This window comes from Devosia naphthalenivorans (genome assembly GCF_003056355.1).
Classification (GTDB): domain Bacteria; phylum Pseudomonadota; class Alphaproteobacteria; order Rhizobiales; family Devosiaceae; genus Devosia; species Devosia naphthalenivorans.
In genome coordinates, this window is record NZ_PYVW01000001.1 from 219,564 (window position 1) to 272,517 (window position 52,954).

General features: G+C 60.8%; 64 protein-coding genes and 3 tRNA genes (2 of these 67 only partly in view). 34 read left to right on the forward strand and 33 right to left on the reverse strand.

The features are described 5' to 3' along the window. The 5 genes from C8264_RS01185 to C8264_RS01205 form a co-directional block, all read left to right on the forward strand. Positions 1–706, forward strand: the 3' portion of a protein-coding gene (locus C8264_RS01185) for a replication-associated recombination protein A (protein ID WP_108459117.1). It extends 602 nt beyond the left edge of the window; 706 of the gene's 1,308 nt are visible here — the last part of the coding sequence; its start codon lies off the left edge, out of view; its stop codon occupies positions 704–706. Positions 707–839: 133 nt separating this feature from the next. Next, on the forward strand, positions 840–1,220 hold the full coding sequence (crcB, locus tag C8264_RS01190) for a fluoride efflux transporter CrcB (protein WP_108459118.1): 381 nt from the start codon (positions 840–842) through the stop codon (positions 1,218–1,220). Beyond that, the gene (locus tag C8264_RS01195; protein ID WP_108459119.1) at positions 1,217–2,203 is read left to right on the forward strand and encodes an RluA family pseudouridine synthase; all 987 of its coding nucleotides are present in this window, start codon (positions 1,217–1,219) and stop codon (positions 2,201–2,203) included. Before crcB ends, C8264_RS01195 begins: the two co-directional genes overlap by 4 nt. Then, positions 2,200–2,862, forward strand: coding sequence for an HAD family hydrolase (locus C8264_RS01200; RefSeq protein WP_108459120.1), 663 nt, complete (start codon positions 2,200–2,202; stop codon positions 2,860–2,862). Before C8264_RS01195 ends, C8264_RS01200 begins: the two co-directional genes overlap by 4 nt. A gap of 4 nt (positions 2,863–2,866) precedes the next feature. Then, on the forward strand, positions 2,867–3,646 hold the full coding sequence (locus tag C8264_RS01205; protein WP_108459121.1) for an ATP12 family chaperone protein: 780 nt from the start codon (positions 2,867–2,869) through the stop codon (positions 3,644–3,646). A gap of 46 nt (positions 3,647–3,692) precedes the next feature. On the opposite strand, the gene C8264_RS01210 is transcribed toward C8264_RS01205, so the two are convergent. Both C8264_RS01210 and C8264_RS01215 read right to left on the reverse strand, forming a co-directional pair. Further along, positions 3,693–4,154: a dihydropteroate synthase gene (locus C8264_RS01210; RefSeq protein ID WP_162783396.1), complete on the reverse strand. Its 462-nt coding sequence runs from the start codon at positions 4,152–4,154 to the stop codon at positions 3,693–3,695. Positions 4,155–4,291: 137 nt separating this feature from the next. Further along, a complete protein-coding gene (locus C8264_RS01215) occupies positions 4,292–6,061 on the reverse strand; it encodes an SLC13 family permease (RefSeq protein WP_108459123.1) in 1,770 nt (589 codons plus the stop codon). Positions 6,062–6,328: 267 nt separating this feature from the next. On the opposite strand from C8264_RS01215, the gene C8264_RS01220 reads away from it, so the two are divergent. Then, positions 6,329–7,543: an HPP family protein gene (locus C8264_RS01220; RefSeq protein ID WP_108459124.1), complete on the forward strand. Its 1,215-nt coding sequence runs from the start codon at positions 6,329–6,331 to the stop codon at positions 7,541–7,543. On the opposite strand, the gene cysW is transcribed toward C8264_RS01220, so the two are convergent. The 4 genes from cysW to rimO form a co-directional block, all read right to left on the reverse strand. After that, complete coding sequence (cysW, locus tag C8264_RS01225; protein WP_108459125.1) at positions 7,540–8,349, reverse strand: sulfate ABC transporter permease subunit CysW; 810 nt, start codon at positions 8,347–8,349, stop codon at positions 7,540–7,542. The two genes, C8264_RS01220 and cysW, sit on opposite strands and share 4 nt — an antisense overlap. Further along, positions 8,349–9,185, reverse strand: coding sequence for a sulfate ABC transporter permease subunit CysT (cysT, locus tag C8264_RS01230; RefSeq protein WP_108459126.1), 837 nt, complete (start codon positions 9,183–9,185; stop codon positions 8,349–8,351). The genes cysW and cysT overlap by 1 nt, the downstream gene beginning before the upstream one ends. A gap of 103 nt (positions 9,186–9,288) precedes the next feature. Continuing rightward, on the reverse strand, positions 9,289–10,272 hold the full coding sequence (locus tag C8264_RS01235) for a sulfate ABC transporter substrate-binding protein (protein WP_108459127.1): 984 nt from the start codon (positions 10,270–10,272) through the stop codon (positions 9,289–9,291). Between the two features lie 306 nt (positions 10,273–10,578). Next, on the reverse strand, positions 10,579–11,910 hold the full coding sequence (rimO, locus tag C8264_RS01240) for a 30S ribosomal protein S12 methylthiotransferase RimO (protein ID WP_245892886.1): 1,332 nt from the start codon (positions 11,908–11,910) through the stop codon (positions 10,579–10,581). A 258-nt stretch (positions 11,911–12,168) separates the two neighbouring features. Between rimO and C8264_RS01245 the strand changes: the two genes are divergently transcribed. Next, positions 12,169–12,546, forward strand: a complete 378-nt coding sequence (locus C8264_RS01245; protein WP_108459129.1) for a DoxX family protein — start codon at positions 12,169–12,171, stop codon at positions 12,544–12,546. A 78-nt stretch (positions 12,547–12,624) separates the two neighbouring features. Here C8264_RS01245 and C8264_RS01250 read toward each other — a convergent pair whose 3' ends face one another. Together C8264_RS01250 and lipB are read right to left on the reverse strand one after the other, a co-directional pair. Continuing rightward, positions 12,625–13,143: a DUF4282 domain-containing protein gene (locus C8264_RS01250; protein ID WP_108459130.1), complete on the reverse strand. Its 519-nt coding sequence runs from the start codon at positions 13,141–13,143 to the stop codon at positions 12,625–12,627. 21 nt (positions 13,144–13,164) lie between these two features. Next, positions 13,165–13,929 (reverse strand): lipoyl(octanoyl) transferase LipB, encoded by a 765-nt coding sequence (gene lipB, locus C8264_RS01255; protein ID WP_425430652.1) that lies wholly within the window; start codon positions 13,927–13,929, stop codon positions 13,165–13,167. Positions 13,930–14,004: 75 nt separating this feature from the next. On the opposite strand from lipB, the gene C8264_RS01260 reads away from it, so the two are divergent. The 7 genes from C8264_RS01260 to C8264_RS01295 all read left to right on the forward strand — a co-directional run bounded on the left by C8264_RS01260 (position 14,005) and on the right by C8264_RS01295 (position 19,857). Then, positions 14,005–14,238, forward strand: coding sequence for a FliM/FliN family flagellar motor switch protein (locus tag C8264_RS01260; RefSeq protein ID WP_108459132.1), 234 nt, complete (start codon positions 14,005–14,007; stop codon positions 14,236–14,238). A gap of 294 nt (positions 14,239–14,532) precedes the next feature. After that, positions 14,533–14,617: transfer RNA gene (locus C8264_RS01265), tRNA-Leu, on the forward strand. A gap of 566 nt (positions 14,618–15,183) precedes the next feature. Further along, positions 15,184–16,599 carry a magnesium transporter gene (gene mgtE / locus C8264_RS01275; protein WP_108459133.1) on the forward strand — a complete coding sequence of 472 codons (1,416 nt, stop codon included), beginning with the start codon at positions 15,184–15,186 and terminating at the stop codon, positions 16,597–16,599. A 337-nt stretch (positions 16,600–16,936) separates the two neighbouring features. Then, on the forward strand, positions 16,937–17,614 hold the full coding sequence (locus C8264_RS01280; protein ID WP_108459478.1) for a glutathione S-transferase family protein: 678 nt from the start codon (positions 16,937–16,939) through the stop codon (positions 17,612–17,614). Continuing rightward, positions 17,611–18,036, forward strand: a complete 426-nt coding sequence (locus tag C8264_RS01285) for a DUF1489 family protein (RefSeq protein ID WP_245892887.1) — start codon at positions 17,611–17,613, stop codon at positions 18,034–18,036. The genes C8264_RS01280 and C8264_RS01285 overlap by 4 nt, the downstream gene beginning before the upstream one ends. Before the next feature lie 126 nt (positions 18,037–18,162). Continuing rightward, positions 18,163–19,002: a division plane positioning ATPase MipZ gene (locus tag C8264_RS01290; RefSeq protein ID WP_108459134.1), complete on the forward strand. Its 840-nt coding sequence runs from the start codon at positions 18,163–18,165 to the stop codon at positions 19,000–19,002. A gap of 12 nt (positions 19,003–19,014) precedes the next feature. Continuing rightward, positions 19,015–19,857 (forward strand): division plane positioning ATPase MipZ, encoded by an 843-nt coding sequence (locus tag C8264_RS01295; RefSeq protein ID WP_108459135.1) that lies wholly within the window; start codon positions 19,015–19,017, stop codon positions 19,855–19,857. Positions 19,858–19,877: 20 nt separating this feature from the next. On the opposite strand, the gene C8264_RS01300 is transcribed toward C8264_RS01295, so the two are convergent. From C8264_RS01300 to C8264_RS01315, 4 genes are all read right to left on the reverse strand, one after another. Beyond that, entirely contained in the window at positions 19,878–20,147 is a 270-nt protein-coding gene (locus C8264_RS01300; RefSeq protein WP_108459136.1) for a hypothetical protein, read from the reverse strand. Positions 20,148–20,262: 115 nt separating this feature from the next. Beyond that, positions 20,263–21,840, reverse strand: coding sequence for an SPOR domain-containing protein (locus tag C8264_RS01305; RefSeq protein WP_108459137.1), 1,578 nt, complete (start codon positions 21,838–21,840; stop codon positions 20,263–20,265). 889 nt (positions 21,841–22,729) lie between these two features. Further along, positions 22,730–24,139, reverse strand: a complete 1,410-nt coding sequence (gene glnA / locus C8264_RS01310) for a type I glutamate--ammonia ligase (protein WP_108459138.1) — start codon at positions 24,137–24,139, stop codon at positions 22,730–22,732. Positions 24,140–24,211: 72 nt separating this feature from the next. Next, positions 24,212–24,550 (reverse strand): P-II family nitrogen regulator, encoded by a 339-nt coding sequence (locus tag C8264_RS01315; protein ID WP_108459139.1) that lies wholly within the window; start codon positions 24,548–24,550, stop codon positions 24,212–24,214. A 316-nt stretch (positions 24,551–24,866) separates the two neighbouring features. Here C8264_RS01315 and C8264_RS01320 point away from each other — a divergent pair. The 3 genes from C8264_RS01320 to C8264_RS01330 all read left to right on the forward strand — a co-directional run bounded on the left by C8264_RS01320 (position 24,867) and on the right by C8264_RS01330 (position 27,932). Further along, positions 24,867–24,951, forward strand: a tRNA-Leu gene (locus C8264_RS01320). Between the two features lie 47 nt (positions 24,952–24,998). Continuing rightward, entirely contained in the window at positions 24,999–26,378 is a 1,380-nt protein-coding gene (gene tig, locus C8264_RS01325) for a trigger factor (protein WP_108459140.1), read from the forward strand. An 84-nt stretch (positions 26,379–26,462) separates the two neighbouring features. Further along, positions 26,463–27,932 (forward strand): NAD(P)H-hydrate epimerase, encoded by a 1,470-nt coding sequence (locus C8264_RS01330; protein WP_108459141.1) that lies wholly within the window; start codon positions 26,463–26,465, stop codon positions 27,930–27,932. A 197-nt stretch (positions 27,933–28,129) separates the two neighbouring features. Here C8264_RS01330 and C8264_RS01335 read toward each other — a convergent pair whose 3' ends face one another. Further along, positions 28,130–29,386, reverse strand: coding sequence for a cytochrome P450 (locus C8264_RS01335; protein ID WP_108459480.1), 1,257 nt, complete (start codon positions 29,384–29,386; stop codon positions 28,130–28,132). A 133-nt stretch (positions 29,387–29,519) separates the two neighbouring features. Between C8264_RS01335 and C8264_RS01340 the strand changes: the two genes are divergently transcribed. The 4 genes from C8264_RS01340 (at position 29,520) to clpX (ending at position 32,858) form a co-directional block, all read left to right on the forward strand. Next, positions 29,520–29,915, forward strand: a complete 396-nt coding sequence (locus tag C8264_RS01340; RefSeq protein WP_108459142.1) for a YciI family protein — start codon at positions 29,520–29,522, stop codon at positions 29,913–29,915. Between the two features lie 122 nt (positions 29,916–30,037). Then, a complete protein-coding gene (locus tag C8264_RS01345; protein ID WP_108459481.1) occupies positions 30,038–30,268 on the forward strand; it encodes a hypothetical protein in 231 nt (76 codons plus the stop codon). Between the two features lie 510 nt (positions 30,269–30,778). Then, positions 30,779–31,408, forward strand: coding sequence for an ATP-dependent Clp protease proteolytic subunit (locus tag C8264_RS01350; RefSeq protein ID WP_108459143.1), 630 nt, complete (start codon positions 30,779–30,781; stop codon positions 31,406–31,408). A 172-nt stretch (positions 31,409–31,580) separates the two neighbouring features. After that, positions 31,581–32,858 carry an ATP-dependent Clp protease ATP-binding subunit ClpX gene (gene clpX, locus C8264_RS01355; RefSeq protein WP_108459144.1) on the forward strand — a complete coding sequence of 426 codons (1,278 nt, stop codon included), beginning with the start codon at positions 31,581–31,583 and terminating at the stop codon, positions 32,856–32,858. 61 nt (positions 32,859–32,919) lie between these two features. On the opposite strand, the gene C8264_RS01360 is transcribed toward clpX, so the two are convergent. Beyond that, positions 32,920–33,996 (reverse strand): citrate synthase/methylcitrate synthase, encoded by a 1,077-nt coding sequence (locus C8264_RS01360; protein ID WP_108459145.1) that lies wholly within the window; start codon positions 33,994–33,996, stop codon positions 32,920–32,922. Positions 33,997–34,083: 87 nt separating this feature from the next. Between C8264_RS01360 and C8264_RS01365 the strand changes: the two genes are divergently transcribed. Beyond that, a complete protein-coding gene (locus C8264_RS01365) occupies positions 34,084–35,205 on the forward strand; it encodes a citrate synthase (protein ID WP_108459482.1) in 1,122 nt (373 codons plus the stop codon). Here the strand turns inward: C8264_RS01365 and rocF are convergent. After that, on the reverse strand, positions 35,202–36,173 hold the full coding sequence (gene rocF / locus C8264_RS01370) for an arginase (RefSeq protein WP_108459146.1): 972 nt from the start codon (positions 36,171–36,173) through the stop codon (positions 35,202–35,204). The two genes, C8264_RS01365 and rocF, sit on opposite strands and share 4 nt — an antisense overlap. Before the next feature lie 280 nt (positions 36,174–36,453). Here rocF and lon point away from each other — a divergent pair, with 280 nt between their 5' ends. From lon to C8264_RS01390, 4 genes are all read left to right on the forward strand, one after another. Then, positions 36,454–38,886 carry an endopeptidase La gene (gene lon / locus C8264_RS01375; RefSeq protein ID WP_108459147.1) on the forward strand — a complete coding sequence of 811 codons (2,433 nt, stop codon included), beginning with the start codon at positions 36,454–36,456 and terminating at the stop codon, positions 38,884–38,886. 199 nt (positions 38,887–39,085) lie between these two features. Then, on the forward strand, positions 39,086–40,342 hold the full coding sequence (gene tet / locus C8264_RS01380; RefSeq protein WP_425430653.1) for a Tet(A)/Tet(B)/Tet(C) family tetracycline efflux MFS transporter: 1,257 nt from the start codon (positions 39,086–39,088) through the stop codon (positions 40,340–40,342). A 204-nt stretch (positions 40,343–40,546) separates the two neighbouring features. Next, on the forward strand, positions 40,547–40,822 hold the full coding sequence (locus C8264_RS01385) for an HU family DNA-binding protein (protein WP_108459149.1): 276 nt from the start codon (positions 40,547–40,549) through the stop codon (positions 40,820–40,822). A 127-nt stretch (positions 40,823–40,949) separates the two neighbouring features. Continuing rightward, positions 40,950–41,025 (forward strand) — tRNA-Val (locus C8264_RS01390). 52 nt (positions 41,026–41,077) lie between these two features. On the opposite strand, the gene C8264_RS01395 is transcribed toward C8264_RS01390, so the two are convergent. Next, positions 41,078–42,151 (reverse strand): tyrosine-type recombinase/integrase, encoded by a 1,074-nt coding sequence (locus C8264_RS01395; protein ID WP_108459150.1) that lies wholly within the window; start codon positions 42,149–42,151, stop codon positions 41,078–41,080. Further along, on the reverse strand, positions 42,148–42,411 hold the full coding sequence (locus C8264_RS01400) for a hypothetical protein (protein WP_108459151.1): 264 nt from the start codon (positions 42,409–42,411) through the stop codon (positions 42,148–42,150). Before C8264_RS01400 ends, C8264_RS01395 begins: the two co-directional genes overlap by 4 nt. Before the next feature lie 164 nt (positions 42,412–42,575). On the opposite strand from C8264_RS01400, the gene C8264_RS01405 reads away from it, so the two are divergent. Next, entirely contained in the window at positions 42,576–42,830 is a 255-nt protein-coding gene (locus tag C8264_RS01405) for a hypothetical protein (RefSeq protein ID WP_108459152.1), read from the forward strand. Positions 42,831–42,835: 5 nt separating this feature from the next. On the opposite strand, the gene C8264_RS01410 is transcribed toward C8264_RS01405, so the two are convergent. The 5 genes from C8264_RS01410 to C8264_RS01430 are packed head-to-tail and all read right to left on the reverse strand — an operon-like array spanning position 42,836 to position 44,937. Continuing rightward, positions 42,836–43,228 (reverse strand): HNH endonuclease, encoded by a 393-nt coding sequence (locus C8264_RS01410; RefSeq protein ID WP_108459153.1) that lies wholly within the window; start codon positions 43,226–43,228, stop codon positions 42,836–42,838. Next, positions 43,215–43,952, reverse strand: a complete 738-nt coding sequence (locus C8264_RS01415) for a hypothetical protein (RefSeq protein ID WP_108459154.1) — start codon at positions 43,950–43,952, stop codon at positions 43,215–43,217. The genes C8264_RS01410 and C8264_RS01415 overlap by 14 nt, the downstream gene beginning before the upstream one ends. Further along, complete coding sequence (locus tag C8264_RS01420; protein WP_108459155.1) at positions 43,945–44,409, reverse strand: hypothetical protein; 465 nt, start codon at positions 44,407–44,409, stop codon at positions 43,945–43,947. Before C8264_RS01420 ends, C8264_RS01415 begins: the two co-directional genes overlap by 8 nt. After that, positions 44,402–44,617: a hypothetical protein gene (locus C8264_RS01425; RefSeq protein WP_108459156.1), complete on the reverse strand. Its 216-nt coding sequence runs from the start codon at positions 44,615–44,617 to the stop codon at positions 44,402–44,404. The genes C8264_RS01420 and C8264_RS01425 overlap by 8 nt, the downstream gene beginning before the upstream one ends. Next, positions 44,614–44,937: a hypothetical protein gene (locus C8264_RS01430; protein WP_108459157.1), complete on the reverse strand. Its 324-nt coding sequence runs from the start codon at positions 44,935–44,937 to the stop codon at positions 44,614–44,616. The genes C8264_RS01425 and C8264_RS01430 overlap by 4 nt, the downstream gene beginning before the upstream one ends. 71 nt (positions 44,938–45,008) lie before the next feature. Here C8264_RS01430 and C8264_RS22020 point away from each other — a divergent pair, with 71 nt between their 5' ends. Further along, positions 45,009–45,176: a hypothetical protein gene (locus C8264_RS22020; protein WP_162783397.1), complete on the forward strand. Its 168-nt coding sequence runs from the start codon at positions 45,009–45,011 to the stop codon at positions 45,174–45,176. A 53-nt stretch (positions 45,177–45,229) separates the two neighbouring features. Here the strand turns inward: C8264_RS22020 and C8264_RS01435 are convergent, their stop codons facing one another. The 6 genes from C8264_RS01435 to C8264_RS01460 all read right to left on the reverse strand — a co-directional run bounded on the left by C8264_RS01435 (position 45,230) and on the right by C8264_RS01460 (position 47,836). Next, positions 45,230–45,604, reverse strand: coding sequence for a hypothetical protein (locus tag C8264_RS01435; RefSeq protein ID WP_108459158.1), 375 nt, complete (start codon positions 45,602–45,604; stop codon positions 45,230–45,232). A 142-nt stretch (positions 45,605–45,746) separates the two neighbouring features. Continuing rightward, positions 45,747–46,352 (reverse strand): hypothetical protein, encoded by a 606-nt coding sequence (locus C8264_RS01440; protein WP_162783398.1) that lies wholly within the window; start codon positions 46,350–46,352, stop codon positions 45,747–45,749. A 130-nt stretch (positions 46,353–46,482) separates the two neighbouring features. Beyond that, on the reverse strand, positions 46,483–46,671 hold the full coding sequence (locus C8264_RS01445) for a hypothetical protein (protein WP_108459160.1): 189 nt from the start codon (positions 46,669–46,671) through the stop codon (positions 46,483–46,485). Next, positions 46,668–46,949, reverse strand: coding sequence for a hypothetical protein (locus tag C8264_RS01450; RefSeq protein WP_108459161.1), 282 nt, complete (start codon positions 46,947–46,949; stop codon positions 46,668–46,670). Before C8264_RS01450 ends, C8264_RS01445 begins: the two co-directional genes overlap by 4 nt. A gap of 3 nt (positions 46,950–46,952) precedes the next feature. Beyond that, complete coding sequence (locus tag C8264_RS01455) at positions 46,953–47,183, reverse strand: hypothetical protein (RefSeq protein WP_108459162.1); 231 nt, start codon at positions 47,181–47,183, stop codon at positions 46,953–46,955. Continuing rightward, entirely contained in the window at positions 47,183–47,836 is a 654-nt protein-coding gene (locus tag C8264_RS01460) for a hypothetical protein (RefSeq protein WP_162783399.1), read from the reverse strand. Before C8264_RS01460 ends, C8264_RS01455 begins: the two co-directional genes overlap by 1 nt. A gap of 421 nt (positions 47,837–48,257) precedes the next feature. Between C8264_RS01460 and C8264_RS01465 the strand changes: the two genes are divergently transcribed. Continuing rightward, the gene (locus tag C8264_RS01465; protein ID WP_108459164.1) at positions 48,258–48,572 is read left to right on the forward strand and encodes a hypothetical protein; all 315 of its coding nucleotides are present in this window, start codon (positions 48,258–48,260) and stop codon (positions 48,570–48,572) included. Between the two features lie 323 nt (positions 48,573–48,895). Here the strand turns inward: C8264_RS01465 and C8264_RS01475 are convergent, their stop codons facing one another. From C8264_RS01475 to C8264_RS01495, 5 genes are all read right to left on the reverse strand, one after another. Continuing rightward, positions 48,896–49,099 carry a CsbD family protein gene (locus C8264_RS01475; RefSeq protein WP_108459166.1) on the reverse strand — a complete coding sequence of 68 codons (204 nt, stop codon included), beginning with the start codon at positions 49,097–49,099 and terminating at the stop codon, positions 48,896–48,898. Between the two features lie 252 nt (positions 49,100–49,351). Beyond that, positions 49,352–49,738 (reverse strand): hypothetical protein, encoded by a 387-nt coding sequence (locus C8264_RS01480; protein ID WP_108459167.1) that lies wholly within the window; start codon positions 49,736–49,738, stop codon positions 49,352–49,354. Beyond that, positions 49,731–49,925: a hypothetical protein gene (locus tag C8264_RS01485; RefSeq protein ID WP_108459168.1), complete on the reverse strand. Its 195-nt coding sequence runs from the start codon at positions 49,923–49,925 to the stop codon at positions 49,731–49,733. The genes C8264_RS01480 and C8264_RS01485 overlap by 8 nt, the downstream gene beginning before the upstream one ends. Positions 49,926–49,934: 9 nt before the next feature. Next, positions 49,935–50,219, reverse strand: a complete 285-nt coding sequence (locus C8264_RS01490) for a hypothetical protein (protein ID WP_245892888.1) — start codon at positions 50,217–50,219, stop codon at positions 49,935–49,937. Further along, on the reverse strand, positions 50,216–50,932 hold the full coding sequence (locus C8264_RS01495; protein WP_245892889.1) for a LexA family protein: 717 nt from the start codon (positions 50,930–50,932) through the stop codon (positions 50,216–50,218). The genes C8264_RS01490 and C8264_RS01495 overlap by 4 nt, the downstream gene beginning before the upstream one ends. 38 nt (positions 50,933–50,970) lie before the next feature. Between C8264_RS01495 and C8264_RS01500 the strand changes: the two genes are divergently transcribed. From C8264_RS01500 to C8264_RS01525, 5 genes are all read left to right on the forward strand, one after another. Continuing rightward, positions 50,971–51,225, forward strand: coding sequence for a carph-isopro domain-containing protein (locus C8264_RS01500; protein WP_245892890.1), 255 nt, complete (start codon positions 50,971–50,973; stop codon positions 51,223–51,225). Continuing rightward, a complete protein-coding gene (locus tag C8264_RS01505; protein ID WP_108459170.1) occupies positions 51,222–51,632 on the forward strand; it encodes a LexA family protein in 411 nt (136 codons plus the stop codon). Before C8264_RS01500 ends, C8264_RS01505 begins: the two co-directional genes overlap by 4 nt. Continuing rightward, positions 51,633–51,908 carry a DUF2312 domain-containing protein gene (locus C8264_RS01510; protein ID WP_108459171.1) on the forward strand — a complete coding sequence of 92 codons (276 nt, stop codon included), beginning with the start codon at positions 51,633–51,635 and terminating at the stop codon, positions 51,906–51,908. A gap of 509 nt (positions 51,909–52,417) precedes the next feature. Then, positions 52,418–52,804: a hypothetical protein gene (locus C8264_RS01520; RefSeq protein ID WP_162783400.1), complete on the forward strand. Its 387-nt coding sequence runs from the start codon at positions 52,418–52,420 to the stop codon at positions 52,802–52,804. Positions 52,805–52,837: 33 nt separating this feature from the next. Continuing rightward, a protein-coding gene (locus C8264_RS01525; RefSeq protein WP_108459174.1) for a hypothetical protein crosses the window boundary here: on the forward strand, positions 52,838–52,954 show its 5' portion. Its footprint extends 105 nt past the window's final position; the window shows 117 of its 222 coding nt (coding positions 1–117); the start codon lies at positions 52,838–52,840; its stop codon lies beyond the right edge, outside the window.

Genomic DNA, 52,954 nt, shown 5'->3' on the forward strand with positions numbered 1-52,954 from the left:
CGATGGCGACGGGCGCGCCTTGCTGGGACTGGTTGAAGAGGTGCTGGCTTCGGCCAAGGCCGACGAGACGCTTGACGCCGCCGGACTGCTGACCGTGGTGCAGCGGCGGGCACCGATCTACGACAAGGCGCAGGACGGGCACTACAACCTTATCTCGGCGCTGCACAAGACGATCCGCGGGTCCGATCCGGACGCCGCCCTCTATTATTTTGCACGCATGCTGGATGCCGGCGAAGACCCGCTGTTTCTCGCGCGCCGGCTGATCCGCATGGCGGTAGAGGATATCGGGCTGGCTGATCCTGCGGCGCTGCCGCAGGCCGTGGCAGCGCGCGACGCTTACCAGATGTTGGGCTCGCCCGAGGGTGAGCTGGCGCTGGCGCAGGTGGTGGTGTACCTGGCGCTCGCGCCCAAATCCAACGCTGTCTACACGGCGTATAAAGGGGCGGTCAGCGTAGCCAAGGCGACGGGCTCACCCATGCCGCCCATGGTAATCCTCAATGCCCCGACCAAGCTGATGAAGGGCTCTGGCTATGGCGAGGGTTATGTCTATGACCATGACACGCCCGAGGCGTTTTCCGGTCAGGAGTATTTCCCGGAGAAGATCGGGCGGCAGAGCTTTTACCAGCCGGTGGAACGTGGCTTCGAGCGGGACCTGCGCAAGCGGATGGATTATTTCGCGCGACTGCGGATGGAAAAGAAGGGGTGAGCTTGTTCCATCTACCGCGTCATTCCCGCTTCCGCGGGAATGACGCGGTGATAGGAGGAATGACGCGGTGGGTTGGGAAATGCGGCCGATGGGTGAGGGTGGAGTGACCTGGTGATGGCTGAGAAAGTATAAAGTGTATTCCTTCCTGCTTGTCGGCGCTGGTGGCGCCATCGGTGCAATGGCCCGTCATGGGTTTGGCAGCATTGTCGGCCGCCTGTGGTCGATGTCGTTTCCGCTGGCCACGCTGCTGGTCAATGTTCTCGGCTCACTGGCCATGGGCGTCTTTATCGGCCTAATGGCCCGCTTCCTCCCTGCCTGGCAGAACGAAGCCCGATTGTTCGTTGCAGTCGGCGTGCTGGGCGGGTTCACCACTTTCTCCTCCTTCTCGCTGGATACGATCGCGCTGATCGAGCGGGGAAACCTGCTTATGGCTGGCGCCTATGTGCTGTTGTCGGTTGTGGTTTGCCTCGTAGGGCTTTATCTCGGACTTTTGGTGACCCGAGGCGTAGCATGAGTGGCGTTCAACAGCGGCAGGTAAGTGGCGATGAAGACGGGATGCGTCTCGATCGCTGGTTCGCCACCCATTTCCCGCAGCTTGGCTTTGGGCGGCTGCAGAAACTGATCCGCAATGGCGAGATCAAGGTCGACAAGGCCAAGGTGACGACAAGCACCCGCCTGTCGCCGGGGCAGACCGTGCGTATTCCTCCCATCGACGATCCGGGTACCCCCAAGCCGGTGCGCGTGAACGATGATGATGCGCAATTCCTGCGCAGCCTCATTCTATACGAAGACGAAGACATCTATGTCTTCAACAAGCCGCATGGGCTGGCGGTGCAGGGCGGCAGCGGCACGGTGCGGCATCTGGATGGCATGCTCAAGAGCCTGCCCAACAGCAAGGGCGAGGCGCCGCGGCTGGTGCACCGACTGGACCGCGATACGTCCGGGTGCCTTGTGGTGGCCAAGACCAAGGCGGCGGCCAGCCATTTCGGTACCGTGTTCCGGTCGCGCTCTGCCCGCAAGATCTATTGGGCGGTGGTGGCCGGCAATCCGCACCCGCAGCAGGGCGAAATTTCGTGCTTCCTAGCGCGGCAAAGCACGGCCGACGGCGAGCAGATGGTGGTCGTCAAGAACGGCACGCCGGGAGCGCAGCATTCCACCAGCTATTATTCCACAACCGATACGGCCAGCCGGCGCTTCGCCTGGGTGACGCTGAAGCCGGTGACCGGGCGCACGCACCAGTTGCGCGTGCACATGGCCCAGCTTGGCACGCCGATCATCGGCGACCCGCGCTATTTCAACATCGAGAACTGGCAGGGCGCGCCGGGCTTGAGCGAAGGGCTGCACCTGCATGCCCGCAGGCTGGCGATTCCCCTGCGCGGTGGCAAGCGCATCGATATCTCCGCGCCCCTGCCGCCACATATGCGCGCGAGCTTTGAAACGCTGGGGTTCGACCCCGACCGCTATGATGTGGGCGGTGACCCCGAGGACGGCAAATGATCCTCGTCATGTTCGACATGGATGGGACCCTGATCGACACGCAGGCGCTCATCACCGAGCACATGGCGGCGACGTTTCAGAGTGCGGGGCTTGCGGCTCCGACCCCGGAGCAGTCGCGGCGGGTGATCGGGCTGTCGCTACCCGTGGCCATGGCGCGATTGGCGCAAACCGATGACGCGGTTCTGGTCGAGCAATTGGTCGACACCTACAAGTCGCATTATCGCGCCTCGCTGCTGACCGACGCCGGGCGCGAGGGGCTATATCCCGGCGCGCGCGATGCGCTGGACCGGCTCAGCCGGCGCGATGAAATTGTGCTGGGCATTGCCACGGGCAAGGGGCTCAACGGGGTGCATCGCATTCTGGAACTGCACGGCATTGCCGGCCATTTCAGCACATTGCAGACGCCTGACCACAACCCCAGCAAGCCGCATCCCGGCATGCTGGAGACGGCCATGCGGGAGACCGGCGCTACGCCGGAGCGGACTGTGATGATCGGCGATACGACATTCGACATCGAGATGGGCGTGGCGGCAAGGTGCCAGACCATCGGGGTAACGTGGGGCTACCACGATCCGCGCGAGTTGATCGCGGCCGGTGCCGCCACGATGATCGATCAATATGACCAGCTGGATGGCGCCATAGCCCGGCTGGTGGAGTAAGAATATGCGCGACCAGCTCGATGATATCCAGAAGCACCTGAACGACGGCTACGGCCGGGCGCAGCACCTCAACAAGGTCGAACTGCCGAAGCGGTTCTACAAGGAGGTGGCGGCGGGCCCGTTCGAGGGCGGGTTTGTGGTGACGCTGGACGGGCGGCCCGTGCGGACGCCGGGCAAGAAACTCACTGTCATTGTGCCGGCGGCGCCGATTGCCACGGCCATGGCTGCCGAGTGGGCGGCGCAGGGCGAATTCATTGATCCGGCGACCATGCCGATGGTGCGGCTGATCAATTCGGCCGTAGAAAGCGGGGAGGAGATGATCCCTGCGTTTCGCGACGAGATCATCAAGTTCGTCGGCGGTGACCTGCTGCTCTATCGGGCCGAGGGACCGCAGGAGCTGGTGTCCGAGCAGGAACTGCAGTGGGACAAGGCGCTGGTGACGGTGGCGCGGCATTTCGGGGTGAGCTTTGCGCCCACCATGGGCATAATCCACCAGCCACAACCACAATCGACGCTGGACCGGCTGGCCGAGGCGCTGGTGGGAGAGAATTTGTTCGTGCTGACGGCGCTGGTGTCGGCGACGGGTCTGACGGGCTCCGGGGTGCTGGCAATCGGGTTATGGCACAAGCTGTTTACCCCGGACCAGGTCTGGGCGGCGGCGCATGTCGATGAGGATTACCAGATCAGCCAGTGGGGCGAGGACGAGGAAGCCGCCGAGCGTCGTGCCAAGCGGCGCGTGGAGTTCGATACGGCGGTTGCCGTGCTGGATGCGCTGCGGAGTTAATGAGCCTCCGCCGCGTCCATTCACTCGGCCTCGTGGTTCGACAGGCTCACCATGAAGCATCCTGAAAGTGTGTCGTAATGGCGATGAGATCGTCAACGCGTAGGATGTGGGCGCCCGCGCGGTAGGCTGAGATTGCGGCTTGCGGGAGCATGGGGCCGACGAGAATAGGGTAGCCGGTCCCCTCGGCCAGTGTTTGGCCAAAATCCAGGATGAGCTGGATGTCAGCGGCCTTGGCGCGAGCGATGGCTAGCGCGCTGGCGCGTGCGATGACCGGCACCTGATGCAGGGCGGCGATCTCAGCCATTTCCGGTGCGCCTGCGAGGTTGTCCAGATCTACGATGAGACTGGCGCCGGACTGGATGGCCTGATCGGCAACCAGCGGGTTTGTTGTTGCTATCGCGATGGGCGCGGTAATGCCGGCGGCGATCATCTCGTCCAGCAGCGGAATAATCCGGTCCAGCTCTTGCTGCACGGGCATTGGCGCGACGCCCGTGGATAGTTGAATCATATCAGCGTCTTGCGCGAGCAAGTTCCAAACTTGATTCGGGCTTGGCTCCTCCAGCATCGCCAGGAGCAGAGGTCTTTTACCCAGCACCAGCGGCGGTCTGTTGGGCAGGGTGATGGTGTGCCTTGTGTGCATGGCGCTCAGAATGGCCAGACGACCATCAGCGTGGGCACGCCGACCAGCACCACGATCAGCGACAACGGAGCGCCCAAGCGCCAGTAGTCACCGAACTTGTAGCCTCCGGGACCCATGACCAGGGTGTTGCACTGGTGACCGATCGGGGTGAGGAAGTCGCAGCCTGCGCCGATTGCTACGGCCAATAGGAACGCTTCGGGAGCGTAGCCGAGGGACGTGGCAAAGCTCGCCGCAATGGGGGCCATCACCAACACGGTTGCGGCGTTGTTGAGAAAGGGCGTGACCGCCATGGCCGCAACCATGATGAGGGCCAGCGCGCCCCAGCCGGGCAAGGTGCTGGCAGTGGTGGAGAGCCAGCTAGCGATCAGTTCGGTGCCGCCGGTGGAGCGCAACGAATCGGACACCGGGATCAGGCAGGCGAGCATGATGAGAATCGGCGCGTCGAGCTGATTGTAGACTTCGCGCAGCGGCAGCGAACGGCTGACGACCATGGCGACGGCTGCCGCAAAGAAGGCGGCTGCCACAGGCACAAGGCCAATAGCGGTGGCGGCCATGGCAACCAGCAGGATGCCGATGGGGATCAACCCGCTGCGCACATTGCCAAGCCTGAGGCCACGCTCGATCAAGGGCAGGCAGTCCCATTCGCGCAGGAGTTCGGGCAGGCGCTTGAGATGGCCCTGGAGCAGGATGACGTCGCCGTTCTGGAAGCGAATCTGCCCGAGGCGCTCGGTGAAGCGCTCGTCACGACGGCTGACCGCCAGGAGGTTGAGCCCGGTGCGGTCGAACAGCGTCAACTCCTTCGCCGTTGCGCCGATCAGGCCCGAGCTTTCCCCGATGACCGCTTCGATGGTGCCGATGTCGGCCGCGTCCTGGGTCGCCGCGCCGCGCCGTTCGCTAAAAGATAGCCCGCCTTGCGAAACCATATTGTCCAGCGCTTCGGGTGAGCCTTCGACGAGGAGAATATCGCCGGCGCGAAGCTTGGCGTCGGGAAGGGGCGTGCGGCGGCGCCCATTGGCACCCACGATACTGGTGACCATGGCAAGGCCATCGGCGGCTGCCTGCAACTCGCCGATGGTGCGCCCTATGGCCGAAGAATCATCGGCCACCCTGGCTTCGGTGGTGTAGTTCTTGATTTCGATGGCCTTTTCCATGCCGGTTTCTTCGCGCTGGCGAACCGGCAGGAGGCGGTAGCAAAGGGCGAGGAAAATGACCCCTGCGATGGAGAGTGCGACGCCCGTTGGCGTGTAGTCGAACATGGTGAAGGGCTCGCCCGACAGCTCCTCCCTGACGCGCGAGACGATGATGTTAGGCGAGGTACCCACCTGGGTCATCAGGCCGCCCAGCAGCGAGCCGAAGGACATCGGCATCAGGAACAGCGACGGAGATACCCCCGATTTGCGCGCCATCTGAAACGCGATGGGCATCATGATCGCCAGCGCGCCGATGTTTTTGACGAAGGCGCTAAGCACGGTGACGGTGACCACAAGCAGGATCAATTGGGCGCGGGGGCCGCTCAGATTTGGCGCGAAGCGCCGGATGGCAAGCTCCATGATGCCCGAGCGGGAAACGGCAGCACTCACCACCAGGGCACTACCCACAATGATGACGATATCGTCGGAGAAACCGCTGAAAGCGTCGGCTGGCGAAACGACGCCGAGCGCCATGGCTGCAAGCAGTGCGCCTACCGCCACAAGATCGTAGCGCCAGCGGCCCATGATAAAAGCGACCATCATGGCGCCGATGACCAGAAAGGCGAAAGTTTGTGGAAGCGTCATCTGGATTCCATGCGGGCGGCCATAGAGCGCACAACACATATGAGCCGCGGCCATGCCGCAAGGCTAAAAATCGACTGCCACCGCGTTATTGGGCGGGAACCCAAAATCTTGCGAGCAACGCCGCGCCTGCAAAAGGGGCGCTTCGCAAACTAAAAATGGAGCCTGACGCGCGCCGGACGAAAACCTTGGAAGGAAATTTCTTTTGCCGAACGAATGACGCAAGTGGCGGCGTTGGCGGGGACGAACAGGCCTGCTACACCGCCGCAAATGTCCAGCGTTCTTCCCTTCATTAAACGTTTCGTACCCAGCTTGGCGCCCGTCAGCCTGGGAGAGCGCTTTCGCGCGTCTTTCGGTGCATTGATCGGCCTGTTGGCCACGGGCGCGGTAGCCAGCCTGGCGCTGGGCAACTCCCCGGATGTGCCGCTGCTGATTGCACCCATGGGCGCATCGGCCGTGCTGCTGTTCGCGGTTCCGACAAGCCCCTTGGCGCAGCCTTGGTCGATCATCGGCGGCAACACTCTTGCAGCGCTTATCGGGGTGCTCTGTGCCCGGTACATCGGCGATGCGGTAGTAGCGGCAGGTGTCGCTGTTGGTCTGGCCATTGCGGTGATGATGGCTTTGCGCTGCCTGCATCCGCCCAGTGGCGCCGTGGCGCTCACGGCTGTGCTTGGCGGGCCGGCAATCCAGAGCACCGGCTTCGGGTTTGTCATCTGGCCGGTGATGGTCAATTCGATTCTGTTGCTGGCTGTGGCATTGCTGTTCAACAATCTCACGGGCCGGCGCTATCCGCATCTTGCGCCGGCGGTCAGCAATCCGCACCGGACGGCGGATCCTCTGCCCACAGGACGGCTCGGCGTGACACAAGACGATATTCAAGCGGTGCTGGCCCAATATGACCTGGTGCTGCCAGTGGCGACGGATGATCTGGAAGACATTCTGCACCGTGCTGAAGTGCGTGCCTATGAACGGCGTTCGGCCGGGATCAATTGCGGCGCCATAATGAGCCGGGATGTGCAGTCGGTGGGGCCCAAGACCAGCTTGCGCGAAGCGCTGCGGCACTTGCGGGAGCACCACATCAAGGCGCTGCCGGTTGTGGATCTGGATAACAGGCTCGTGGGCATCCTCACGCAGACCGATCTGCTGGACAAGGCAGACTGGGGCATGTCGGCGACCGGCTCCGGGCTGGGCTGGCGTTTGCGCTCGATCGGCAATTCTGATCGTCGTCTCAAGGGGCGGGTCGAAGACATCATGAGCACGCCGGTGAAGGCGGCTCGCCCAGAAACGCCAATTGCGCAGATCGTGCCGTTCATGGCCGATGCCGGGCTGCACCATCTGCCCGTGGTCGATGAAAACGGGCATGTCGTGGGCATGTTGACCCAATCGGACGTGATGGGCGCCATGTTCGCCGTGGCGATGAACGATACCGCAAACAGCGCGCTGGCAGCGGACGCGCCGGTGCCGTTGACGGCAATGAGCGCCTAGCGCCAGCCGCGGCCTTCCAGGCTCGACTTGAGGATCAATGTCAGAACGGCGATGAGCGCCAGCGTGGTTGCGGCGGCAAAGGCGCCGGTGACATTGAAGTCATTGAAGAGCTGGGTGATCTGCAGGGGCAGGGTGTTGGTCTGGCCCCGGATCGAGCCGGACACTACGGAGACGGCGCCGAATTCGCCCATCACGCGGGCATTGGTGAGAACCGCTCCATAGAGAATCGCCCAGCGGATATTGGGCAAGGTCACGTGCCAGAACATCTGCCAGCCGCTTGCTCCGAGGGATAGCGCAGCTTCTTCATCCTCGGTGCCCTGTTGCTGCATGAGCGGGATGAGCTCGCGGGCGACAAAGGGGGCGGTGACGAACAGGCTGACAAGGATGATCGCGGTGACGGTGAACATCAGCTGGATGTTGGCCGCCTGAAGAACCGGCCCGAGCAGGCCCTGTCCGCCATAAAGGAAGAGATAGACCACGCCAGCGACGATCGGGCTGACCGAGGCCGGCAGTTCTATGGTGGTGATGATGAGCTGGCGGCCTGGAAAGCGAAAGCGTGTGACCAGCCAGGCAAGGCACACCCCGACGACGATATTGATGGGGACCACGATGATTGCGGTTAGCACCGTAAGGCCAACGGCGTGGAGCGTGTTGGGCTCGAGGATATTGGTGAGATAGGTGGCGAGACCCTCGCGTAGTGCGAAGGCGAAGATGAGCACCAGCGGCACAACCAGGATCAGGCCCGAGAGGACAAAAGCCAAGGCGATCAGGGTGATTTCTGCCGGAGAGCGTGTAGCTGTGGTCATCAGCGTCTCCTGTCGGCGTAGCGGACCTGCCAGGCGCCGAGGGCGTTGGTCAGCACAAGGGTCGCGAAGGCGACGAGCAGGAGAATGAAGGCGAGGGCAGCGGCGCCCTCATAGTTGTATTCGTCGAGCCGGATATAGATCAGCAGCGAAACGATCTCGGTGAGGCCCGGCAGATTGCCGGCGATGAACACCACGGCGCCGAACTCACCCAGCGAACGGGCAAAGGACAGCACGCAGCCGGCGATGAAGGCGGGCAGGATGGTGGGCCAGATGACACGGGCGAACACCTGCCAATTGGTCGCGCCCAGCGTTCTGGCGGCCTCCTCCAGATCAACCTGCACCTCTTCGAGCACAGGCTGGACGGTGCGGACGACGAAGGGAATTGAGGTGAAAATCATGGCAACGATGATGCCCGCCTGCGTGTAGTTCACCTTGAACCCGTTCGGCTCGAGAAACTGGCCATACCAGCCCGTATCGGAAAACAGCGTGACGAGTACCAGGCCCGCGACCGCGGTCGGCAGGGCAAAGGGCAGGTCAACGAGGGCATCGAGGATGCGCTTGCCCGGGAAACTGTAGCGGGTGAGCACCCAAGCCAGCAGCAGGCCAAAAATTCCATTGAAAATCGAGGCGATCAGCGCGGAACTGAACGTGATGCGATAGGCGGCCAGCGAACGATTGGAGCTGACGATCCGCCAGAACTCTTCCCAGCCCATGCCGCCCACCTTGAGCAACATGGCGATGAGCGGCAGGACAATGATGATCGTGAGGTAAAGCATGGAGACGCCAAGCGTCAGCCCGAAGCCGGGAAGCAGGTGCCTGGATCGTCTCTGTGCCATGTATTCTCCCGCTGCCAAGCGTTATTGCCCGGCTCGTCCGGGCAATCCATTGTCACGCGATCACCGGGACAATCCCGGTGACGGCGATTGATCGGCGTCTTGGCTATTGGTTGAGGAACACCTTGTCGAGCAGGCCGCCATCGGCGAAGTGCTCTTCGGAGATCTTGGCCCAGCCGCCGAATGCTTCATCGGCAGTCACGAGGCGCACTTCGGGGAAGTCGGCTGCGTGGGCGGCAGCAATCGCCTCGTCATTGACGCGGTGGAAATTGCTGGCGGCGACTTCCTGGCCCTCCGTGGTGAAGAGGAAATCGAGATAGGCCTTGGCGATGTCGCGGCTGCCACGGTTGTCCACGACCTTGTCGACGATGGCGACCGGAAACTCGGAAAGCAGGCTCACCGAGGGGACGACGGCTTCGTACTGATCTTCACCAAGCTGCTTGCGAACGGCCAGAACCTCCGCCTCGAAAGTGATCAGCACGTCGCCCAACTGGCGCTCGGTGAAAGCGGTGGTGGCGGCGCGGCCACCTGTTTCAAAGACCGGCACGTTGTTGAAGAGCTTGGTGAGGAATTCCTCGACCTTGGCTTCGTCGTTGGCATATTCCTCGTTCGCCCAGGCGCGGGCAGCGAGATAGGTGTAGCGGCCGTTGCCGGAGGTTTTGGGATTGGGGAAGATCACCTGCACGCCTTCGGCGGCCAGATCGCCCCAGTCGCTGATGCCCTTGGGATTGCCGGCGCGGACGAGGAAAGCGGGGAGGGAATAGAATGGGGAGGCGTTGTTGGGGAACTCGGTTGCCCAATCGTCGCTGACGAAGCCACCTTCGACCAGCTTTTCGATATCCACGACCTGATTGAAGGTCACGACGTCGGCCGGCAGGCCCTCCAGCACCGCGCGGGCCTGGGCGGACGAACCGGCGTGGGACTGATTGACGGTATCGGCGGCGCCCGATGCCGCATAGGCGGCGTTCTCAGCCTCGAACAGCTCGCGCGCAATGTCATAGGACGCGTTGAGGATGTCGGTTGGCTGGGCGAAGGCGGGCGTGACGCTAAGTGCGATGGCAGCAGCGGCGGCGGCGAATAGCTTGTTCATCTGACGCGGAAATCCAACAGGAAAGAGATGTTGGAAGCGTGATGCTATGGCGGCGGGCGCGGCGTCCAGCGGCAAAGTGCTGGGCTGGACGAGTAATTTACAAGCCTTGGGAAGGCCGCAACACCTTTGCGCGGCAGGAGCAGCGCGCGAGATTTTGTTTCGCGCGCTGATTCCGGAAGGTTCGGCAAGTAGTTGCCAATGAAATTGTTTTGGCACGTCCTCGTGGTTCGGCAGGCTCACGATGAGGTCTACTCGGAGATCGCAGCAGACCTCATCCTGAGCCCGTCGAAGGACGAGGTCGTGCCCTTAGTTCAGCGCCTTCACCGGCTCGGCGAACAGATCGTATTCGTCGCTATCGGTAACCAGAACGTCGATCATGTCGCCCGGCTTGATGCCGGTTGCGTTGGCGACGATGACCTGGCCGTCGATTTCGGGCGCGTCCCACTTCGAGCGGGCGATGGCTTTGTTGGCTTCGGGCTCGACATCGTCGACGAGCACCTGGATGGTGCGGCCGACCTTCTTGGCGAGCTGGCCCGCAGAGACGTTCTGGGCGACTTCCATCAGCCGTTCCCAACGATCCTGCGCCACATCGTCTGGCACGATGCCTTCGAGTTCATTGGCGGGTGCGCCGGTTACGGGCTCGTACTTGAAGCAGCCGGCACGGTCGATCTCGGCTTCCTCGATGAAGTCGAGCATCATCTCGAAATCGTCTTCGGTTTCGCCGGGGAAGCCGACGATGAAGTTGGAACGCACAGTCAGATCAGGGACTTGGCGCTTCCAGTCGAGAATCCGATTCAGCGTCTTTTCCTGATGCGCGGGGCGGCGCATGGCCTTGAGGACCTTGGGCGAGGCGTGCTGGAAGGGAATGTCGAGATAGGGCAGGACGAGGCCGTCCGCCATCAACTCCATCACTTGGTCGACATGAGGGTAGGGGTAAACATAGTGCAGGCGCACCCAGGCGCCGAGCTGACCCAGCTCCTTGGCAAGGTCATAGAACTTCGCCTTGACGGGACGGCCGCGATAATTGCTTTCGGCGTATTTGATGTCGACGCCATAGGCGCTGGTGTCCTGGCTGATCACCAGCAATTCCTTGACGCCGCCACGGATCAGCCCTTCGGCCTCACCCAGAATGCCGGCGGCGGGGCGGGAAGCCAGATCGCCACGGATCTGCGGGATGATGCAGAAGGAACAGCGATTATTGCAGCCCTCGGAGATCTTCAAATACGCATAATGGCGCGGTGTCAGCTTGAGGCCGGTTTCGGGAACCAGATCCACGAAGCGGTTCGGCACGGGCGGCAGATGCTCATGCACGGCCGAAACCACGTTCTCGTACTGGTGCGGGCCGGAAATGGCGAGCACGGACGGGTGGGTGGCGCGGATCAGCTCTTCCTCGACACCGAGGCAGCCGGTGACGATGACACGGCCGTTTTCGTTCAGCGCCTCGCCAATGGCTTCTAGCGATTCCTGCTTGGCTGAATCAAGGAAGCCGCAGGTGTTGACGAGCACGATATCGGCGCCGGCATAGTCGCGGCTGAACGAATAGCCTTGGCTGCGCAGCGTGGACATGATGCGTTCGCTATCGACAAGGGCTTTGGGGCAGCCGAGGCTGACGAGGCCAATTTTTGGCGCTTGGCTCATGAGAGCGTAAATTTCCGATGTGGGAATGATTGCGCGCGTCATACAGAATATCTGACAGTTACGCAATGTGACTGTCGCCCACCGGGTGCGTGGCAGGTTTGCTGCCACCGGCCCTCGGATGGGCTTGAATGAGCGGATTGATGAACACTGCGTCCGCATTTGCGTTGTTTTCCATGACAACGCTTTGCTTTATTGGCAGATTTATACATGCGCATTGGGTAGCGCCTCAACACCCATCAGACCTAAACAGGAGCACTCATGTTCGATCGTCTCTCCGCCTACGCGCCGCAGGCTCTCGCCGTGCTGCGCATTGTCGCCGCCTTGCTGTTCATCGCCCATGGTTCGCAGAAGCTTCTCGGCTTCCCCGCCAGCGAATTCAGCCCACCGATGTTCTCGATCTTCTGGTTCGCCGGGGTCATCGAGATCGTGTCCGGCATCATGATCCTGCTCGGCTTCTTCACCCGTCCGGCAGCCTTCATTGCCTCGGGCACCATGGCCTTTGCCTATTGGATTGCTCATGCGCCAAGCAATGCCTTCCCCGTGAACAACGGTGGCGATGCCGCCATCCTGTTCTGCTTTGCCTTTCTCTATCTGGTGTTTGCAGGGCCCGGCGCCTGGAGCGTCAACAAGCAGTAAGCTTCAAGCTTAGAATCAAGAAGGCCGCCGAGATTGATGTCTTGGCGGCCTTTTTTGTTTCATTCACGTGGCGTGGCGTCAGTCCATGTCCTTCGATGACGGGCCGCGCTTGGCCGTGCGGCGTGGCTTGAAAACCTCGCCTGCTTCGGTCGCCGGGCTGCGGCGGGTGGTTTCGTAGGGTGCCGGGTCGGTTGCTGGGGTGATGTATTCGTCGGCCTCGGCATAGTCCGGATCGTCATCGCCCTGGGCCAGATCACGAATGGCGTCGCGCACCTCATCGAGCAGGGAGGCCGAATAGCGCGAGCGATTGACCGTCTCCCCACTTTGCTCGTGGGTCTTGAACCAGACCAGCAGCGCTTCGCAGCCTATGCGCAGCACCACGAAATAGAGCAGGCCGAAGACGCCGATTTCGAGCAGGCCCCAAAGGCCATTGCCGAAGCCAAAGCCGAAGCTCCAGAACAGGTGGCCGACTGCCCAGAGCAGGATGGCGGCCAGCCCGAGCGCGTATAGAATCGGCACCAGCTTGGGCGATAGAATCGCGTCGAGCCGGAACAGCGTTTGGCGGGTGAACAGGCGTTTCAGATCGTCGAGGGTCATCCCAGTCTCCGATGTGCGATTCTATGCGCCAGCAACTTGGCCATGCGCGGCCGCGCTGACAAGGCTTTCGTCGGTCGCGGTGATCGTCGGTCCGAAGCGCTGCTCGAAGGCTGCGCGGAGCGAGGAATCAACTTCGGGCATGGATACGAGCTGCCCGAGATCTTCAAAGCTGGTAACACCCTGGTCCGTGATGCCGCACGGAACGATGCCGTTATAGTGGGTCAGGTCCGGCATGACGTTGAGCGAAATGCCGTGGAAACTGACCCATTTGGAAACGCGTACGCCAATGGCCGCGATCTTGTCTTCCTTCAGCGCGCCCTTGTCCGGTCGCTGAACCCAGACGCCGATCCGGCCGTCCCTGCGCTCGCCGGTGATGTTGTGGCTGGCCAGGGTGTCGATGACCCAACCCTCAAGACCCTGCACGAGGCAGCGGATGTCGCGTCCGCGCTTGGTGAGGTCGAGCATTACATAGGCAACGCGCTGGCCGGGGCCGTGGTAGGTGTATTGCCCGCCGCGGCCTGCGTCATAAACCGGAAACTGGTCGGACAGCAGGTCGGCAGGATTGGCCGAGGTGCCTGCCGTATAGAGCGGGGGGTGCTCCAGCAGCCATATGGCTTCCTCGGCTTCGCCGGCCGCAATGGCGGCAGCGCGCGTGCGCATGGCTTGCAGCGCTTCGGGGTAGGGTATCTGGGCGTTGGAGATGATCCATTGCACCGGCCGAGCGTCCGCCCGGGCCAATTTGTTGTTGGTCTCGCAGCGAATGTCGTCCGAAATTAACGCTTCCATAACCATGCTTGCCAGAGAGTTACCGCCAACCAATCGCGCTGCGTCATGCTGCGCGTGTGCAGTCCGGACTTATTTATGCGCACACTCGACAATATTGAAGTGGACATTACCGTGGAACTCGGCGCGACGACCATGCCGATCCACCATTTGTTGCGCATGGGCCGTGGTGCGGTGATCGAACTCGATGCGCTGGAAAACGATCCACTCAACATCTACGCCAACAACACGCTGATCGCTCATGGCGAAGTCAGCGTGGAAGAGGGGCATCTACGCGTGCAGGTGACCGCCAAAGCGCAGCGCCGGGGCTAGCGTCGCATTGGAGTCCGAACAGACCTCATGGTGAGCCTGTCGAACCACGAGGTCGAGCGAGTGGAGGCTTGCGTGCCACGACCTCGTGGTTCGACAAGCTCACCATGAGGTCTACTGTGCGAATCCCGTGCTGTGCGATGTGCTCTAGAATCCTGCCACGAAGCCGCATGCCCTGCCGATAAATCAGCGCTCTCCACAATTCCGGGACGAATTAGCGATTAAGCGCTTGAGGTTGTGCAAGAGCTTTGCTACATCCCCGCTCGCTTCGCCGAAAGGCAAAGCTCTACCAAGCGTGCGGTCGTGGCGGAATTGGTAGACGCGCAGCGTTGAGGTCGCTGTGTCGCAAGACGTGGAAGTTCGAGTCTTCTCGACCGCACCAAATCATCCTCAGGATGACTAGAAAAAAGGCCGCCCCTCGGGGCGGCCTTTTCGTTATGGGGTTGCTGGAGTCGCAGGAGCAGTATCAGCCGGCGGTGTGGTCGCCGGAGCATCGGCTGGCGGAGCGTCGGTGGTTGGGGCATCGCCGCCGCACGCAGCGAGCGTGAGGGCCACAATGACGGCGAGCGGAGCAAAAAATTTACGGGACATGAGGTCTCCTTGAATTTATTTCTTGTGCTGATCTTCGTCTTCACACGGACGTGAGCTAACTGGCGCATTGGGGCAAAGATGGGGCCGATCCTACGGCCATCGTCTGAGCCTGCATGCTTTGAACGGCCTTGATGACGCGGTGCACCAAACGCGGCGATCTTCATCAGAGTTCCCAGCCCAACTGAAGCTAAGAGCCATCGCATGGGTGCCAAAGGTGCCTTCGCGGCTGCAACACCATGCCTGTCGCAAATTTTTTTTGCGTCCGGCTGCGTCTATTCGCTCAGGCTCGTCTGGCGTGCGGCGCTGGTATTGGATACAGCTTGGGCGCCCCCGAAACTCGCGACACAAAGGGCTCCCATGAGCACAGAATTCGAGACAGAGCCCGGCCACGAGGTCGGGATTGATCCTAATGCGCTTCGCGACAGCGAGGATCGCATCAGTCCGCTCTGGATCGAACGATTGCGCGCCTATCTCGAGGCAGGGCGCGACGAGGACGTCGGCAGTGTCATCGAACCGCTCCACGCGGCTGACCTGGGCGACGTACTGGAGACGCTGGACCCGCCAGAGCGGCTGCACCTGGTGCATGTGCTCGGCGACCGATTCGATTATTCGGCGCTGACCGAGGTCGACGAGAGCGTCCGCATCGAAATCATGGATGCCTTGCCCAATGCCGCCATTGCGCGCGGCGTGACGGGGCTGGACAATGACGACGCCGTGGCGCTGCTGGAAGATCTGGAGCAGGAAGACCGCGATGAGGTGCTGGCGAAGCTGCCGACCTTTGAGCGCCTGAGCCTCAAGCGCAGCCTGGATTTTCCGGAAGACTCCGCCGGGCGGCGGATGCAGACCGATTTCATCGCCATTCCGCCGTTCTGGACGGTGGGTCAGACCATCGACTATCTGCGGCGTGAAAAAGACCTGCCGGACGAGTTCTACCAGATCTATGTGGTGGATGCGTCCTATCAGGTACTCGGCACCATTCCGCTGGACAAGTTCCTGCGGGCGCCACGAGCCAGGTCCATCGAGGGCCTGATGAACACCAATCTGGTGCTGGTCGATGCAAATGAGGACCAGGAAGAAGCAGCCCGCGATTTCGAGCGCTACGACCTTGTCGAAGTCGGCGTGGTGGACGAAAGCCGCCGGCTGGTGGGCGTGTTGACCATCGACGACATTGTCGACGTCATCCACGAAGAGGCTGACGAGGATATCAAGCTGCTCGCCGGTGTTGGCGACGAGGACATTTCCGGCTCCACCATCGACACGGTACGCAGCCGCGTGCCGTGGCTGGTCATCAACCTCTTTACGGCTGTCGCGGTCTCATTCGTGATCGGGCTGTTCGATGCAACGATCGAGCAGATGGTGTCGCTGGCCGTGCTGATGCCCATTGTCGCCTCAATGGGCGGCAATGCCGGTACGCAGACCATGACGGTGACCGTCCGCGCGCTGGCGATGCGCGAACTCGATGGGAGCCGTTTGCGGCGCCTGATAACGCGCGAAATGGTCGTGGGGCTCGCAAATGGCATCATCTTTGCCGTGCTGATCGGGGTCGTGACCTGGCTGCGGTTTGGCGACGTGCAACTGGGCGGGGTGATCGCTGCGGCGATGATCATCAATCTGATCGTTGCGGGTACGGCAGGAATTTTGATTCCGATTACGCTGGAAAAGTTCAAGGCAGATCCGGCGATTGCGTCTGCCGTATTCGTGACCACGGTCACGGATACTGTAGGATTCTTCGCGTTCCTCGGGATCGCCGGACTGTGGTTTGGACTATTCTGAGCACGATCGCATTGCAGTGGAGTGTCCCAAAGTGTGGCATCTCTGCCGCTTGTCATAGCTTTGTCGTACAGTTAATCTTTTGCTACTGGGGTGCGGCAGGTGGGTAACACCGATGATGCCCTGGCGTGAACGGCTGACAAGGAGCGATAATGCGTAGTCAACCGAAGGCCACTACGGCATGGCGGGCAGCAACCTGGACACTGGTCTGCCTGCTTGCAATGGGAATGGTTTTCTCCGTCATTGCTGGTGTCTGATCGACGCTAGAGTTTTTCACTGATAGCAATTCGGAAGGGCGCCCGGGGTTTGGGGCGCCCTTCTTGCTTGGATGGAGGTGCGCATGAAGCTGCTTATCGGAAATCGCAATTATTCCACCTGGTCGCTGCGGCCATGGCTGGTGCTGACCCACTTCGAGATCCCCTTCGAGGACGAAGTGCTGCAACTCGCGGGCGAGGGTTTTCGCGATGTGCTGGCGCAGCGTTCGCCCACTGGCCGGGTGCCGGTGTTGATCGATGACGACCTGGTCGTCCCGGAGACCATTGCGATCATCGAGTATCTGGCTGACCGGTTTCCTGACAAGCCGATCTGGCCTGCCGGCCTCAAGGAGCGGGCGCTGGCCCGTGCAGCCGCTTCGGAAATGCACGGGGGCTTTTCGGCGCTGCGCAGCCATGCGCCGATGAATCTACGCGCCTCCCATCCGGGCAAAGTTTCCGCCGATACCGTGCGGAAGGACCTACACCGGCTGGAGGCCCTTTGGGGTGGATTGCTGGAGAAATCCGGTGGGCCGTTCCTGTTTGGCGAGTTCAGCGCCGCTGATGCCATGTTTGCGCCCGTTGCCACTCGTATTCGCACATATGCGTTACCCGTCTCCGATGTGGCGAACGAATATGTAGAAGCCATCTATAGCCTGCCCGCGTTCCAGACATGGCTCGCCATGGCGCTCAAGGAGCCCTGGGTGGTCGATGAAGATGAGATTGACGTGATTCAGGGACGGGCAAAGCCCGGAACGATTGTATGATCCATATGATCAAGCTCAGTGTCGGCGTTAAAACGCTGGAAGAGCTCGAAAGCTACCGCGACGAACGGGCCCATTGGTGGGGCGCCGACTATGGCGAGGACGTCCATGTGCATCGCACGCGCATGATGCCCAAGCAGGCCGCTGAGATGGAAGGCAAGTCCTCGATTTATTGGGTGATTGGCGGGCAGGTGGTTGCCCGCCAGCCGATTTTGCGGCTCGCGAAATATACCGACCCCGAAGGCAAGGATTACTGCGATATCGTCATGGCGCCCGACATGGTGCGCACCGTGCCCTATCCCAAACGTCCGTTCCAGGGCTGGCGCTATCTGCGGCCCGAGGATGCGCCCCCCGATCTCGGTGCCAATGAAAACGCCGAATCGCTGGCGCTGGCCGCTGACCTCGCCAAGCTCGGGCTGATCTAACCTGCGCGATAAAGCTAGCGAAAAGTTAATCTGACGCGGCGCTTGGAGTCAGTTCTTTTTAACGTGCCGTTAACCAGCTGGACCGTTGTTAGTCGGTGTTAATGAAACACTGATTTGGGGGCAACGATGGCTCGTCATGGGGCGCATGTCATTGTGGTGGGAAATGAAAAGGGCGGGTCGGGCAAGTCCACGACCGCGTTCCACCTGGCCATTTACCTGCTGCACGCCGGCTACCGCGTTGCCACCATCGACGTGGACAGCCGCCAGCAGACTTTTACCCATTATGTGCGCAACCGGCGCATTCACATCCAGGAACGGCAGCTGAACCTGCCCAACCTCAAGCACTACCACCTGCCGACGGCGTGGGGTGACTCGGTCAAGGACAACAACAAGGCCGAGTTCGACGTATTCCGCCGGGCCGTGGGTGAAGTCGAAGATCGTGTCGACTTCCTCGTGATCGACACGCCGGGGTTCGACACCAATCTGACCAGGCTCGCCCACTCGCTGGCCGATACGCTGGTGACCCCGGTCAACGACAGCCTGATCGATCTGAACGTGCTGGCCCGCATCAATCCGGAAAGTGGTTCGTTCGTCGAGACGAGCCATTATGCCCGGCTGGTGCAGCGCGCGCGCTCCGAGCGGCTGGCGGTGGATGGGCATAGCGTCGACTGGGTGCTGGTGCGCAATCGTATTTCCATGCTCGGCTCGCGCAATTCGCGGCAGGTGCATGCAACGCTGGACCTGATCGCGACGCGCTTTGGCTGCCGCGTGGCTGAAGGCATTGCGGAACGCGTGATCTTCCGCTCGCTGTTCCCCACGGGCATGACAGTCTTCGATCCGGTTGACGAGGACGGCACCGAAAGCACCACCATGTCCCATGTCAGTGCGCGCCAGGAATATCGCAATCTGGTGGCGGCGCTCAACCTGCCGCTGGGCGAGATCGAGCCGATGCGGCTATCGGCGTAGCGGAGTGGGCGGATGTCGGGGCAGGGTGTTCATGTCATCGTGGTCGGCAATGAGAAGGGCGGGTCGGGCAAATCGACCACGGCCTTTCACCTTGCCATCTACCTGTTGCACCAGGGCTTGCGGGTCGCGACCATCGATGTGGATAGTCGTCAGCAGACCCTGACGCACTATGTGCGCAACCGGCAGGACTGGGCGCGCCGGCATGGCGTCAACCTGGTCGAAACCGAGCACTATCACCTGCCGCTGTCGAGTGGCGACTCGCAGCAGGAAAACAACCGGCTCGAGTTCAACCTGTTCCGCAACGCCATCGGGCAAGTGGACGGTCGGACCGACTTCCTCATCATCGATACGCCGGGCTTCGACACCAACCTCACGCGCATCGCCCATTCGCTGGCCGATACGCTGATCACGCCCGTCAATGACAGCCTGATCGACCTGGATGTGCTGGCACAGTTCGAGCCGGAAACGGGCGAGCTGCGGGAAACCAGCCACTACGCACGGCTGGTGCAGCGGGCGCGTTCCGAGCGCTTTGCCGCCAGCGGCAAGACGGTGGACTGGGTGCTGGTGCGCAATCGCATTTCGACGCTGAACTCACGCAACATGCGGCAGGTGCAAATCCTGGTGCAGGACATCGCGGACCAGTTGGGGAGTCGCGTGGCCGATGGCATCGCCGAGCGTGTGATTTTCCGCTCGCTGTTTACGTCGGGGTTGACGGTGTTTGACCAGGAGGCCGCCGACATGACCGGCGGAGCACCATCGACCTCACACATCAGCGCTTTGCAGGAATACCGAAGCCTGCTCGACGCATTGCACCTGCCGATCCGGAGCAAGATCGAAGCCCGCCGCGCAGCTTGATGCCGTTCTGCTGCCGAGAGTTAACGGCCGCCCAGGGTCAGCTGCAGCGCGCGCGTGCCGCCTGGCGCGAAGACGTCGATTTCGATCATCGCAGGCGGCTGCGACATGCGGCGCGTACGGGCAGACAGAGTCAGCACGACGCCAAGCAGATCGCCAACCGACCGCTTCTTGCCGAGCATGCGGTTTGTCATTGCCGCAAGCGCGCGATTGCGGGCTGCCATGTCCTGCGTGGCAAGGGATGAACGGCCAACGAAATTGGCCAACTCGTTGAGGGCGGTATTCTCGCTCATTGGGCTACTCCAAACACAGGCGCCAATTTGCTTCACACTATTCGCCAGGAACCCTGCGGGCTGGCGCACTCACATTCGTTTGGCTCCACCGCACGCTGGCGCGGTGGACACTAGGTCAGCCCTGCATGGCAAGACAGCTGAGGTCCTGCTGCTTGAGCTGGTTGCACATCGCCGTTGCGTCGTCGCGGTCACCGAAACCGATGAAGCGGGCGCGATAGAAAATCTGGCCGTTATTCTCGAAGCGTTCCACATAGGAGCGGAAGTCACTCAGATCGCCGGCCTTGCCTGCCGCGTCGGAGAGCAACGCGCGGGCGCTTTCCTCCGAAGGACCGGCGCCGATCTGGACGACCCAGCCACCGGGCTTGATGCCCGCATCGGCAGTCTGGATGGAGTTGGACACGGTCTGGTCGATTGGCTGGCCGAGCTGTGGGTCGATAGAGCCCGGAGGCGCGTAACCCAGCGGTGCGGATGGAGCGGTCTGGCCAAGGGCGGCCGGCGGCGCGCCCAGCTTGTAGGTTTCGCTGAGCCAGGCACCGATAACATCCTGGCTGGGTGGCTGCACGGTCGGCGCTGCCAGGACATTGGCCGCCTGGACGGCCTGCTGGCCCAGATTGGCTGGCGGGGCGGCAGGGACCGGTGCCGCGCTGGCGACGACCGCCTGCGGCATGGGCTGGATGGCCGGAGCCTGTGGCTGGGCACCGTTAGCGGCCACCAACTGCGCCAGGCGGAAGCCGGGCAGGGGCATCGGCATGACGTAGACCGGCGCGGACGATGGCGACTGCGCAATGGCAACCTGCGTGTTGCCCTGGCGGCCCGGGATTGGGATCTGCGCGACATAATTGCCGCGCCGGCTCTTGGGCAGATAGGTGGCGACGAGCTGGCGAACCTTTTCATCGCGCGAGGCGGCCGAATTGAAGCCGAAGGCGACGACGATGATGTGGCGATTGTCCTTGCGGGCGGCGGTCAGAAGGTTGGAGCCGGCAGCGTTGATATAGCCAGTCTTGATGCCATCGACGGCACCCATGTAACCGAGGACACGATTGTGGTTGCCGTAGGTCCGCTTGCCATACCGGAAGCTCTTGGTCTGGAAGATCTCGTAATAGTCCGGGAAATGCTGGTAGACGGCGATGCCGAGGATGGCCTGGTCGCGCACGGTCGTTACCTGACCGCCATCCGGCAGGCCTGATGCGTTACGGTAAGTGGTATTCCGCATGCCAAGGGCGCGTGCAGTTGCGGTCATGCGCTCGGCGAAGCGTTCTTCCGAGCCGGAAATGTGTTCGGCGATGACGCGGGCCATATCATTGGCGGAGAGCGTAACCAGCGATTTGATGGCGTCTTCCACGGTGATGGTGGCGCCGGCGCGCAGACCCAGCTTGGTGGGCACCGCGGCAGCGGCGTGCCTGGACACTGTCATCTTGGTGGAAAGCTTGAGGTTGCCCGCGCTCAGTTCCTGGAACAGGACGTAGAGCGTCATCACCTTGGCGACAGAGGCAGGATAGCGGCGGCTGTCCGCCGATTCTTCGTACATCACCTTGCCCGACTTGGCATCGACGACGATGCCGGCATATTTGCGAAGATTTTCAATCGCATGGGCCGGAGCAGCCGCCTGAGCGCTGATCGCAAGGGCTACAAGGACTGCGGCAAACGCGCGGACAAATACGACGCGCCATGGGGTTTTCGCCTGAGAAGCCACCCGGTACTCCAACTCTGAAATCGGACACTTCGGCGCCCGTACGCAACAACACTGCCGGACTGGTTCGAGGGAGCCCCACGCGCCCCGGTCAACCCGGTGATTGCGTGAGAATAGGTTAGCGCCGTTACCATTCCGTAAAATGCGAACGATTTTGGCGACGATGTGGAGAATGGATCACGCTTGGGTGAGTCGGTGAGGATTACCGCCGCACTACCGACCTACCGGGGGGTGGGCAGAGTTGGCTGATATGCCTGACTAGCCCTTCACCACGTCACTGTCGAACCATCACCGGTCATTATCGAACCATCGTCAGGTCATTGCTGATCCACCACAAGGTATTTCTCGATCCCCCACCAGGTCATTCCCGCGAAAGCGGGAACCTCCGTCATCTGGATGTGAGGAGAAAAACGGCGGTTCCCGCTTCCGCGGGAATGACCCGGTGGGGAGGCGATTATCCGGTGGGGGGTATTATCCGGTGGGTGGGTATTGCCTGGCGGGCGAGGTCCCGTGCCGTGCTTCAGTAGACCTCATCCTGAGCTTGTCGAAGGACGAGGTCGTGGCACCCCAGCCTCCACTCGACCCCGGGCTAAGCCCGAGGCAGGCTCTCATGGTTCAACAAGCTCACCATGAGGCCAACTGGAATGAGTTCTACGCTAACTGCACTGACCCTTGGCTGTACGACCGACGCACCCACACCCACCGCTCGTCACCCTCGGCCTTGAGCCGAGGGCTCTACACTTTGCCATGACGTCGCAAGTTCAGTGCCCTCGGCTCAAGGCCGAGGGTGACGCGTGGTGGGTGGGGCGTCCATTCGTGCAAATCCCGACCAAGCGCAAACAAAAAGGGCTCCCTTCCAGGAGCCCTTCCTTATTCAATGATGAGCCGACGCCTAGGCCGAATAATACATTTCGTATTCGACCGGATGCGGGGTCTGCTCGAACTTCACCACTTCGGTCATCTTCAGCTCAATGTAGCTGTCGATCTGGTCGTTGTCGAACACACCGCCAGCCAGCAGGAACTCACGGTCCTTGTCCAGGCTGTCGAGGGCTTCGCGCAGCGACCCGCAGACATGGGGGATCTGCATCAGTTCCTGGCGCGGCAGTTCGTACAGATCCTTATCCATCGGATCGCCGGGGTGGATCTTGTTCTTGATGCCGTCGAGGCCAGCCATCAGCATGGCCGAGAAGGCCAGGTATGGGTTCGCCAGCGGATCGGGGAAGCGGATCTCGATGCGCTTGGACTTCGGCGACTGGCCGAACGGGATACGGCAGGATGCCGAACGGTTGCGAGCCGAATAGGCCAGCAGCACTGGGGCTTCGAAGCCCGGCACCAGGCGCTTGTAGCTATTGGTGGTCGGGTTGGTGAAGGCGTTGATCGCCTTGGCGTGCTTGATGATGCCGCCGATGTAGTACAGCGCTTCCATCGACAGGCCGGCATACTGGTCGCCGGCGAATAGCGGCTTGCCGTCCTTCCAGATCGACTGGTGGCAGTGCATGCCCGAGCCGTTGTCGCCGAAGATCGGCTTTGGCATGAAGGTCACGGTCTTGCCATAGGCATTGGCGACCTGGTGGATGACATACTTGTAGATCTGCACGTCATCGGCAGCCTTGATCATCGGCGCAAACTTGATGCCGAGTTCGTGCTGGGCGGATGCCACTTCGTGGTGGTGCTTTTCAACGACCACGCCCATGTCGGCCATGGCGGCAAGCATTTCGCCACGGATGTCCTGCGCGCTGTCCAGCGGGGGAACCGGGAAATAGCCCTTCTTGAGACCGATATGGTGGCCGTTGTTGCCGGCTTCATAGGCGGTGTCGTTGTTGGACGGTAGTTCGGGATGATCGACTTCGAAGCCGACCTTGAACGGGGTATTGGAATAGCGCACGTCGTCGAACATGAAGAATTCCGGCTCGGCGCCGAACACGACCGTGTCGCCGATACCCGATGCCTTCAAATGCGCCTCTGCCTTCTTGGCAGTCGTGCGCGGATCGCGGCTATAGGGCTGATAGGTGAGGGGTTCGAGAATGTCGCAATTGACGACCATCGTCGACGCGCCAAAGAAGGGGTCCATGTAGACCGAATCCGGATCGGGCATCAGCACCATGTCGGACTCGTTGATGGCCTTCCAGCCACCGATCGAGGAGCCGTCGAACATGGTGCCTTCTTCGAACAGGTCTTCGTCGACGATGGAAACGTCGAGCGTGACGTGCTGCAGCTTGCCGCGCGGGTCGGTAAAGCGCAGGTCGAGATACTTGATGTTCTCGTCTTTGATGCGCTTGAGGAGGTCAGCTCCGGTGGTCATTAGGTCTTCCCCTGTATAAAATCGGAATGCTTGTGTTTGTAGACGGCGTGCTGCGCGCTCGGGTGGAGGTCCCTAGAGCGCGTCGTCGCCGAATTCTCCGGTACGGATGCGAATGGCCTGCTCGATCGAGTAGACAAAAATCTTGCCGTCGCCGATGCGGCCGGTCTGCGCCGCGTTGCGGATTGCCTCGATGGCCTTGTCGGTCAGCTCGTCCGGGCACACGACCTCGACTTTCACCTTGGGCAGAAAGTCGACGACATATTCGGCGCCGCGATAGAGTTCGGTGTGGCCCTTCTGGCGCCCGAAGCCCTTGGCCTCGGTGACAGTGATGCCTTGCAAGCCAACTTCCTGAAGTGCTTCCTTGACCTCGTCGAGCTTGAACGGCTTTACGATAGCCTCGATCTTTTTCATGTGAGCCTCCAAAATTGTACTGCCGGCGTATGTCGCCCAAACGTATGCACGCGCTGTGCCAGACGCGGCCAGCGCTGAAACCTTTGCAAAAGCAATGTATTAGCTAATCAATACGACGGAGCCGGTGCCGCACGATACAAGCTATTGCTCAAAAAATATGCAAATCGCCGCTTTTCTGAGCGGTCCCGGTGATCTGTCGCATGCCTGCTGCCGCAAATGATTGCACCTGCAGCGCGCCAAAGAGGCAGAAATCAAGCTTTGACTGCCTTGGGCACTTCATATAGATGCAACCGCAACCCGGCCAACGGGTCCTTTTGCGGGTGTGGCGGAACTGGTAGACGCACTGGATTTAGGTTCCAGCGCCGCAAGGCGTGGAGGTTCGATTCCTCTCACCCGCACCAAAAATGGGACTTGGCCCCTGTGAACAATGAATACGGGACACAACCGAATGCAGGTTACCGAAACCCTCAATGAAGGCCTCAAGCGCAAGCTGAGCGTCACCATCCCGGCTGCCGACCTCAATACGCGCCTCGGCGCCAAGCTCGAAGAGCTCAAGGGCCAGGCCAACATAAAGGGCTTCCGTCCCGGCAAGGTGCCGCTGGCGCACATCAAGAAGATGTTCGGCCGCTCGGCAATGAGCGAAGTGATGACCGATGCGATCAATTCGACGGTCACCGAAACGCTGGAAAAGCGCGACGAGCGCGCCGCTGCCCAGCCCAAGGTCGATCTGCCCGAAGATCAGTCCGTGATCAACGAAGTGCTTGATGGCAAGGCCGACCTGGCATTCGAAGTTGAATATGAAGTCCTGCCGCCCGTCACGCTGATGGACCTCAAGGGCATCCCGCTGGTGAAGCCGGTTGTGGAAGTTTCGGATGAAGAGCTCGACGCCGAAGTCAACCGCGTGTTCGCCCAGAACCGTGGCTACACCGACAAGGGCGACGAGGGCGTCGTCGAGAATGGCGACCGTCTCGGCCTGTCGTTCGTCGGCAAGATCGACGGCGAGCCCTTCGATGGCGGCACGTCTGACCATGCTCACCTCACTGTTGGCTCGGGCGAGTTCATCCCCGGCTTCGAAGAGCAACTGATCGGCGTCAAGAAGGGCGGCAGCAAGGAAGTCAAGGTGACGTTCCCGGCTGACTACCAGAGCGAAGAACTGGCCGGCAAGGATGCCGTGTTCGACGTGACGGTGCTGCATGTCGATGGCCCGAACACCGGCGATCTCGACGATGCGTTCGCCCAGCGTCTTGGCGTCGAGAACGTCCAGGCCCTGCGCGATGCGGTCAAGACGCAGATGGAAGCAGCGCTCACCTCGATGAGCCGCCAGCACATGAAGCGCCAGATCCTCGACGCCCTCGATGAAGGCCACAAGTTCGACGTCCCGGCCCAGCTGGTCGACGCCGAGTTCGAAACCATCTGGCAGCGCGTTCAGCACGAAGTTGAATCGCACGGCCGTTCGTTCGAAGACGAAGGCACGACCGAGGAAGCCGCGCGCGAGCAGTACCGCAAGATCGCCGAGCGCCGCGTGCGCCTGGGTCTCGTGGTCGCCGAGATCGGCAACAAGAACGACGTGAACGTGACCGAGGAAGAGCACCAGCAGGCACTGATCGCCGAAGTGCGCCGCTTCCAGGGTCAAGAACAGCAGGTTTACGACTACTACCGCAAGAACCCGCAGGCCCTCGCCGGTCTTCGTGCTCCCGTGTTCGAGAACAAGGTTGTCGATTTCATCGCCGACCAGGGCAAGGTCGAGGAAAAAACCATGACCCGCGCCGAACTCGCCAAGCTGATCCAGGCTGACGAGGACGAAGTGCCCGAGGAGCACCATCACTAAGATCTTCGTGTGAAGTTCCGAAGCCGCCCAGCAATGGGCGGCTTTGTTGTTTATGGATTGTCCCGCGTTTTGCCGAGAGGCCCTATGACCACTGCCGACATCCTTCTCACGCCCGCCCAGATGAACCACGCCGATCGCCTTGCCGTGCAGGCCGGCGTGAAGTCGCTCAAGCTCATGGAAGTTGCGGGCCAGGCGATAGCCGACGCCATAGTGGAGCGCTACTACCAGCGCTCCGTGCTGGTGCTGTGCGGCCCCGGCAATAATGGCGGCGATGGGTTCGTCGTGGCGCGGCTGCTCAAGCACAAGGGCTGGCCGGTACAGCTGCGGCTGATCGGTGACCGTGCCGGGCTCAAGGGCGATGCCGCCGCCATGGCCGAGCAGTGGACCGGCCGGGTAGCCGCCCCCAGCAGCAAGGATATCGAGGACGCTGACCTGATCGTGGACGCGCTGCTTGGTGCCGGGCTGGATCGGGACCTGGAAGGCGCATTCGCCGAGATCATCGACGCGGTCAATGCCAGCACGCGACCCGTGGTGAGCGTGGACGTGCCGAGCGGAATCGACGGCGCCACCGGCCAGGTGCGTGGCACCGCCATGATCGCCGACATGACGGTTACGTTCTTCCGGCTCAAGCCCGGCCATCTGCTGCAGCCGGGGCGGGATCGCTGTGGTGAACTGGTCCTGGCCGATATCGGCATCCCTGAACGCGTGCTCGAAACCATTGGCGCCCAGGCTTGGCAGAATACGCCCAGCCTCTGGTCGGTGCCTCTTGCCAGCAATGAGGGCAACAAGTTCGATCGCGGCCATGTGGTCGTGGTCTCCGGGGGGCCGCTGCAGACCGGCGCGACGCGGCTCTCGGCCATGGGCGCTTTTCGCATCGGCGCGGGGGTGGTTTCGCTCACCGGGCCGGAGGCAGCGCTGATGGTTCACGCCAATCACGTCACCGCCGTCATGCTCAAGCCCACCACCGACGCAGCCGCGCTTGCCGAGCTATTGGGCGACAGCCGAATGAATGCGGTGGTGATCGGGCCCGCCATCGGTGTCGGCGAGGCAACACGCAACAGCGTGCACGCCGTGCTGGCTTCGGGCGCGGCCACGGTGCTGGATGCCGATGCGCTGACGAGCTTCGTGGATCGCAAGGACGAGCTGTTTGCGGCCATCGCTGCAAAGCCCGAGCGGGCTGTGGTGATGACGCCGCATGAAGGCGAGTTCAGCCGGCTCTTCGGTGATTTGCCCGGCGGCAAGCTGGAGCGCGCCCGCGCTGCGGCAAGTGCATCGGGCGCTGTGGTGATCCTCAAAGGCGGTGACACGGTCATTGCTTCGCCAGATGGCCGCGCTGCTATCAACAGCAACGCCCCGGCGTGGCTGGGCACCGCGGGCTCGGGCGATGTGCTCGCGGGCATGGCAGCAGGCCTGCTGGGGCAGGGCCTGGCCGGTTGGGAGGCCGCCTGCGCCGCGGTGTGGCTCCACGCCGAAGCCGCCAACCGGTTTGGCGGCCCTGGCCTGATCAGTGAAGACCTGCCGCTGCTGGTTCCGGGGGTGTTGGCGAGCCTTTAGGCGGGTTTACGCCGAACTCTTCTTGCATTGCCCAAGTCACCCGCGGCTTGCATTGCCCAAGTCACCCGCGGCGTCATTCCCGCGAAAGCGGGAACCTCACTTCACTTCGGCACAAAAGTGAGGTTCCCGCTTTCGCGGGAATGACACAGTGTGACCAAGGTAAACAGCCCCCATTTAGGCGGACCGAGCCATGTCACCTAGCCCCAGGCCACCATCAGCTTCTCCAGCCCGTGGAAATGATACACATCATTGTACCGCGGCTCCTCCGTCAACCGCAGCTCCGGCAGGCGGCGGAACAGTTCGCTGAATGCCACTTGCAGCTCGATACGCGCCAGCGGCGCGCCGATGCAGAAATGGATGCCGGCGCCGAAGCTGACATTGGCCCCATCGGTGCGGAACGGATCGAAAGAGTTGGCCTGTGCGAAACGGGACGGGTCGCGGTTGGCCGCGCCCAGCATCAGCCCGATGACATCGCCCTTGCGCAGGTTGATGCCGTCATATTCAAGATCCATCAACGCATAGCGGGTGAACATATGCAGCGGCGCATCAAACCGCAGGCACTCTTCAACCGTCGCTGCCGTCTGCTCGTCGGAGCCAAAAAGCGTAACCGGCTCGATACCGCTTTCAAGGATGGATTTCACCCCGTTGCCCGTGGTGTGGACGGTCGCTTCATGACCGGCATTCAGTAGCAGGATGGCGGTGGACATCACTTCGTCGTCGCTCAGCCGGTCGCCGTTCCGGTCCGATGTCAGCATGTGGCTCAGCAGGTCTTCGCGTGGCTGCTTGCGGCGTTCGGCTATGATTGCGCGCAGATAATCCATGAAGTCGGCCGAGGCCCGGTTGGCGTCCAGTTCGGTCTCGTGGCTGACCCCAAACATGTACATGGCCACCATGCGGTTGGACCAGGCGAGCAATTGTGGAGCGCTTTCCGCCGGCAGTCCGATCATTTCGGCAATGATGATCGCGGGAATGGGGGCAGCGAAGGCCTTGATCAGGTCGACGCTATCCTTGTGCTCGAAGCCGTCGATCATCTCATTGGTGAGCCTGACGATACGCGGGCGAAGCTGCTCGACATGGCGGGACACGAAGGCGCGGTTGACCAGTGTTCGAAGCCGGGTGTGCGCTGGCGGCTCGAGATTGAGCAGCGAATGTTGCTCGGTCAGGTCGAACGCGGCCGTATGTGGCTTCGGCTCCGGCATGCCCAGCTCTTCCCGGCTCGCCACATGCAGGATTTCGCGGCCGAAGCGTTTATCGCGGAGCAGCGCGCTGACATCCCTGAAGCCGGCAAAGCACCAATGGCCGTATTCGTCCCAGAAGAAGGTGGGATCGCTCGCATGCAGGCGGTCATAAAAGGCGTAGGGATTTTGATAGAAGGCCGGGTCACGCGGATTGGCACTGCTGCGGCGATGGTGCGGAACGTTCTCGACGGGCTTGAGCTGGACAATGGCGGCCATGGATGCGGGATAACCGGGGTAGGGGAACAATGTCCGGATATAACGAACTGACAATCGTGCGGTAACAAGCAGAAAAATAGTCGAGTTGACGATCAACCGCTCGTAGGGGTGATGTTCAACACGGAGAACGATCATGAAATTTCTCTGCCTCGTATATTTCGAACCCGACGCCTTTGCCGGTGTGACCCCCGACGAGATGAAGCGCATCGACAATGCCACCATCGAGCATGACCACAAGCTGCGCAGCGGCGGTCATCTGCTCATCGCCTCTCCGCTGGCCGAGACCGAGGAAGTCAATATCGACCGGCGCCAGCGCATGACGATGTCGGTTCTGGACGGTCCATACGCCGAAAGCAAAGAGGTCATCGGCGGCTTCCTGCTGATCGAGGCCAGGGATATGGCCGAGGCCGTTTCCCTGTTCGATGACGATCCCATTGCCGCCCATTCGCGGCTGGTGATCCGGCCGCTGATGGAGGCACATCGTCACAGCGAAACCGGCCAGGCCCGGCCCGATTTCAGCCCGGCCTAGGCGCAGGCAGCTCGCGAGTGGGCGGCCCTTCGGTTCGCCCACTCCACAATTGCGCCGAAAAGGCTTGGCAAGCGGGCGCTAATCATGTCTTGAAAGCAACAAAAGCGATCAAGGACTTTGCCGTGAGCGACCTGACACTGAGCCAAGCCATCGAGAACATCTACAGCTCGATCAAGAACGACAACGAGGAACTGGACGCCCATATTGCGGCGCTCAAGGCCGCCATGGCCCGCGAAGGCGCCAAGGAAGCCGTGTTCGAGCCCAGCAAGCTGGCGCAGAGCAACCGGCAGGGCCGCAAGATCATGCAGTCCTATTTCAAGAAAAAGGGTGTGACGGTCAGCTTCTCGGCGTAGGGGCCTGCCTCGTCGTTGAGGTGCGGCACAAGGCTGAGGAGAGTGTTCACTTCGGCCGCATGGCTCGGGTTTATCCCACTCACCGCGCTGTTTATCCCACCCACCGTGTTGCCCTCGGGCTCGACCCGAGGGCCACGTTCCGCAACCACGGCACTCCGGCAAGCGGCTCCCAGGATGGTTCTCGGGTCCAGCCCCAGGGCAACACGGCGGTTTTGACTACACCGCGCCACCGGTAAGCGTTCAACGTGAACACTCTCAGTGGTGAGGGGGGATCGAAGCGAGCATCGTGTGGCACGGAGCGTTAAGCGTACCACGCCTATTGAAGCGCATGGCAATGCCGCCTATCTGTGCCTTTACCGCGCATTAAGGCGCATCGTCTGCAATCGGCCAGTCGCGCTGATTCGAAATTTCGGCATGATCGTGCATCCTGGATGTCCGGGTGCGGGATTCGTGTTCCAACCGTCTAACGCTCGCCCGGTCCGCGACCCGGCACAGCAAAAGGGGCATCAAATGCGGGATCCGCACGATATCTACATGAACACGCTCGTTCCCATGGTGGTCGAGCAGTCCAATCGGGGCGAACGCGCCTTCGATATCTATTCGCGCCTGCTGCGCGAGCGCATCATCTTCGTGACCGGTGTGGTCGAGGACAACATGGCTTCGCTGATCGTGGCGCAGTTGCTGTTCCTCGAATCGGAAAACCCGAAGAAGGAAATCGCCATGTACATCAACTCGCCCGGTGGCGTGGTGACGGCTGGCCTTTCAATCTATGATACCATGCAGTTCATCCGTCCTGCCATCGCCACCATGGTGATGGGACAGGCCGCTTCCATGGGTTCGCTGCTGCTTGCAGCCGGTGAAGCCGGCATGCGCACCTCGCTGCCGAACTCGCGCGTCATGGTTCACCAGCCCTCCGGCGGCTTCCAGGGTCAGGTCACCGACATCCTGATTCATGCCAAGGAAGTCGAGGGGTTGAAGCGCCGGCTTAATCAGATTTATGAGAAGCATACCGGCCGCACTTATGAGGAAATCGAGAACGCGCTGGAGCGTGACCGCTTCCTTTCGCCCGAAGAGGCAAAGACCTTCGGGCTGATCGACACCGTGCTCGAAAAGCGTGCCATTCCGGACGTTCAGGCCTGATTTGGCCTGTTAAGCACTTTGTCGATGCGCCGTGTACTGTGATCCGCGCGCAATTGCACATAGCCGGATCGGTCTTTAGGATCGATCCGGCTTAGACTTTGTTTATGCCTTCAGCGTTACCGTTTTCGATGACGTTGAATTTTGGAGGCGCTCTGCCTCCGGGAGTGACAGGATGTCCAAAGAGACAACGAACGGCGAAACCTCCAAGAACACGCTTTATTGCTCGTTCTGCGGGAAATCCCAGCATGAGGTTCGCAAGCTGATCGCCGGCCCGACTGTGTTCATCTGCGATGAATGCGTCGAGCTGTGCATGGACATCATCCGCGAAGAGAACAAGACCTCGATGGTCAAGTCCTCCGATGGCGTGCCGACCCCAGCAGAAATCTGCAAGGTGCTCGACGACTACGTCATCGGCCAGTACCGCGCCAAGCGCGTACTCTCCGTGGCCGTCCACAACCACTACAAGCGCCTGCACCACTCGTCCAAGAACCAGGATATCGAACTTTCCAAGTCGAACATCCTGCTGATCGGACCGACGGGTTCGGGCAAGACGCTGCTGGCCCAGACTTTGGCTCGCATTCTCGATGTGCCTTTCACCATGGCCGATGCCACCACGCTGACCGAAGCCGGCTATGTCGGCGAGGATGTGGAAAACATTATCCTGAAATTGTTGCAGTCTGCTGACTACAACGTGGAAAAGGCGCAGCGCGGCATTGTCTATATCGACGAAGTCGACAAGATTTCCCGCAAGTCGGACAATCCTTCGATAACCCGTGACGTTTCGGGCGAAGGTGTGCAGCAGGCCCTGCTCAAGATCATGGAAGGCACCGTGGCTTCGGTTCCGCCCCAGGGCGGCCGCAAGCATCCGCAGCAGGAATTCCTGCAGGTGGACACGACCAACATCCTGTTCATCTGCGGTGGTGCCTTTGCCGGTCTCGAAAAGATCATCTCGGCACGCGGTGAAGGCTCCGGCATTGGCTTCTCGGCCACCGTCAAGGATCCCAACGACCGTCGCGTCGGCCAGGTTCTCGCCGACGTTGCTCCGGAGGATCTGGTGCGTTTCGGTCTGATCCCGGAATTCATCGGTCGTCTGCCGGTTCTGGCGACGCTCGAAGATCTGGACATCGCCGCCCTGATCGAAATCCTGACCGCGCCCAAGAACGCTTTGGTTCGCCAGTACCAGCGCCTGTTCCAGATGGAAGAGGTCGAGCTGACCTTCCACGAGGATGCCCTCAAGGCAATCGCCGAGAAGGCTATCGAGCGCAAGACCGGTGCACGCGGCCTCCGTTCCATCATGGAAGCCATCCTGCTCGACACCATGTACGACCTGCCTTCGCTCGAAGGCGTGGAAGAAGTGGTGATCTCGGAGGAAGTGGTGAAGGGCAAAGACGTTCGTCCGCTCTACATCTATTCCGACCGCAAGAAGGAAGACATGCCCGCAGGGGCATGAGGCTTCCAATATAACTCATGAAAACGCCGGGTGATGAGCCCGGCGTTTTTGTTTGTCGTGGCTAGGCCGCTTCCCGCGGCACCGGACCCACATAGACCGATTTGGGCCGGATCAGCCGTCCCGTCAGCGCCTGCTCGCGAGCATGGGCCATCCAGCCGCCCATGCGGCCCATGGCGAAGACACAGGTGAACGCCGCGCGGGGAAACCCCAGCGCTTCGAGCAGCAGTGCCGTATAGAACTCCACATTCGTTTCGAGCGGCCGATCGGGCTTCTTGTGTTTCAGCAGATCGAGCGCCGCAGCCTCCACTGCTTCCGCCAGAGCCAACCGCGCCGGATCGATGGCGCCGGACTGCGCCAGCATCCGAACCGCTGTCTTGAGTGCGTCCGCCCGCGGATCGCGAACGCGGTAGATGCGGTGGCCGAACCCCATCAACCGCTCGCCACGCTCCAGCGCCGAGGTTAGCCACCCCAGCGCATTTTCCGGCTGCCCGATTGCATCCAGCATATCAAGCACCGGACCGGGCGCGCCGCCATGCAGTGGACCCTTGAGCGCGCTCAGTGCAGCCAAAGCCGATGAGGTCAGACCCGCTCCGGTCGAGGCGACGACCCGCGCTGCGAAGGTCGAGGCATTGAGCCCGTGGTCGGCGACGGTGACGAGATAGCGATCGAGTGCAGCACTTTGCTCGCTTCTTGGAGCCTTCCCGGAGCACATTCGAAGAATATCGGAAGCATGGTCCGAGCTTGCTTCCGGCAAAATGGGATCTTTTCCGCTGCTAAAGCGAAGCAGGGCAGGGGTAAAAACGGCGGGTGCTGCCAGCAAGCGCAGCGCCGTTCCGAGATCATCCCCATCCGGCAACCGCGCCACCAAAGCCCGCATCGCATCAATCGGCGGCAGGCGAAAAAGCGCCGGATCCCGCGTCAGATACTCAAAGACCTCCACCCGGGCCGCACCGAGCGATGCCGCAAGATTCCCATACCCCGGAAAGAAGCCGCCGAACAGCAGCGCCAACACGTCCTCGTAGCGGCTTCCCCCCAGATCATCGAGCGAAACGCCCCGAACGACGAGGCGCCCGTTCGCTCCGTCGACGTCCGACAGCACGGTTTCGGCTGCTATAACATCTTCCAAGCCATTGACCATTTGTAAACTCCATTCTGCTTTGTTGTACAACAGGATAGAAGCCTATATATTGACGTCAATCTTGACCGATTGGATCAATGTATTATGGTGGATTGGCTGTCATCCGCGGATGCCCTGGCGCTTCTGGGGACGCGCCCGCAGACGCTCTATGCCAATGTCAGCCGCGGCCGGATCAAGGCCAAAGCGGACCCATCGGACCCGCGCAAAAGCCTCTACCGAGGGGACGATGTGCGGCGCCTGGCCCAGCGAGGCCCAGGCCGCCGGAAGCAGGAAATGGTGGCCAGCGAAGCGATCCGCTGGGGCGAGCCGGTGATGCAGACATCGATCTCGACCATCGCCGATGGCACCCTGCTGTATCGCGGCGAAAACGCAGCCGGGCTGGCCGTTTGGGCGACCCTGGAGGACGTTGCCGCACTGCTCTGGCAGGCCGAGACGGTCAAGCTGCCCAAAGCCAAACTCACCGTTGAAGGCGGGATCGGAGACGCCTTTGCCATGCTGGCGCGGCGTACTGCCGAGGACGCACCGAGCATAGGCAGGGCTCCTCATGTGCTCAGGCGCGAGGCGGCTGCGGTGTTGGGAGACGTTGCGGCAGCGCTGACCGGCACTGCATCGGTAGCTGACCCGTTACATGTGCGGCTCGCAACGCATTGGAAACGCCCACAGGCAGCCGATGTGCTGCGGCGGGCGCTGGTCTTGCTTGCGGATCATGAGCTGAACGCATCCACCTTCGCGGCGCGCGTCACGGCGTCAACCGGCGCTTCACTCGCCGCCGCAGCACTATCTGGTCTGGCAACGCTGACCGGCCCACTCCATGGAAGTGCTGCAGCTGCAGTGTTGGCGTTGAGCGATGATGCCCTGCGTGATGGCGCCGAGGCAGCGATCATGGCGAGGCTCGGCCAGGGTTTTTCGGTCCCATCCTTTGGTCATCCGCTCTATCTGGATGGAGATGTCCGGGCACAGCACCTGCTCGGGCACATCGTCCTGCCGCCAATATTCAGGGAATTGGCAGCTGTGGGAGAAGAGGTGACTGGGGAGTGGCCGAACATCGATTTCGCGCTGGCGGCAATGACCGCAGCCTATGATCTGCCGCGTGAGGCCCCTTTGGTGGTCTTTGCGCTGTCTCGCAGCGTTGGCTGGCTGGCCCACGCGCTGGAGCAGGTGAGTTCGGGGACATTGATCCGGCCGCGCGCACGGTATGTCGGAGCCTAGTCCTCCTCTGTGGCGAACTCCATAGGGCCAGCCTCTTCGCTCATGATAGCGCGGCCAAAGAGGCTGGCAACAAGGTCGACCAGCAGCGTGGCACTCTTGCCGCCGTGATCGAGGAAGGGATTGAGTTCGACCAGGTCGAGCGAGCCCACGACACCGCTGTCATAGAGCATTTCCATGATCAAATGAGCTTCGCGATAGCTCAGGCCACCAGGCACCAGAGTGCCACCGCCGGGTGCAATCGAGGGGTCCATGGCGTCTACGTCGAGACTGACATGGAGGTGACCGCCCGCTTGCTTCACGCGCTCGATGACGCCGCGCATGAGCGACACGACACCCATTTCGTCGATCTTGCGCATGTCGAGAACTTCGATACCGCGCGAGTGGAGCAAGCGGCGCTCGTCGCGGTCGATCGAGCGTGCTCCGATAATCGACACGTTGCGCGACTCGATGCGGCCCAGCCATGGACCACGGAAGCTATCATCGAACTCGGGTTCGCCGCAGAGCAGGGCCAGCGGCATGCCGTGCAGATTGCCGGTCGGTGAGGTGATCGGGGTGTTGTAATCGGCATGAGCGTCGATCCAGAGGACGAAGACTGGCTTCTGGGAGGTCGCGCAATGGCGGGCGACGGCAGAGATCGTGCCAATGGCGATGGAGTGATCCCCGCCAATGAACACAGGAAACTTGCCTTGCTGGAGGATAGCGAAGCCCTCGTCGCTGGTGCGGGCCGCCAGGCCGAGGACATCGGCGCGCCGCTCTTCCGGCATGCGCCAGCTGGCCGGGCTTGCGCCGAGCGGCGGGTGAGGGCGGCGCAAATCGCCGTGGTCGGCTACCTCATGACCCAAATCGAGCAGAGCTTCGGCAAGTCCGGCAACCCGCAGAGCCTCAGGACCCATGCCGGCGCCGCGCACCGAGGCCCCGGCGGCAGTAGCAATGCCTAAGAGGTCTATGCCTTTGCGCTTTACACTCATGCTGTGGGCTCCAATATGGGTGAGGGCGTCGTGACCATGTGCAAGCGGCGCACGCGAGAAACGCGGTAAGCCATGTTTGTAAGGCACATTGGTGTTTCTGCAAGCTTCGCATATCTCCTGTGCGAAGGGCGCCTAAGTGTCACAAATCCGCGAAGCTTGACTTGCGGGACCGGTGTGAAAACCTATTTATTAACCGGAATCAGCACAGCCTTGAAGCTGGAGCTGTCTACTACGGGCGCGCACCTATCCTTCCTCCCGCGCGCCCTGGAAAGGATACGAGATGACGGACGTCAATCCCACGGGCGGCGAAGCAAGCCGGGATCGCGTTTACCCGGTTCTCCCGCTGCGCGACATTGTAGTTTTCCCTGGCATGATCGTGCCGCTGTTCGTTGGCCGTGAGAAGTCGGTCAAGGCGCTTGAAGAAGTCATGCGCGACGACAAGCACATTCTGGTCGTGACCCAGAAAAATGCGCAGGACGATGACCCGGCGCCCGACCAGATTTACGATACGGGTACGATTGCGACCGTGCTTCAGCTGCTCAAGCTGCCGGACGGCACCGTAAAGGTGCTGGTCGAGGGGCTCAACCGCGCGACGATCGATCGCTATTTGCAGACCGTGGATTATTTCGAAGCGGAAGCTTCGATCCTGCCTGAGCCTGTGGAAGATGCGACCGAGATCGAGGCGCTGTCTCGCTCGGCCACGGCCGAGTTCGAGAGCTATGTGAAGCTCAACAAGAAGATTTCGGCAGAGGTTGTTGCCGCTGTCGGGCAGATCGAAAATCACTCCAAGCTCGCCGATACCATCGCCAGCCATTTGGTGATCAAGATCAATGAGAAGGAAGACCTGCTGTCGACTCTGTCGGTGGCGGAGCGCTTCCAGAAGATCCTTGGCCTGATGGAAGGCGAGATCGGCGTTCTGCAGGTGGAAAAGCGCATCCGCAGCCGTGTGAAGCGGCAGATGGAAAAGACGCAGCGCGAGTACTACCTCAACGAGCAGATGAAGGCGATCCAGAAGGAGTTGGGGGACGGCGAAGAAGGCACTAACGAGATCGCAGAGATCGAGGAGCGCATCGCCAAGACCAGGCTGTCCAAGGAAGCCAAGCTGAAGGCCGAGGCCGAGCTGAAGAAGCTCAAGTCGATGAGCCCGATGTCGGCCGAAGCCACGGTCGTGCGCAACTATCTCGACACGCTGCTCGGCCTTCCCTGGGGCAAGAAGAGCAAGGTGAAGCGTGACCTGGTCCTGGCCGAGAAGGTGCTGGACGAGGATCACTATGGCCTTGAAAAGGTCAAGGAGCGCATCCTGGAGTATCTGGCCGTGCAGGGTCGTACCGGCACCCTCAAGGGGCCGATCCTCTGCCTCGTTGGTCCTCCTGGTGTGGGCAAGACCTCCCTGGGCAAGTCCATTGCCAAGGCAACGGGCCGTGAGTTCGTGCGCATGGCTTTGGGCGGCGTTCGGGACGAAGCCGAAATCCGCGGTCACCGCCGCACCTATATCGGCTCCATGCCTGGCAAGGTGATCCAGTCGCTCAAGAAGGTTGGTAAGTCCAATCCGCTCTTCCTGCTCGACGAGATCGACAAGATGGGCCAGGACTTCCGTGGTGATCCGTCTTCGGCACTGCTCGAGGTGCTCGATCCGGAACAGAACCACACCTTCGCCGACCACTACCTTGAGGTCGACTACGACCTTTCGGACGTGATGTTCGTGACCACCTCGAACACGCTCAACATCCCGGGCCCGCTGATGGACCGCATGGAGATCATTCGCCTGTCGGGTTATACCGAACAGGAGAAGCACGCGATCGCCAAGCAGCACCTGATCCCCGAGACGCTCAAGGAAAACGGCCTTGCCCATGGCGAGTTCGAGCTTTCCGACGAGATGCTGACCGCCCTGATCCAGCGTTATACCCGCGAAGCGGGCGTGCGTAACCTCAAGCGCGAGATCAGCAAGCTGATGCGCAAGGCTGTGGCCGAGATCGTCAAGACCAAGGTCAAGACTATCGTCATCGATGAAGAGAAGCTGACCAAATATCTCGGCGCTGATATCTACAAGCACGGCGAGATCGAGGCTGAATCTCAAATTGGCCTTGTGACCGGTCTGGCCTGGACCTCTGTTGGCGGCGAGCTGCTGACCATTGAAGGCGTGATGACCCCGGGTAAGGGCCGCATGACGGTCACCGGCAACATCAAGGAAGTGATGAAGGAATCGCTGACCGCAGCGACTGCTTATGTCCGCTCCCGCTCGATCGATTTCGGCATCAAGCCACCGATGTTCGACACGCGCGATATCCACGTCCACCTTCCAGAAGGGGCAACCCCCAAGGATGGTCCGTCGGCCGGTATCGGGCTTGCCACGGCAATCGTTTCGGTGATGACCGGTATTCCGGTCCGCAATGATGTTGCCATGACAGGCGAGATCACGCTGCGGGGCAGGGTGCTGCCCATCGGCGGCCTCAAGGAGAAGCTGCTTGCAGCGCTCCGTGGCGGCATCAAGACGGTGCTGATCCCCGAGGAGAATGTCCGTGATCTCGCCGAGATCCCGGACATCGTCAAGGAAGGCATGGAGATCGTGCCGGTATCGCGGATGGACCAGGTGATCGAACGGGCGCTGGTTCGCAAGCCTGAACCGATCGAGTGGAACTTCGATGAAGCCACGCCAGCCGTATCGACCACGGTTGAAACAGCTGACGATGCAACTGCCGGCCTGCCGCACTAAGCGCTGGCTCTACAGACGAGAGAAACGGCGGCCTTGGCCGCCGTTTCTTATTTGGGTGAATGTTGATCCATCCTGATAAATCAGGTCTGCGGTGCAGGGGAAGGCTCCCCGCGTCACGGCGGCGGTCCTTTTGGGCCGCCGTTTGCCTTTCTGGCGGCGAAATCCTTGCTGCTGTCGAAATCTGGCAGCAGTCTTCGTCATGGTACGGAAGGTCTCTCTGGGAGAGGCGTCACGTGCTGCCCAAGGAGCCTCAATCTTGAACAAACCGCTGATCGTCATCCTTGCGGCCGTGATGCTCGATGCAGTTGGTATCGGCCTGATTTTCCCGATTCTGCCGGCCTTGCTAAGGGACGTGGGACACATAACGGAAGTGGCAACGCTGCTCGGCCTGATGCTCGCGCTATATTCGGCCTGCCAGTTTCTATTCTCCCCTATCCTGGGTGTTCTCAGCGACCGGTTCGGTCGGCGGCCGGTTCTTCTTATCTCTCTGGCCGGTGCAGCGATCGATTACCTGATCATGGCATTCGCGCCGCATCTATGGATACTGGTGCTCGGCCGAGCGATATCAGGCATTACCAGCGCCAACATGGCTGTCGCAACAGCCTACATCACCGATATCTCCAGCGAAGAAGAGCGTGCGAAGCGTTTCGGACTGTTTCACGCCATGTTCGGCATTGGCTTCATCATTGGCCCGGTGCTTGGTGGCATTCTGGGGGATCTTTGGGTTCGAGCGCCGTTTATTGCCGCCGCCCTTCTAAATGGTGCCAACCTGGCACTAGCGTTTTTTGTGCTACCGGAATCCAGGCCGGGCAAGGCTGATGCCAAGTTTGACTTCGATACCCTGAACCCGTTCAAGCCCTTGCGCTGGGCGCTGACATTTACCGCGTTGATCCCGTTGATGGCGATCTTTGTGATCATGAACTTCGTGGGCACAATGTACGGCACGATATGGGCATTGTTTGGCGAAGACAGTTTCCAGTGGAACGGCATGATGATCGGGCTGTCACTGGGGGCCTTTGGAGTTTTCCACGCGGGCGCACAGGCGTTCCTTACGGGACCGGCGGTGGCCAAGCTCGGCGAGAGGTGGGCCCTGGTCCTGGGCATGGCATGTGAGCTGGCGGCGTTGCTGCTGCTCGGCATGGCGACGCAGGGGTGGGTGCTCTTTGCGCTGGCGCCGCTGTTTGCCTTGGGCGGTATCGGGATGCCCGCGTTGCAGTCGCTCGTGACGACACAAGTAGGCGAGGACAAGCAGGGGCAGTTGCAAGGGGTGCTGGCTAGCCTCGCCAGCCTTGCAGCCGTTTTTGGACCGTTGTTCTTTAGCTTCGTCTATTTTGGGCTGGTTGATACATGGCCCGGTTTGATCTGGATCGTTGGCGCGGCAATCTATCTGTTGGCCCTGCCGCTGATGCTAGGGATCAAACGCCGGTCTGTGGCCGCTCCCGCCGGAGGATTATAGGCTTTCAGGTGTGTAGAAGGTGGAGGAACCAAAAAAATGGCGCTTTCCAGACTTGCCGCACGTAGTTTTCCGGTCCATTAACGGTTTTGCACCGCTTGGCCTCGTCAGAAGCCCGGAAATCCTTGCGTTTCAGCTAGAATCGACGAAGGGTTGCCGAGTTTTGGGTTCGCCAGCGAGGGCGGGCAATCAATCTGAGGAAAAGCTATGAACAAGAACGATCTGGTTGGCGTCGTTGCCGACAAAGCGACGATCACCAAGGCACAGGCCGCTGAAGCTGTGGATGCAGTGTTCGAGGCCATCACTGGCGCCATGAAGGCCGGCGAAGAAGTTCGTCTGGTTGGCTTTGGCACTTTTGCCGTGTCGCAGCGCAAGGCCTCGACCGGCCGCAACCCTGCCACCGGCGCCGAGATTCAGATCCCAGCTTCCAATCAGGCGAAGTTCAAGCCCGGCAAGGGCCTGAAGGACGCGATCAACGCCTAAGACTGCTTTTAGGCGTATGTTCTGTGAGGTCCCGAGCGCTTTGCGTCGGGACCTTTTCATTTGGCGGTTGACGATTGCGGACAGGGGCCCTAATCAGAGCGCCATTCGCGGAGCCAAATGGTTCGGCGGGCGATTAGCTCAGTTGGTAGAGCGCCTCGTTTACACCGAGGATGTCGGCGGTTCGAGTCCGTCATCGCCCACCATTACCTCTCTTTTGTGCAGCTGTTGCAAGGGGTTAGAATATCCGCATTTGTTCTAGTTAGAACGTGATCGCAGTTTGGCCATGCCGCCGACTGCCATTTTGGCCTGATTGGCAGAGCGCGTATAGCGTTCCACTTCCGCGATTGTCTGATGCCCGGTGATCGACATGATCTCCAGTGTGGTGCATCCAGCTTCAGCCAATCGCCTCGCTCCCGCCTTTCGCAGGCCGTGAGCGTTATAGCCCGCAGGCAACCCGGCCTCGCGGCACCGATTTCCAAACCAGTTACCGAAGCTCGCCGGTGCATACGGCTTACCCGTCTCTGACAGCACGAATGTCAGTTCGTTCGTTCCGCGCTTGGTCTGGTGGTTCGGAATGGCAGCAAGCACAACGGCAAGATCCGGATGAATCGGAATATCCAGGTAAGCGCCAGTCTTTTGCTGGCGCACCGATATCTTGCCCTCTCGGACATGCTGCGAGCCCATGCGCACCACGTCGCCGCGGCGTTGCGCCGTGTAGAGCGCCAGAGCGAAAGCCAGCCGAGCCATGGAGCCGACTGGGTGGTGCTTCTCGAATTTCTCGATGTCTGATTCGGTCCATGCAATGAACCCGTCACCGGCCACGCGCAGCGGCTTTATGCTGGCCGTAGGATCGTCCTTGCGCATTTCTTCATCGATCGCGAACTTCATCAGCATGCGCAGGGTGCGCAGCAGTTTGTTCGCGGCACCGGGCTTTTCTGCTTTCGATGCGATGATGCGCTTCACCTGCAGGCGGGTGAGTTCTGAAACCAAAGCCTTGCCATAGGCTACATCGATCTTCTTGATCTCGTTTCGATAGCTCGACTGGGTGAGCCCGGCCAGGTTCTTGAAGGTGGACGATGCGTAGTAGCGCGACACCAAATCCGAGATGCTGCCTTTCGATGCCCGCGCCTTCGGTGTGGCTGGCTGGGCAGGCAGCGCGTCGATGCACTCCTGGTACGCCTGCATGAATTCGGTGGAGCCGGGAAGGCCGGGCAGGGCCGTTCTGGGGCGCCCGATCTTGTTGAAGTAGTACCGCTCGGTGCCGAGCCGATCCTTGTAGTGCTTGATGTACTTCAGCTTGATCGTTGCCAACGGCAGTGCCTCAGTCATGGGATCAAATCATCCCAGGAATTTGGTCTGGCACTATCGTTCGCCTCGCCCTCGATTGGCAATGCCTTGAATGCGGCGTCGATATCATCGACATCCCAGATGCGCCGGTTGTCGATTACACGGGGCTTAGGCATTCGTCCGTCGCGCACCAGCTGCGAAAACTTGCTGGCGCCGAGGCCAATATAGATCGCCGCCTCCGCCTCGCTCAGGCCTCGTCGGATGGCGAGACGGGTGGCAACAACTGATTTTGCTAAGCTCATGTGCCGTCTCCGTCCTTGCTCGCGGGCTCGAGCAAACGGCCATCGAGGCTGCACCAGCCAGCCAGGTAGGCTCGGAAGAACGCCTTGTTAAGCACCTTCCAAGTCGTCTGGGAACAAACGAACGAAAGGCTGATTAGCTGTCCTCGGGGACTGGGGGACGTTCGATGAACGACAGCGAGAATTTGGACGACCGCTTGAAGGAGTCGGTTCGTCTCCTGCATGCGTGGGGGTGGATGACGGAAATCTCGACGCGGCCGGAGGAGGCCGTGCAAGTCCTGTCCGACGAGGCGCGGTTCTTGGTACGTCTGGGCCCGAAGCATCCGGAGCGATGGCGGCAAATCGGCAAGTTGATCGTGGCGTACAATCAGCTGATCGAGAAGAACAAGGGCCGGTGCTGCCAAACGGAGAGTGCTACATAGGGCTATCATGAGAGCAGGCTCCATTTTTCTATGCGGCGGGTGGCGCTGCGTTGGGGTTCGGCCTTCTGCCGTGTTCCGGATCCCCACTTGGACGCCGGCCGGATGCCGCGGTGCTTGTCGCTGACCCGCTTGACCTTGGCCTGCACCGGAATATCGAAGGTCCGGGTTTTGTGAGCATGGCACGTAGGGCAGCAGACAACGCAGTTATCCAGCGTGTCGCTGCCTTTCTCAGTGGCAGGCACGGGGAAATGGTCAAACTCCTTGGCACCCGCCTTGAACGGAGCGTTGCAGCGCTGCCCTGGCTCCAAGCCATAGATCTCGCCCAAGGCTTCGCAACGCCCGCCGGAACGTTCGTCAGCTTCGCGCCGCACCTTCTTGCTGAATTCATACCTGGGCATCGATATTGCCCCGCTGAACAGTGAAGGAGACGGCGTAAATCCAAGGGTTCGATTCCCATGAGCCGGGGCCGTTGATGGTTTCCCAAAGCGATTGATAAACGTCGACACCGCGAGGCTGAAACCAGCGGGGCGATCCCGGAAGATCAAGCGTCACATCATGCCGCGTTGGAAAACCGCGCTTCATGATCGCGTCGATACCTTCTGCCCAGGCATCAACCTCGCTAATATCCTGCAGTCGCTCTACCCGAACGTCAGTGACAGTTAGGGTGAGGCGAGAGCATCGACGGGGCATGTGGATGCCGGGTCGGCGCTTGAAGCCCCATTCCCTCAGATCATCTCGATCTTGCTCGCTGAGGCCATCGGCGTCGAAATAGTAGGGCTCCCAAGTATCGGCTCCCTGCCTCATCATCTCAGGCGTGCGATCGGGCCGTTGCCATCCGCTTTCGCGGACATACAGCCTATCCCCCTTCGCAATCCTCAGCTTGATCCAGTCTGGACCCTGACGGTTGTATTCATCCCACCAGCACCAATGCACTTGATCGTCGTGCATGGCGAAGTAGGGCTCATCCCGTTTCTTGCTCGTCCAGGACAGGCCTTCGGGCGGAATCGGATTGCCGGTGTAGGCAGATGGCTGCGGCTTGAGGATTCGCCTCGTCTGAGTTTTCGTCCCGGCAAGAAGGGCCCGCACCATGGGGCCGCTGAATAAGATCGGGCGATCAGTCATTGTTGCCCTCCACAGGCGAAGGCAGCAGCTTGGCGGCTTGAATGTGCTCGAGCAGCGGGCGACCGTCTGCGGCGATCATGTAGGGCAGGAACACTCCGGCAAACGACAGCACGCCGGTTTCAACCGCTGTGATCTGGCCCTTGACCCAATCCCGAAGCACTGAGTTAACCGCCACCAGGCCCTTATCGAGAGCCGCTTGTTCGTACTGTTGACGGGTTGACCGGCGTTGTGGTGTCCATGGCTCGGCCTTGAGGAACATGGATGCCCAGCCCTTTGCGGAGGCACGTAGCTGAACGCGATTGCCGCGATGCTCGAAAGCGAGCAGCACTTCGTGGTGCTCATAGTCATCCATGAAGCCAACATTGCTGCAGCCAAAGCGGCGTAGAATGTTCGTGATCTCGGTGCGCGCGGCAACACCGCTGGTCGCGTTCGCGTAAGGGATGGAGGCTTTAGCCATTGTCGACCTCCGCTTGTCCCTGCGCTGTAAGCGTCACCAGCGGACCGTCATCGGTAGCGGCAACAGTCAAATACCCACGCCTCTCCAAGCTCCTGAGAGCCTTGTGCCCAGCAGGAGGGATGTTGTCTTCCTGACGGAAGCAATGGGAGCCGCCGGCATCTGAAACGCGCTGGAGCAGGTGGCGCTCTTGTTCGGTAAGTTTCTTCATGCTGCTGCTTCTGCGCTGCTCACCAGCGGCTGTTCTGGTTCCGAGGGATCACCGTCGATTTCAGCAGGGGGCGGCTTAGGAGCCTCGGGAATTAGTTCGACGGATGGAGAGGATGGCTGGGTCGCGGCCTCCCCATCCGTCAGGCCCGCCATGGGCCAAGCGGGCACATCAGCCAGTGTATGGGGAACTGGCTGCGACGGCACAAATGCCTGAATGGCGGAAAGGATCGCGGACTTTGACACACGATAATTCCTGGCCCGCTCGGCAATGAACGCACCGAAGTCGAGGGAAATGGAACCGGTGAGGATTAGGCTGATCATGGCCGTGCCCCACACGGAACTGGGAAAGCGTCATGTCCGTTTGACGGGAAGACCAGCAATGGAGGCCGGCCATGTTTCCGCCCCTGGAACCAGACGAAGACTTCCCGCCGCCACCGGAGATCAATCCGTTCGACAACCCGGACGCCGACCCGATCCAGTTTCCACCCGACCCGGTTGAAGATGATCCGAGAGATCCGGCCAACATTCCGCAGCCCGAGGACATGCCGCCGCCTGTTTGACGATTGGGTCATGCGAGGGCCTTTCGCTTCTCGTAGGTCGGAAAGCTTGTTCTTCATGCTGCTGCTCCGAAGAGGTCGAGTTGGTTAGGAATGAGGCTGTCAAGCCATGCACACACGGCGCTGGCGTCACGGTCCCCGCCATCGGCGCGGCTTTGCAGTCTGCCGCGTAAGTAGTCACTGGCAGCGGCGATTGCGGCTGCACGGCTAGCGCAGCGGCGCTCTGCCCATGCTTCATGGTCTGACAGCGGTGAGCCGGCGCCTTCCCAATTGCCACTGTGCATCTGATAGCCGGTGGCCCAAATCCAGTGCGTTCCGAGGTCTGCCAAGCTGATGTCGGCAAGTGGAGAGCCGCGCCAGCCCTTCTTGGGGTAAGGCAGAGCCAGCTTTTCATCGGCATCATAGACGCCATGCTCATTGCAGCTCGCCATCACGCTGCCTCTCTCGGTTCAACAACCCGATCAGGAGCAGGAGGAACTTCAACCCATCCATTTCCCCGTCGAGCGAGGACAACAGGCACCTGACGCCAGTTGCCTACGCTGTCGCAGGTGAACTTGGTGGTGAGGATGGTGGTCATGGCGTGGGGTTCTCCGCGAGCCAAGCTTTTGCCTCAGCGAGCGCAGCCTCATATCCAGCCTGGTCGATCACCACGATCTTGGAATAGTCGAGGTAATAGGTCTTGACGGTCTGCTTGGCCGCCCATGCCTTCCAAAAGACTTCGAGCTCGTCCCATCCCTCGATCTGGTCGTGAGCGTCCTCGTGATGAGTGTCGTTCAGGTAACTGTCGAGCGCATCGAATATGTCGAAGTCGAAGGACTGCTCTTTGGTCGCATGGCAGTAGGCCGGGACGGCTATGGCCTCGCATTCGCAATGCTCGCGGAGCGCGTCGACGCTGTCGTAATAGCCGTCGTTGTAGCCGCCCACTTCGTCGCTGTAGACCCATCCAGCCCATTCGACTGGCTCCGCTTTGACGAGGCGGGAGTGTTGCATGCGCAGCCGCGACCGCTGCTTGTACTCTGGCGTGTCCAGTTGCATGGCCTTTTCGGCCCATTCGCGGTCACGGAAAATCCGTTTGCCGTCACCGGTCGCCCACAAGTTGGGCGTTTCGAAATCAATGCGGATAATCATTGGAAAAGGCTTCGTCGCGTCGTGATCATCGGGCAGGGCCACGCTCAGCATTGAGACATCAAGTGGAAATTCACTGGCCATCAGAATGCACTCCAGATTGGACTATCGAAGCGAACCCACCAGGCAGCAGCCAGCATCAGCGCGCCCCAGGTGACGAATAGGGTGGTGTTGAGGGTAAGGGTCATGCTGCACCAGCCATCAGCATCGCTGCGCTCACCCAGAGGGTGGCGGCTCCAAGCAACGAAGGGATCAGTCGGAAGATGATGCCATTGAGCAGCCCTGAAGTGTTGACCATCGCGGCAAGCAGCAGCAAATAGGCGCCGGCTAGCGCCATGGCGTACGGGCTGATTTGAAGGATCGCCTCGCTCATTCCGCTGCCTCCACATTATCGTGGTTCAGGTCCGTATCGCCTTCGACAGCAACACGAGCTTCACGGTCTGCGATCTTCTCAAGGGCAGGGTGAGGCTTGTTCCAGCCGGCTCGCTCCACGAATTCAGCAATGAAGGCATCGCTCTTCGCGCGCTTCTCAGCGATCTGCTCAGGCGTCAGGCTCGGCACAACCGAAACCCTGCGCTTCGCAGGCCGGGCGTACAGCGGGTGCTTATACCCGCCAGTCGATTTCCTCAGTCCACTTGGCAAACGGTTCATTGGTCAGCCTTCCTTGCCTGCAGCAGGCAGTTTGTTCAGGTCATTGAGGGAGCGCTGGAGATTGTCCTTCGCCAGCAGGGAGGTCTGAGACAGGTTCCCGCCGTTCCCGTTGCCGGTGAACTGCAGGCCGATGAGGTCGCCCGTATCGTCACGCTGGACGCTGGCAGCCAAAGCCGCAGCGTCGTGCGCAACCCGGTGCAGGGCGGCCAGATGGGTTTCGGATATCTCAGGCATCAGTAATCGCCGACGCCGGTGACGACGTCATCTTCGTCCAGGATGATCCTGGTGCCGCATGCGACATAAGCCCGAAGCTTTTGCGCCAGCCCGTAGGCCCGACCAAACTGCGTCGTGTCTTTCACATTGCGGTTGTGGATCGTGGCGCTGGATATCAGCCCATCGGAACTGATGAGAAGCTGATGGTCACAGCGGCGCTTTGCATCGTGGCCTTCGTGATGAGTTTCTTCATCGAGGTAGACCCAAGCAGAGCCGTAGTCGGTTCGCTCGACCAAGACGGTAATGACCGGGCCGTACCCTTCACCTTCGTGCTTCTCGCACATCGCTTTCGCGATCTCGGAAAGCTTGACCTCCTTGGGCGCCAGCTTCAGCAGTTCGGAGACGTGCTCGGCGAGTTTGCCAGCAATCAGTTCGCTGACATTGGCCTCAACCTGCGTCTTGACCATCTGCGCGACCATGATGCCGTAGCTGGGCAGGTCGAGACGATCGACGCGCAAGGCATCCTCGACGGCCTTCTCGATGAGCTTGGCGGTGTCGGAATATCCGCGCAGCGCACGATCAACAGCCTCAACGACGAGCTTTGAAACCCGGGTCTCGACTTCCTTCTCCACGAAGGCGGCGTCGAGCTGCTTGGCAACGGTGGCGCTGATCAATTCGCCCAATCCGGCGTTCACGATATCGCTCATCCCATCCACTCCATAGAGGCGCCTGCCTCGGTGATTTGATGGAATGGAATTTAAATCCAACAAGACGCACTGTCAACAAGAAATGGAATTAACTTCCAACTGTCGATTCCGACTCGACTCTCTTCGCCGCCCGTTCCTTAATGAGAACAGAGCAAGAACAAACCGGAGGCGGTTATGTGTGACGGAGCATCGGTGTTGCTTCATGTCCGCTGCGGCGGATGCGCGAAATTGTATCAGCAAGAGGTTACCCTGCCACCCGGTCGGCCGGCACCGGTGGACGGTGACGAACTCATGGAACATCCAGAAATCAGGAACGCCGGGTTCGAATGCCCCAAGTGCGAAACCCCCAGCGCCGAGATCGTGGCCTTCAAAGTAAGGGAGGCGAGCCGTGCAGCATAAGGTCAGCGAGTTCATCGTCATTGCGCCGTCCGGAATGGGCAAGGCGATCGAGTGGGCCGAGAAGCAGTTGCTGTCCTACCTGGAGGGAAATTTCCCGTTCTATCACTTCCGCGTCGAGCCTTTCGGCCCCTTTGCGGATGAATGGGATTTTGGCGTGATCCCGATCATGAACCGGCCGCCGGCAGCCACAGACAAACCAACAAGCTCGGACGCCACGTTCATGTTGGCTCTGGACCCAACCGTAATCCCCGAAATCATGCACGTGCTGAGATCGTTCGATCCGGCCGGCGCAACCACCCACTAGGAGAAACGACGGTGCAAGTCGGCAAGCTGATGATCGATGGATCAAATACCCACTACGTGGTGCAAGGCTATCGGAAGAAGGGCAGAGGGCTACAGGCCGATGAGCCGAGGATTGCACGGGATAGAGAACACTGCATCCGCCTGGCGCAACAGGTCGCCGCAACCCGCCATGCGGTCATAGCGTTCTCACGGACCGCGACGTGGACACCGGGGACTTTGACGAGCCGGTGATCCTGGCGAAGCATGGCGACGTGCCAGATATGTTTTGACCGATAGCAAAAAGCCCCGGCACTAACCGGGGCTTCAACTCTTCGATGTCAGGCGTTACCAAGTCTGACGGCCGTACCAATCGTCAACGTCCCTGGACGTTTCATCTTTGGCTTTGCCGTAGCGCTCTTGGATCTTACCTTCCAGCTGCTCGCGGTTGCCGTTGATCTGGGTCAGATCGTCGTCAGTGAGTTTACCCCACTGCTCTTTGACCTTACCGGTCATCTGTTTCCAGTTACCTTCGACGCGGTTCCAATCCATTCGGATATCTCCTCTTTGTTGGTGTGGAGGGTTAACGGATGGGCTGCGTCAGCGTTCCACTGGGGGCTGCGGGGTGAGCCGGGGTAAAGGGTGGGCGGGGCGAGCTGGACGATCGGGAGGACAGCCAGCTCAAGCCCCTATGTGGCGCGAAAGGGGGAGGGACGCGCCACTCGGGACATAGAAGGCTTCAAGCGAGAAATGGCCACAGGGCCAATAGTCGCATACATAAGCCTCAAACACCGCGTCTGCCATTCAGCGCTCATCCTCGATTTCCCCGATGGCCTTTCCCGCAACGGTGATCTTCAGCACCCCGTCTGTCTCTACCGCCAGACCGCGCGAAACCAGGAATCTTACTAAGCCTTCGTCTTCGCGGCCATGCATGGTGTCCGTGCCAATGTCGCCTTCAGAGAGCCTGCGCAGAACGTGGTAGGCACGAACCGGCACATACTCCAGTTGTCCTTCATCCGGCGCCAATGCCACGGCGGCTAACACGGCATCCGCCTCGTCCAGGTAGCTCATCCACATGGGCTTGCCTTCGAACTGGGTATCTTCCGGCACACCATGGAAGCGACACAAGGCGCGAGCAGCTAGCTCTCTGGGGTCATTGGTCTTGCGGGCAGGCGTCATGGTTTCACGCATTCCCCTCTGTCGGCCCGCCTTCAATCGTCTCTTTTGCGAATATTAGCAGGTCATGTGAACGCTGGGACATCTCGGCTGCTTCGATCAGGAGGGACCGTATCTCTTCGGTGGTCATCTGCTCTAGGTCCTCGGCGGCCTCCCTCAAAATCTTGGCGAATGGGCATTCGTTGAAGCGAGCAGGCGTCATGGCTCTACCTCAGTGCACTACTGGATCATCGAAAATGAACTGCTCGATACCATCCTTCGCCAGCGTGGCGAGAAACTCAGAGTAGGCGGAGTCGTCGGTCGGGAAGGTATCCTCCCAGACGGTGGTTCCGCCAAGTTGGTTCTCAACCTCCAATGTCCATTCGTCATTGGTCCCGGCAAGGCGGAAGATGCTGACCTCAACCTCGATGCCATTGTGCGAGTGAGGCCCACTGTGAACGGAATACTCAATCTCGGGGTTGTCCGGGTCGGGTGGGTCGCTGAGCTTGTCTGTCATCCTGGTAGCCTATGAATGATATCCCGTACTAATCCCACGATCGCGACTTCAACGCCATTATCTTCCCAGTTGTCATGCTCAACCACGATCGGTTTGTGCTTCGGATTGGTCGACCGCGGCTGGAATTCAATGCGGTCTTCGAACCACGCGACCTGTTTCACCGACAGCTCACGCTCTTGGCCGCCGTTCTTCGAGCGCTGGATCACGACCACCAATCCATTGCGCAGTGGAGAGCGACTGGCGATTTCATCATAGTCGATGGCAACGAGGCGAGAGCCCGGCGTGATCGGATGAGGCTGCAGCGCGTTCATGCTGTCGCCTGCGACGTCATAGACGCGCTGGGTGGCATCAGGAAATTTGTCATCGGCCGGAACGGTGACCCATTCAGGGCTATCCTGGTCGAGCTCGTCAACTTCCCGCCATGCACCCGCCTCAACCGTAGCGACGACAGGGGCCGTGCCCGGAGCGCGCATCGAACGCACCAAGTCGCCGCTGCCGGGCAGGACGCCTTCCTTCAGCCAGATTGCGGGACGGTCGATCGTCGCAGCCAGCTTTTCCAAGACGTTGCCACGCGGGTTGTCCACGTCGCCGCGCAGGTACTTGTTAATGCTGTCGTAGGAGATGCCGGACCGTCGCTGAAGCTCAGCCTTGGTCCAGCCGAGCTCGTCGATTGCCGATTGTAGTCGCTGCCACCATTTCATGGTGCGCAGCATAGGTCAGGAAAATAATTCCGAATTGGAATTATTAGGCATTGAAACTGGAATTTAAATCCAGTATGACTGAGGGCATGGATAGCACCCTGACACTTGCCGAAATCATCAAAAAGGCTGGCGGCCCTGCTGCAATAGCAGAGGCCAGCGGCGGCGGCATCAAGAAAGACGCCGTTTACAAGTGGCCGTCGATTGGCGTGCCTGATCGTCACTGGCAAATCCTGATTGAGCGCGCTGGCGTGACCGCCGAGCAACTGTACGCGGCCAACCTCGAAGCGCGTGGGGTGGCAGCATGACCCGCCCGGCAGATATCCCAGAGAACATCTACGAGCGCGCCGAAGTGCTCATGGATCAGTTCTCCAACATCGAGGATGACCGGGAGCTTATAGCCCGCGTCCTGATGGCGGTGGGGCAGGGTGCTTCCACACATGTTGGTGTCACCCATGAGCAGGTGAAGGTCCTCAATTTCGTCAGGGCCTTCCAGGCGAAGCACAACGGCGTCTCGCCCACATACGACGAGATCGCTCAGGCGCTGGGCCGCAGCAAGAGCAACATTCACGACTTTCTTCACCGGATGGCAGACCGCGGCATCGTCCGCCTCGCTACTCGCGCCCGGTCCATCACCATCATCGCTGGCGCGGCTGAAATCGCCGCCAAGCAGCATGTGAACGATGCTCACACTTTCAAAAATCGTGAGGCTTGAATGAGCTATCCGTCGAACACCGAAACCGATGCGGTAGCAGGCGACCAGCTCCGCTCCATCATCGAGCGTATCGAACGCCTCGAAGGTGAGAAGCAGGAGCTTTCTGCCGACATCAAAGAGGTGAAGGCCGAAGCCAAGGGTAACGGCTTCGATGTCCGGATAATCAACACCATCTTGCGCCTCCGCCGGATGGATCAGAACGAACGCCTCGAGCAGGAAGCCTTGTTGGATCTCTACATGGGCGCCCTTGGCATGATCGAGGCCCCGGCAGAATGAACCGCGCCCGCATCTCTCCCAGCCAGTCAGAACGCATTTGCATGATGATGACCCTTGGTGCCGGGGCATGGCTTGTTGTCCTAGCTGCAGTTTGGGTCGGCAGGGCAGTGCTTCAAGTTATGGCTGGCGCTCAATGACTGCCGCCCCCGTTTCATCGCACGACCTTGAGAAAAGCGACGTGCTTGGTCTTGCGTCCCGTCGCCTCTCTAAAGGCCGGGTTTACCCAGCACAGTTCGGCGCGAACTCCTCCCCGCGCCGTAGGCGAGTGTCGCCGCTTGCGATCCTCCTCCCCGCTTACCGGGGCACTCGCCAGTCTATTCGAAGCTTGAACCGCGCCAACGGTCTTCGGCTTCATACCTTCGAGCATCAGCCGCCAGTAAAGCTCATCGCTGCTGCTCCTCTTTCCCATCATCAGATGATCCTTTCGTCTGCTGCCTCATCCAGTGGTTTCAAAACTACCCGGAAGGCATTTGCAGATGGACAAAATCTCTTTGCACGAGCGTCAAAAAATGACTGATCTCTGCGCAAACGACCTTGAGCCACAAACGCTGGTCAGCAAGGCGAAGGAATGGGGTATCGCGCTCTGGGAGCGTGCTGAATCCCTCGAAGGCATGGGCAGCGAGAACGCCATGCACACGGCTGCCAAGTGGGCCGGTGTGACGCCTGGCTTGTTGTGGCGCCTGCGCTATCGGCCACCGGCAACGATCGACGCCTCGCCCTACCTCAAGCTCCAGAACACCTATGACCGCCTAATCAAATCGGTGGAGGGCAAAAGTGCCGAAAACCTCATCGCCCTCAAAGCTCTCCCGTCTACTCCGGCTCGTGCGCGGCTTATCCGTCAATTGGAGGAGTTCTTGGGAGTTACGCCGGGCGAGACGTCACGAGACGCTGCCTAACCAGCCCGCAGAAAAACCGAAGGGAGACGATCAGTGACCCTCAGCATGCCCACCAAAGCGACGAAGGAATGGCAGGCAAAGCACCAGGCCAATCTCCAGCAGATGGCGGCTGCTCTCAAAGCCAACGGCATCACCAAGTCTCGCCGTCGC

What these genes read in the sequence shown, in the direction of transcription:
- C8264_RS01195 (WP_108459119.1), top strand. Translation starts at nt 1,217, where the DNA reads ATGAGTGGCGTTCAACAGCGGCAGGTAAGTGGCGATGAAGACGGGATG.
- C8264_RS01200 (WP_108459120.1), top strand. Translation starts at nt 2,200, where the DNA reads ATGATCCTCGTCATGTTCGACATGGATGGGACCCTGATCGACACGCAG.
- C8264_RS01205 (WP_108459121.1), top strand. Translation starts at nt 2,867, where the DNA reads ATGCGCGACCAGCTCGATGATATCCAGAAGCACCTGAACGACGGCTAC.
- C8264_RS01210 (WP_162783396.1), bottom strand. Translation starts at nt 4,154, where the DNA reads ATGATTCAACTATCCACGGGCGTCGCGCCAATGCCCGTGCAGCAAGAG.
- C8264_RS01215 (WP_108459123.1), bottom strand. Translation starts at nt 6,061, where the DNA reads ATGACGCTTCCACAAACTTTCGCCTTTCTGGTCATCGGCGCCATGATG.
- C8264_RS01220 (WP_108459124.1), top strand. Translation starts at nt 6,329, where the DNA reads ATGTCCAGCGTTCTTCCCTTCATTAAACGTTTCGTACCCAGCTTGGCG.
- cysW (WP_108459125.1), bottom strand. Translation starts at nt 8,349, where the DNA reads ATGACCACAGCTACACGCTCTCCGGCAGAAATCACCCTGATCGCCTTG.
- cysT (WP_108459126.1), bottom strand. Translation starts at nt 9,185, where the DNA reads ATGGCACAGAGACGATCCAGGCACCTGCTTCCCGGCTTCGGGCTGACG.
- C8264_RS01235 (WP_108459127.1), bottom strand. Translation starts at nt 10,272, where the DNA reads ATGAACAAGCTATTCGCCGCCGCCGCTGCTGCCATCGCACTTAGCGTC.
- rimO (WP_245892886.1), bottom strand. Translation starts at nt 11,910, where the DNA reads ATGAGCCAAGCGCCAAAAATTGGCCTCGTCAGCCTCGGCTGCCCCAAA.
- C8264_RS01245 (WP_108459129.1), top strand. Translation starts at nt 12,169, where the DNA reads ATGTTCGATCGTCTCTCCGCCTACGCGCCGCAGGCTCTCGCCGTGCTG.
- C8264_RS01250 (WP_108459130.1), bottom strand. Translation starts at nt 13,143, where the DNA reads ATGACCCTCGACGATCTGAAACGCCTGTTCACCCGCCAAACGCTGTTC.
- lipB (WP_425430652.1), bottom strand. Translation starts at nt 13,929, where the DNA reads ATGGAAGCGTTAATTTCGGACGACATTCGCTGCGAGACCAACAACAAA.
- C8264_RS01260 (WP_108459132.1), top strand. Translation starts at nt 14,005, where the DNA reads ATGCGCACACTCGACAATATTGAAGTGGACATTACCGTGGAACTCGGC.
- mgtE (WP_108459133.1), top strand. Translation starts at nt 15,184, where the DNA reads ATGAGCACAGAATTCGAGACAGAGCCCGGCCACGAGGTCGGGATTGAT.
- C8264_RS01280 (WP_108459478.1), top strand. Translation starts at nt 16,937, where the DNA reads ATGAAGCTGCTTATCGGAAATCGCAATTATTCCACCTGGTCGCTGCGG.
- C8264_RS01285 (WP_245892887.1), top strand. Translation starts at nt 17,611, where the DNA reads ATGATCCATATGATCAAGCTCAGTGTCGGCGTTAAAACGCTGGAAGAG.
- C8264_RS01290 (WP_108459134.1), top strand. Translation starts at nt 18,163, where the DNA reads ATGGCTCGTCATGGGGCGCATGTCATTGTGGTGGGAAATGAAAAGGGC.
- C8264_RS01295 (WP_108459135.1), top strand. Translation starts at nt 19,015, where the DNA reads ATGTCGGGGCAGGGTGTTCATGTCATCGTGGTCGGCAATGAGAAGGGC.
- C8264_RS01300 (WP_108459136.1), bottom strand. Translation starts at nt 20,147, where the DNA reads ATGAGCGAGAATACCGCCCTCAACGAGTTGGCCAATTTCGTTGGCCGT.
- glnA (WP_108459138.1), bottom strand. Translation starts at nt 24,139, where the DNA reads ATGACCACCGGAGCTGACCTCCTCAAGCGCATCAAAGACGAGAACATC.
- C8264_RS01315 (WP_108459139.1), bottom strand. Translation starts at nt 24,550, where the DNA reads ATGAAAAAGATCGAGGCTATCGTAAAGCCGTTCAAGCTCGACGAGGTC.
- tig (WP_108459140.1), top strand. Translation starts at nt 24,999, where the DNA reads ATGCAGGTTACCGAAACCCTCAATGAAGGCCTCAAGCGCAAGCTGAGC.
- C8264_RS01330 (WP_108459141.1), top strand. Translation starts at nt 26,463, where the DNA reads ATGACCACTGCCGACATCCTTCTCACGCCCGCCCAGATGAACCACGCC.
- C8264_RS01335 (WP_108459480.1), bottom strand. Translation starts at nt 29,386, where the DNA reads ATGGCCGCCATTGTCCAGCTCAAGCCCGTCGAGAACGTTCCGCACCAT.
- C8264_RS01340 (WP_108459142.1), top strand. Translation starts at nt 29,520, where the DNA reads ATGAAATTTCTCTGCCTCGTATATTTCGAACCCGACGCCTTTGCCGGT.
- C8264_RS01350 (WP_108459143.1), top strand. Translation starts at nt 30,779, where the DNA reads ATGCGGGATCCGCACGATATCTACATGAACACGCTCGTTCCCATGGTG.
- clpX (WP_108459144.1), top strand. Translation starts at nt 31,581, where the DNA reads ATGTCCAAAGAGACAACGAACGGCGAAACCTCCAAGAACACGCTTTAT.
- C8264_RS01360 (WP_108459145.1), bottom strand. Translation starts at nt 33,996, where the DNA reads ATGGTCAATGGCTTGGAAGATGTTATAGCAGCCGAAACCGTGCTGTCG.
- rocF (WP_108459146.1), bottom strand. Translation starts at nt 36,173, where the DNA reads ATGAGTGTAAAGCGCAAAGGCATAGACCTCTTAGGCATTGCTACTGCC.
- lon (WP_108459147.1), top strand. Translation starts at nt 36,454, where the DNA reads ATGACGGACGTCAATCCCACGGGCGGCGAAGCAAGCCGGGATCGCGTT.
- tet (WP_425430653.1), top strand. Translation starts at nt 39,086, where the DNA reads ATGGTACGGAAGGTCTCTCTGGGAGAGGCGTCACGTGCTGCCCAAGGA.
- C8264_RS01385 (WP_108459149.1), top strand. Translation starts at nt 40,547, where the DNA reads ATGAACAAGAACGATCTGGTTGGCGTCGTTGCCGACAAAGCGACGATC.
- C8264_RS01395 (WP_108459150.1), bottom strand. Translation starts at nt 42,151, where the DNA reads ATGACTGAGGCACTGCCGTTGGCAACGATCAAGCTGAAGTACATCAAG.
- C8264_RS01400 (WP_108459151.1), bottom strand. Translation starts at nt 42,411, where the DNA reads ATGAGCTTAGCAAAATCAGTTGTTGCCACCCGTCTCGCCATCCGACGA.
- C8264_RS01405 (WP_108459152.1), top strand. Translation starts at nt 42,576, where the DNA reads ATGAACGACAGCGAGAATTTGGACGACCGCTTGAAGGAGTCGGTTCGT.
- C8264_RS01410 (WP_108459153.1), bottom strand. Translation starts at nt 43,228, where the DNA reads ATGCCCAGGTATGAATTCAGCAAGAAGGTGCGGCGCGAAGCTGACGAA.
- C8264_RS01415 (WP_108459154.1), bottom strand. Translation starts at nt 43,952, where the DNA reads ATGACTGATCGCCCGATCTTATTCAGCGGCCCCATGGTGCGGGCCCTT.
- C8264_RS01420 (WP_108459155.1), bottom strand. Translation starts at nt 44,409, where the DNA reads ATGGCTAAAGCCTCCATCCCTTACGCGAACGCGACCAGCGGTGTTGCC.
- C8264_RS01425 (WP_108459156.1), bottom strand. Translation starts at nt 44,617, where the DNA reads ATGAAGAAACTTACCGAACAAGAGCGCCACCTGCTCCAGCGCGTTTCA.
- C8264_RS01430 (WP_108459157.1), bottom strand. Translation starts at nt 44,937, where the DNA reads ATGATCAGCCTAATCCTCACCGGTTCCATTTCCCTCGACTTCGGTGCG.
- C8264_RS22020 (WP_162783397.1), top strand. Translation starts at nt 45,009, where the DNA reads ATGTTTCCGCCCCTGGAACCAGACGAAGACTTCCCGCCGCCACCGGAG.
- C8264_RS01435 (WP_108459158.1), bottom strand. Translation starts at nt 45,604, where the DNA reads ATGGCGAGCTGCAATGAGCATGGCGTCTATGATGCCGATGAAAAGCTG.
- C8264_RS01440 (WP_162783398.1), bottom strand. Translation starts at nt 46,352, where the DNA reads ATGCTGAGCGTGGCCCTGCCCGATGATCACGACGCGACGAAGCCTTTT.
- C8264_RS01445 (WP_108459160.1), bottom strand. Translation starts at nt 46,671, where the DNA reads ATGAGCGAGGCGATCCTTCAAATCAGCCCGTACGCCATGGCGCTAGCC.
- C8264_RS01450 (WP_108459161.1), bottom strand. Translation starts at nt 46,949, where the DNA reads ATGAACCGTTTGCCAAGTGGACTGAGGAAATCGACTGGCGGGTATAAG.
- C8264_RS01455 (WP_108459162.1), bottom strand. Translation starts at nt 47,183, where the DNA reads ATGCCTGAGATATCCGAAACCCATCTGGCCGCCCTGCACCGGGTTGCG.
- C8264_RS01475 (WP_108459166.1), bottom strand. Translation starts at nt 49,099, where the DNA reads ATGGATTGGAACCGCGTCGAAGGTAACTGGAAACAGATGACCGGTAAG.
- C8264_RS01480 (WP_108459167.1), bottom strand. Translation starts at nt 49,738, where the DNA reads ATGCGTGAAACCATGACGCCTGCCCGCAAGACCAATGACCCCAGAGAG.
- C8264_RS01485 (WP_108459168.1), bottom strand. Translation starts at nt 49,925, where the DNA reads ATGACGCCTGCTCGCTTCAACGAATGCCCATTCGCCAAGATTTTGAGG.
- C8264_RS01490 (WP_245892888.1), bottom strand. Translation starts at nt 50,219, where the DNA reads ATGACAGACAAGCTCAGCGACCCACCCGACCCGGACAACCCCGAGATT.
- C8264_RS01495 (WP_245892889.1), bottom strand. Translation starts at nt 50,932, where the DNA reads ATGCTGCGCACCATGAAATGGTGGCAGCGACTACAATCGGCAATCGAC.
- C8264_RS01505 (WP_108459170.1), top strand. Translation starts at nt 51,222, where the DNA reads ATGACCCGCCCGGCAGATATCCCAGAGAACATCTACGAGCGCGCCGAA.
- C8264_RS01510 (WP_108459171.1), top strand. Translation starts at nt 51,633, where the DNA reads ATGAGCTATCCGTCGAACACCGAAACCGATGCGGTAGCAGGCGACCAG.
- C8264_RS01520 (WP_162783400.1), top strand. Translation starts at nt 52,418, where the DNA reads ATGACTGATCTCTGCGCAAACGACCTTGAGCCACAAACGCTGGTCAGC.